This is a genomic window from Pseudoalteromonas sp. RB2-MNA-CIBAN-0110, from assembly GCF_040309305.1.
Taxonomy (GTDB): Bacteria; Pseudomonadota; Gammaproteobacteria; order Enterobacterales; family Alteromonadaceae; genus Pseudoalteromonas; species Pseudoalteromonas arctica.
On record NZ_JBEOOQ010000003.1, the window covers coordinates 57,672 to 115,342 of the forward strand.

General features: G+C 38.3%; 46 protein-coding genes, 1 tRNA gene and 1 pseudogene (2 of these 48 cut by a window edge). 11 read left to right on the plus strand and 37 right to left on the minus strand.

What is annotated here, in order from left to right; genetic code table 11:
* From pbpC to AAEY68_RS02940, 4 genes are all read right to left on the minus strand, one after another.
* Nucleotides 1-1,285, minus strand: the 5' portion of a protein-coding gene (pbpC, locus tag AAEY68_RS02925) for a penicillin-binding protein 1C (protein ID WP_350585433.1). It extends 1,097 nt beyond the left edge of the window; only the first 1,285 of its 2,382 coding nucleotides appear in the window; the start codon lies at nt 1,283-1,285; its stop codon lies off the left edge, out of view.
* Nucleotides 1,266-7,190: an alpha-2-macroglobulin family protein gene (locus AAEY68_RS02930; protein WP_350585434.1), complete on the minus strand. Its 5,925-nt coding sequence runs from the start codon at nt 7,188-7,190 to the stop codon at nt 1,266-1,268. The genes pbpC and AAEY68_RS02930 overlap by 20 nt, the downstream gene beginning before the upstream one ends.
* A gap of 65 nt (nt 7,191-7,255) precedes the next feature.
* A complete protein-coding gene (locus AAEY68_RS02935; protein WP_165743582.1) occupies nt 7,256-7,849 on the minus strand; it encodes a DUF1287 domain-containing protein in 594 nt (197 codons plus the stop codon).
* 27 nt (nt 7,850-7,876) lie between these two features.
* Nucleotides 7,877-8,350 carry a hypothetical protein gene (locus AAEY68_RS02940; protein WP_342875588.1) on the minus strand — a complete coding sequence of 158 codons (474 nt, stop codon included), beginning with the start codon at nt 8,348-8,350 and terminating at the stop codon, nt 7,877-7,879.
* 284 nt (nt 8,351-8,634) lie between these two features.
* On the opposite strand from AAEY68_RS02940, the gene AAEY68_RS02945 reads away from it, so the two are divergent.
* Nucleotides 8,635-9,630 carry an alpha/beta fold hydrolase gene (locus AAEY68_RS02945; RefSeq protein WP_350585435.1) on the plus strand — a complete coding sequence of 332 codons (996 nt, stop codon included), beginning with the start codon at nt 8,635-8,637 and terminating at the stop codon, nt 9,628-9,630.
* A 136-nt stretch (nt 9,631-9,766) separates the two neighbouring features.
* Here the strand turns inward: AAEY68_RS02945 and AAEY68_RS02950 are convergent, their stop codons facing one another.
* Together AAEY68_RS02950 and AAEY68_RS02955 are read right to left on the minus strand one after the other, a co-directional pair.
* Nucleotides 9,767-10,195: a hypothetical protein gene (locus AAEY68_RS02950; RefSeq protein WP_007586178.1), complete on the minus strand. Its 429-nt coding sequence runs from the start codon at nt 10,193-10,195 to the stop codon at nt 9,767-9,769.
* A gap of 199 nt (nt 10,196-10,394) precedes the next feature.
* Nucleotides 10,395-10,574 (minus strand): hypothetical protein, encoded by a 180-nt coding sequence (locus AAEY68_RS02955; protein ID WP_024590142.1) that lies wholly within the window; start codon nt 10,572-10,574, stop codon nt 10,395-10,397.
* 284 nt (nt 10,575-10,858) lie between these two features.
* On the opposite strand from AAEY68_RS02955, the gene AAEY68_RS02960 reads away from it, so the two are divergent.
* Both AAEY68_RS02960 and AAEY68_RS02965 read left to right on the plus strand, forming a co-directional pair.
* Entirely contained in the window at nt 10,859-11,248 is a 390-nt protein-coding gene (locus AAEY68_RS02960) for a YkgJ family cysteine cluster protein (protein ID WP_024590141.1), read from the plus strand.
* Between the two features lie 215 nt (nt 11,249-11,463).
* Nucleotides 11,464-13,833 (plus strand): TonB-dependent receptor, encoded by a 2,370-nt coding sequence (locus tag AAEY68_RS02965; RefSeq protein WP_350585436.1) that lies wholly within the window; start codon nt 11,464-11,466, stop codon nt 13,831-13,833.
* A 371-nt stretch (nt 13,834-14,204) separates the two neighbouring features.
* Here the strand turns inward: AAEY68_RS02965 and bamJ are convergent, their stop codons facing one another.
* The 7 genes from bamJ to AAEY68_RS03000 all read right to left on the minus strand — a co-directional run bounded on the left by bamJ (nt 14,205) and on the right by AAEY68_RS03000 (nt 19,582).
* A complete protein-coding gene (gene bamJ / locus AAEY68_RS02970) occupies nt 14,205-14,825 on the minus strand; it encodes a BamJ family beta-barrel-assembly machinery protein (protein WP_007586200.1) in 621 nt (206 codons plus the stop codon).
* 69 nt (nt 14,826-14,894) lie between these two features.
* Nucleotides 14,895-15,281, minus strand: a complete 387-nt coding sequence (locus tag AAEY68_RS02975) for a hypothetical protein (RefSeq protein ID WP_350585437.1) — start codon at nt 15,279-15,281, stop codon at nt 14,895-14,897.
* A gap of 53 nt (nt 15,282-15,334) precedes the next feature.
* Nucleotides 15,335-15,425, minus strand: a tRNA-Ser gene (locus tag AAEY68_RS02980).
* A gap of 158 nt (nt 15,426-15,583) precedes the next feature.
* Entirely contained in the window at nt 15,584-15,961 is a 378-nt protein-coding gene (locus AAEY68_RS02985) for a hypothetical protein (protein ID WP_007582705.1), read from the minus strand.
* A 203-nt stretch (nt 15,962-16,164) separates the two neighbouring features.
* The gene (locus AAEY68_RS02990; protein ID WP_350585438.1) at nt 16,165-16,713 is read right to left on the minus strand and encodes an NAD(P)H nitroreductase; all 549 of its coding nucleotides are present in this window, start codon (nt 16,711-16,713) and stop codon (nt 16,165-16,167) included.
* A gap of 130 nt (nt 16,714-16,843) precedes the next feature.
* Nucleotides 16,844-17,527, minus strand: a complete 684-nt coding sequence (locus AAEY68_RS02995) for an HvfX family Cu-binding RiPP maturation protein (protein WP_007582701.1) — start codon at nt 17,525-17,527, stop codon at nt 16,844-16,846.
* A gap of 93 nt (nt 17,528-17,620) precedes the next feature.
* Nucleotides 17,621-19,582: an oxidoreductase gene (locus AAEY68_RS03000; protein WP_350585439.1), complete on the minus strand. Its 1,962-nt coding sequence runs from the start codon at nt 19,580-19,582 to the stop codon at nt 17,621-17,623.
* A gap of 219 nt (nt 19,583-19,801) precedes the next feature.
* Between AAEY68_RS03000 and sppA the strand changes: the two genes are divergently transcribed.
* Nucleotides 19,802-21,667: a signal peptide peptidase SppA gene (gene sppA, locus AAEY68_RS03005; RefSeq protein WP_024590136.1), complete on the plus strand. Its 1,866-nt coding sequence runs from the start codon at nt 19,802-19,804 to the stop codon at nt 21,665-21,667.
* Between the two features lie 82 nt (nt 21,668-21,749).
* Entirely contained in the window at nt 21,750-22,760 is a 1,011-nt protein-coding gene (ansA, locus tag AAEY68_RS03010) for an asparaginase (protein WP_007582693.1), read from the plus strand.
* A 69-nt stretch (nt 22,761-22,829) separates the two neighbouring features.
* Here the strand turns inward: ansA and gnd are convergent, their stop codons facing one another.
* Nucleotides 22,830-24,203: an NADP-dependent phosphogluconate dehydrogenase gene (gnd, locus tag AAEY68_RS03015; RefSeq protein WP_010554474.1), complete on the minus strand. Its 1,374-nt coding sequence runs from the start codon at nt 24,201-24,203 to the stop codon at nt 22,830-22,832.
* A 377-nt stretch (nt 24,204-24,580) separates the two neighbouring features.
* Between gnd and pyk the strand changes: the two genes are divergently transcribed.
* Nucleotides 24,581-26,017 (plus strand): pyruvate kinase, encoded by a 1,437-nt coding sequence (gene pyk, locus AAEY68_RS03020; RefSeq protein WP_007582689.1) that lies wholly within the window; start codon nt 24,581-24,583, stop codon nt 26,015-26,017.
* Between the two features lie 68 nt (nt 26,018-26,085).
* On the opposite strand, the gene AAEY68_RS03025 is transcribed toward pyk, so the two are convergent.
* The 10 genes from AAEY68_RS03025 to thrS all read right to left on the minus strand — a co-directional run bounded on the left by AAEY68_RS03025 (nt 26,086) and on the right by thrS (nt 36,749).
* On the minus strand, nt 26,086-26,910 hold the full coding sequence (locus tag AAEY68_RS03025; protein WP_007582688.1) for a LytR/AlgR family response regulator transcription factor: 825 nt from the start codon (nt 26,908-26,910) through the stop codon (nt 26,086-26,088).
* Nucleotides 26,903-27,979, minus strand: a complete 1,077-nt coding sequence (locus AAEY68_RS03030) for a sensor histidine kinase (RefSeq protein ID WP_165725850.1) — start codon at nt 27,977-27,979, stop codon at nt 26,903-26,905. Before AAEY68_RS03030 ends, AAEY68_RS03025 begins: the two co-directional genes overlap by 8 nt.
* Before the next feature lie 251 nt (nt 27,980-28,230).
* Nucleotides 28,231-29,787, minus strand: coding sequence for a SulP family inorganic anion transporter (locus tag AAEY68_RS03035; protein WP_350585440.1), 1,557 nt, complete (start codon nt 29,785-29,787; stop codon nt 28,231-28,233).
* 129 nt (nt 29,788-29,916) lie between these two features.
* Nucleotides 29,917-30,375, minus strand: coding sequence for an Lrp/AsnC family transcriptional regulator (locus AAEY68_RS03040; RefSeq protein ID WP_007375323.1), 459 nt, complete (start codon nt 30,373-30,375; stop codon nt 29,917-29,919).
* A 107-nt stretch (nt 30,376-30,482) separates the two neighbouring features.
* Nucleotides 30,483-31,124, minus strand: coding sequence for an MBL fold metallo-hydrolase (locus AAEY68_RS03045; RefSeq protein WP_024592375.1), 642 nt, complete (start codon nt 31,122-31,124; stop codon nt 30,483-30,485).
* A gap of 1 nt (nt 31,125) precedes the next feature.
* On the minus strand, nt 31,126-32,943 hold the full coding sequence (locus AAEY68_RS03050) for a M14 family metallopeptidase (protein ID WP_350585441.1): 1,818 nt from the start codon (nt 32,941-32,943) through the stop codon (nt 31,126-31,128).
* 487 nt (nt 32,944-33,430) lie between these two features.
* Nucleotides 33,431-33,790 (minus strand): 50S ribosomal protein L20, encoded by a 360-nt coding sequence (gene rplT, locus AAEY68_RS03055; RefSeq protein WP_002960711.1) that lies wholly within the window; start codon nt 33,788-33,790, stop codon nt 33,431-33,433.
* 15 nt (nt 33,791-33,805) lie between these two features.
* Complete coding sequence (rpmI, locus tag AAEY68_RS03060; RefSeq protein ID WP_002960713.1) at nt 33,806-34,006, minus strand: 50S ribosomal protein L35; 201 nt, start codon at nt 34,004-34,006, stop codon at nt 33,806-33,808.
* 212 nt (nt 34,007-34,218) lie between these two features.
* The gene (gene infC, locus AAEY68_RS03065) at nt 34,219-34,779 is read right to left on the minus strand and encodes a translation initiation factor IF-3 (RefSeq protein WP_002960714.1); all 561 of its coding nucleotides are present in this window, start codon (nt 34,777-34,779) and stop codon (nt 34,219-34,221) included.
* A gap of 59 nt (nt 34,780-34,838) precedes the next feature.
* Nucleotides 34,839-36,749 carry a threonine--tRNA ligase gene (gene thrS, locus AAEY68_RS03070; protein WP_007582683.1) on the minus strand — a complete coding sequence of 637 codons (1,911 nt, stop codon included), beginning with the start codon at nt 36,747-36,749 and terminating at the stop codon, nt 34,839-34,841.
* A gap of 355 nt (nt 36,750-37,104) precedes the next feature.
* On the opposite strand from thrS, the gene AAEY68_RS03075 reads away from it, so the two are divergent.
* The gene (locus AAEY68_RS03075; RefSeq protein ID WP_007582681.1) at nt 37,105-37,551 is read left to right on the plus strand and encodes a DUF3010 family protein; all 447 of its coding nucleotides are present in this window, start codon (nt 37,105-37,107) and stop codon (nt 37,549-37,551) included.
* A 185-nt stretch (nt 37,552-37,736) separates the two neighbouring features.
* Nucleotides 37,737-39,470, plus strand: a complete 1,734-nt coding sequence (locus AAEY68_RS03080; RefSeq protein WP_350585442.1) for an AMP-binding protein — start codon at nt 37,737-37,739, stop codon at nt 39,468-39,470.
* 152 nt (nt 39,471-39,622) lie between these two features.
* Here AAEY68_RS03080 and hflX read toward each other — a convergent pair whose 3' ends face one another.
* The 7 genes from hflX to AAEY68_RS03115 form a co-directional block, all read right to left on the minus strand.
* On the minus strand, nt 39,623-40,972 hold the full coding sequence (hflX, locus tag AAEY68_RS03085; protein ID WP_101217307.1) for a GTPase HflX: 1,350 nt from the start codon (nt 40,970-40,972) through the stop codon (nt 39,623-39,625).
* A gap of 198 nt (nt 40,973-41,170) precedes the next feature.
* Nucleotides 41,171-42,523, minus strand: coding sequence for an NADP-specific glutamate dehydrogenase (gdhA, locus tag AAEY68_RS03090; RefSeq protein ID WP_342879140.1), 1,353 nt, complete (start codon nt 42,521-42,523; stop codon nt 41,171-41,173).
* Nucleotides 42,524-42,896: 373 nt separating this feature from the next.
* The gene (locus tag AAEY68_RS03095) at nt 42,897-43,370 is read right to left on the minus strand and encodes a YehS family protein (protein WP_002960721.1); all 474 of its coding nucleotides are present in this window, start codon (nt 43,368-43,370) and stop codon (nt 42,897-42,899) included.
* A 117-nt stretch (nt 43,371-43,487) separates the two neighbouring features.
* Nucleotides 43,488-44,732, minus strand: a complete 1,245-nt coding sequence (locus AAEY68_RS03100; RefSeq protein WP_350585443.1) for a lipoprotein-releasing ABC transporter permease subunit — start codon at nt 44,730-44,732, stop codon at nt 43,488-43,490.
* Nucleotides 44,722-45,420, minus strand: coding sequence for a lipoprotein-releasing ABC transporter ATP-binding protein LolD (gene lolD, locus AAEY68_RS03105; RefSeq protein WP_007375330.1), 699 nt, complete (start codon nt 45,418-45,420; stop codon nt 44,722-44,724). The genes AAEY68_RS03100 and lolD overlap by 11 nt, the downstream gene beginning before the upstream one ends.
* Nucleotides 45,413-46,630, minus strand: a complete 1,218-nt coding sequence (locus AAEY68_RS03110) for a lipoprotein-releasing ABC transporter permease subunit (RefSeq protein WP_165721537.1) — start codon at nt 46,628-46,630, stop codon at nt 45,413-45,415. The genes lolD and AAEY68_RS03110 overlap by 8 nt, the downstream gene beginning before the upstream one ends.
* A gap of 147 nt (nt 46,631-46,777) precedes the next feature.
* On the minus strand, nt 46,778-47,650 hold the full coding sequence (locus AAEY68_RS03115; RefSeq protein WP_211185081.1) for a LysR family transcriptional regulator: 873 nt from the start codon (nt 47,648-47,650) through the stop codon (nt 46,778-46,780).
* A gap of 134 nt (nt 47,651-47,784) precedes the next feature.
* Between AAEY68_RS03115 and AAEY68_RS03120 the strand changes: the two genes are divergently transcribed.
* Both AAEY68_RS03120 and fghA read left to right on the plus strand, forming a co-directional pair.
* On the plus strand, nt 47,785-48,906 hold the full coding sequence (locus tag AAEY68_RS03120; protein ID WP_007375333.1) for an S-(hydroxymethyl)glutathione dehydrogenase/class III alcohol dehydrogenase: 1,122 nt from the start codon (nt 47,785-47,787) through the stop codon (nt 48,904-48,906).
* Between the two features lie 72 nt (nt 48,907-48,978).
* Nucleotides 48,979-49,821 (plus strand): S-formylglutathione hydrolase, encoded by an 843-nt coding sequence (fghA, locus tag AAEY68_RS03125; RefSeq protein WP_007375334.1) that lies wholly within the window; start codon nt 48,979-48,981, stop codon nt 49,819-49,821.
* Here the strand turns inward: fghA and AAEY68_RS03130 are convergent.
* A complete protein-coding gene (locus AAEY68_RS03130) occupies nt 49,775-50,098 on the minus strand; it encodes a hypothetical protein (RefSeq protein WP_165726903.1) in 324 nt (107 codons plus the stop codon). The two genes, fghA and AAEY68_RS03130, sit on opposite strands and share 47 nt — an antisense overlap.
* A gap of 121 nt (nt 50,099-50,219) precedes the next feature.
* Nucleotides 50,220-51,656 (minus strand): BCCT family transporter, encoded by a 1,437-nt coding sequence (locus AAEY68_RS03135; RefSeq protein ID WP_350585505.1) that lies wholly within the window; start codon nt 51,654-51,656, stop codon nt 50,220-50,222.
* A 301-nt stretch (nt 51,657-51,957) separates the two neighbouring features.
* Here AAEY68_RS03135 and AAEY68_RS03140 point away from each other — a divergent pair, with 301 nt between their 5' ends.
* Complete coding sequence (locus AAEY68_RS03140; RefSeq protein ID WP_024590122.1) at nt 51,958-52,374, plus strand: MgtC/SapB family protein; 417 nt, start codon at nt 51,958-51,960, stop codon at nt 52,372-52,374.
* Nucleotides 52,375-52,481: 107 nt separating this feature from the next.
* On the opposite strand, the gene AAEY68_RS03145 is transcribed toward AAEY68_RS03140, so the two are convergent.
* The 4 genes and pseudogenes from AAEY68_RS03145 to AAEY68_RS03160 all read right to left on the minus strand — a co-directional run.
* Nucleotides 52,482-53,501 carry an energy transducer TonB gene (locus AAEY68_RS03145; RefSeq protein ID WP_350585444.1) on the minus strand — a complete coding sequence of 340 codons (1,020 nt, stop codon included), beginning with the start codon at nt 53,499-53,501 and terminating at the stop codon, nt 52,482-52,484.
* 237 nt (nt 53,502-53,738) lie between these two features.
* Complete coding sequence (locus AAEY68_RS03150) at nt 53,739-55,553, minus strand: CBM96 family carbohydrate-binding protein (protein WP_350585445.1); 1,815 nt, start codon at nt 55,551-55,553, stop codon at nt 53,739-53,741.
* A gap of 582 nt (nt 55,554-56,135) precedes the next feature.
* A pseudogene (locus AAEY68_RS03155) lies at nt 56,136-57,338 on the minus strand (IS3 family transposase).
* A 96-nt stretch (nt 57,339-57,434) separates the two neighbouring features.
* Nucleotides 57,435-57,671: the 3' portion of a beta-ketoacyl synthase gene (locus AAEY68_RS03160; protein ID WP_350585446.1), read on the minus strand. The gene runs 1,671 nt beyond the window's last position; the window shows 237 of its 1,908 coding nt (coding positions 1,672-1,908); its start codon lies beyond the right edge, outside the window; the stop codon is at nt 57,435-57,437.

Consider the following 57,671-nt stretch of genomic DNA (forward strand, 5'->3'; position numbering starts at 1 on the left):
CTGCAACGAGTAAATCGTATAGCCCAACTTTTTGTAAGCGATACATCAAATTAACAGCAGGCACATTACGGCTCAGCACTAGCGATTCAGTAGCCGATATAGGCCCTAAAAACTGCTGATCGTAATTCTCTGGTGTATATCCTCCAAAGCGTTTGGGGGCATCTTTTACAAGCGTTAATGGATGAATTAACCCTTCCTCTATAGCAAGCGCATAAATAAATGGTTTAAGGGTTGAACCTGGTGAACGTTTAGCTCTTACACCATTTACTTGACCGCTAATGTCATTATTAAAAAAATCCACAGAGCCTAATTCAGCAACTACTTCCATAGTTTTATAATTTAGTAAAATAGCAGACGTATTACTAAGCCCGTCTCTATGCCTGCGATTAATGTAATTTCTTGCATGGCGCTGAAGTAAGTTTTGTAAATTAAGGTCTATCGACGTTTTATATTCTCCAGGCTTTAGGTGCGGGTACTCGCTTTGTAAATTATTAATAAAATGTGGGGCTTCAAAAGGCAAGTCTGAAGAGGCATATACCTTTATCGGTAATTGCATAGCTGCTCGCCAGTGTTTATCGTCTGGGTACTTTTCAAGCCAACGAGTAAACAGTTTTTTTCTTGTTTCTAGCAATACCAGTTTAGCCGATTTTTTAATGGGATTTCGTTTGGTTGGGTTTTGCGGGATTAAGCTAAGTAATAATGACTCAGGTAAATTAAGATCAATAGCTGGTTTCTTAAAATAAATTAAACTGGCTGCACCAACACCTTCAATATTTGATCCATAAGGCGCTAAGTTAAAATACGCCTCGAGTATTTGGTTTTTACTGTAGTGTCTCTCAATTTGTAACGCTCGAAGTATTTGTTCTACTTTTCCAAAAATAACATGCGTGTTCATCCCAAAGTGCAACCGGGCTACTTGCATTGTTATTGTTGACGCACCGACTCGGTGACTTCTTTTAATATAGCTAGTATAAAACGCATTTATTAAAGCAATAAAATCGACACCAATATGCTCATAAAAGTCTTGGTCTTCATACAGTAAAGTAGCTTGTTGAACGCTCAAAGGGATTTTATCTATTGGCGTCCATAATCTATATCTATCGTCTGCGGCTAAATTTAAACGAAGTAATTTATCACTGCTATCGTAAAAAGCCGTTGAGTAAGCATTGGGCTGGGTAATATCAGGCTTTGGAGTAAATAAATACAACAGCACTGCAAGCAGTGCTGTTGTAAAAAAAGCTGTTTTTATTATAAAACTAAGCTTTTTATTTAGCGGCGGTAACATCAAAACGACCCGATTTTGAGTGCGCTTTAATACTTAAATCATACATAGATTCAGCATAAGCCGATGGCACTACAAAGCTGCCAGATGCAGTAGCCTTAATCTTGTAAGTAAGCTCAGTCATGCTATCGCCAAAGCTGCCATACAATATAACGCGATCCTCTCGTATATCTTTATAATCAGAGGTCCAGCGATTATAACTATTGCGAACGCTGTCTCTGAGTACTTCAAACCCACCAGGTAGTAAATCAATAACAGCAACATCCGAAATATTTTTACCCGTTGTACTACGCACTCGTAATACAACGTTTAGTTCTTGACCTTGAACAGCGGTGGTTATCACATTACCTTTATCGTCTTGGTATTCTCTGACAACTTCTAAACCATTACTTAATGGCTTTTGTGGCACGTTTGTATCAAAACCAGCTTGGCTCATCATGTAAAATGAGCGAGGTGGCGCTAATACATCAAGCGTTTTAACGTCATTTAAAAACGAGGCTTTAGGATAAGGTGTATAGGTTACGTCTAATGCCTTTTTTTCTGCCATTGTCGTTGTTGCCATTATTTTTACATCTTCAGGCTGGGCTTGTGATAACGCAACTTTTGAGTATGCCGTCATAGCAAGTACAGACCAAGCAGACGACAACGTGTTGTAGTCTCCTTTAAAAATAGGGTCAACGACATTAAACAAATCATCTTTAGTTAACTGCTTTAAGCGAGCAGGAAAATGTTTTGATAACAAATAAATATACTGTCCGTCGTGAGCTAAACGTGAGTCGTAAGCGCCCCAATTATCGTGCTGGGTATCTTGCCCAATTTTATAGCTATTGATCAGTGCTTGCGCTTTGTCGCTTGCACGTAATAGCTGATAAGTTGCGCCCATAAACGCGGACGTTATATCTTGTTGCCATACTTTGCTATTACTCGCATTTACACTTTTTTCTAAATCAGATAAGTAATTAGTTGTTACCTCACCTTGTCGTGTTAGCAAATAAATGGCATAAGCGCGGTTTCTGTCATTCGTCTCTAAAGATCCGCTCGCTATACTGCGCACACCTTCAAAACCACTGCTCCACATATCATAAGGTATTGCTACGCCCGCTTCTTTTGCATCTAATAAAAAATGCATAACATAGAGAGAAGAATAAATAGATGCACTAGAATTACCCGGCCATAACATAAATCTGCCATCAGGTAACTGACGTTGACGAAGGGTATCTATTAAGTTGTTTATACGCTCATGTTTATAAGATACATCGCCCATATAACTTGGGTGTTCTAAATAACTCAGCACCGGAAACACACTACTCACTACTTGCTCGGTACACATATGAGGAAAGTTATCTAAATAACTAATAAGACCATCAACAAGCGCTAACGGGCTTTGTGAAACGGTAATATTATTTTGTGATAAGTTAGGATATAGCTGTCTCGAAACCGCTATTTCTTTTTTACCTGATTCACTAAAGCCACTTTCAAAGCTACTAACAAATGCAACCGCAGGGCGCACACTTAACGTTGCCGTGCGTTGGCTAACATTGTCACCCGACAGCGCAGTAAATGTAATTGATGCAGCGCCAAGCTTATCAAGCACTTTCACTCTAAACGTTAATGTGTCTTCTGATTTTTCATCAATATTTAGCGTTAATTTTTTATCGCTTATTATTTCAATGTTGCTTGAAGTAAGCGCTTCTACCGTAATTGGCAGTTGTTTACCTGAATCCTCAACGCCATTAGCAATACCAAGTACAATATTAAACTCATCGCCTGGTGCTGCTGTCGTTAATACATTAGGAGTTAATACGAAGGGCCCTTTCACAAGTGTTGTACTTTCTTTAACACCAACACCCTCGTCATTTACGGCAATAGCAATTACACGTACCTGACCTGCAAAAGTATCTGGGATAGTAAACGTATGTTTTTTCGTTTTAGCATCAGCCGATAAAATACCAGACCAAAATGCGACTGGTTTTTGTACCTTACGAGAAAACGGGTTAAGTTGCTTGCTCTTGCGGTTCATTGCCATTGAGTCAGCATAACCACCACCCGCAGCTGCAAGCTCTTGCACTAGTTTAAATTCAGGTAAAATAAGATCAACAATTTGCATAGTACTAACTTCTAAAGCACGTTTTTGTAAGAAGTGATTTAACGGCTTTGGCGTCCGATAATTCGCCACTTGTAAAATACCTTCATCTACAGCAAATAACAGAACACGTGAAGGTGATTTAGCACTATATGAAATGACTAAATCGTCACCTGGTTTTACTTTATCAGGTATGTTTACGTCAAAATCTATTGCGCGTTTACTACGATCAATCGCAAATGGTTTAACTGCGTAGCTTAATGGGCTTGTAAATATTTCTTTCGATTCAAGGCTTCGAACAAATGAAACATTAACATACGCATTGCCTTCTATCCCTTGAGGTAACGTTATTGTTTGTATGCTACTTGTTGTTTTACTCTCAAACCATTTAAAAGCGTGTACTTTATTAGTTTCAATTGTAATTAAACCCGAGCCAACATAAGGCGCTACAATACTTATTTCGATTGTTTCGCCAGGTTTGTAATCCGGTTTATTTAATTGAACTTGCAGTTCAGCATTTTTTTCAAGCTTACCCGCTAAGTTACCCGTGCCGGTTATCGTAAACGATACCCTACTGACGGTATTCCCTTTGCCATCAACGAGTTCTATTAAGTAATCACCTGGTTCAGCAGTGGGTAATTCGTAGTTTGCGCCATCTTGTTTAATGTAAAACGGGTTGCTTGATATCTGTTTGTTTTTTCTAACCGATTGGTACTTATAAGTGCCGTTATTTTGTTGCACCAACGTAGATACATATTGTTGTTCTATTAAATTTAGCGATAAATCATCACGAGCTACTTGCTCAGTTTCTGAATTAATATTAATAAATTTTACAACACGTTTTGACTCTTTTGATATGTAGCTTAAATCGCCATCGGCTTTATAACCAACTAACTGCTCAACGGGTGAAACAAGCACCGAGCTGCTTGCACGAACACTTTTACCACCGCCTTCTTCATACCCTTGTACTGCAAAATTTAACTGATAAGTACCTGCCTCATAGCGAGTTAAGTCAATATCAAATTCTGCCTTGCCTTGTTCATCAGTTTTGGTTTCGGTTAATGATTCATAACTGTGTCTAATATTTTTTCCTTCACTGTGGGGATCAGAAAACATATAATCTTTGTATTCATTAAAGTAAAAACCAGCTGGAGATAAATGTAAATCAGCAGTAACACGTCTATTTTGAGCAGGTGTACCAAATAAGTTTTGAAGGCTCACCAATGCTTTAAATTTTGAGCTGTTTACCCACCCCTTTGCAGATGATTGAGAAAATTGACTACTAATTTTCAATCTATCTGGTACAAACTCTTCAACTTTAAACTGAGTACTGCCTAATTGGTCGCGGCTATTATTATTTTTAATAAGTTGGACCGATACATAATACGTTCCGGTATTGGCGCTATTTTGTGTTTTAAAGTCAAAATCAAGCAATCCATACTTATCTAAGCTCACTCGTTTATTATAAACAGTTGTCCCTTTAGGATCGGTAATTATAAGTTCAAGCGGTATATCGCCCAGTTTTGCAAAGTTTTGTTGCTTCACAATCGTGGCAAGTTTAACACTATCGCCTGGTCGATAAATTCCACGGTCAGAAAAAACAAACGCATCTATTTTATTACTACCACTGAGCCCAGAACTTACACCGCCGGTATCAAACCGAGAGTAGTTAACCATTCGAGCATAGCGATTATAAGGAATAAAAGACATGTCACTTTTAGTTTCGACTACAAAAGCAACGGGAGTTTGATCATCAGTAAACCACGTTGTGTTGTCGAAAAATGCGTGCCCCTCAGAATCTGTTTTAGTATTTAAAATAACTAATCCGTTTTTACCCAATAACGACACCTTCGCTTTTGCTACCGGTTTTCCTGTTTCAATAGATTGGATAAATATATCGCGAGATCCATCTGCATTATTTTTTACCAAAATACCTAAATCAGTAATAAGGATAAGTCGTTTTTCTTGGGGTCCATATACGTAATTATCTTCTGTATTTAACGCTTGAGCATTTATAAAAAATAAGCCTAAACCAACTGACTCATTATACTTACTACTCAAATCAATAGATGAATAGACCGCTTTTTTAGGGTGCTCCGATTTTAAATTAACTCGTCTGGTAAAAATTGAACTTATGTTTTCTTCTGTAAAGTAATAATTATTAAATTCTGGATTAGAAATATCACCACTGGTTTGACTTATAAGGTGGTTAATTTGATTGGCTTCTACCCTACCTACTTTAACTTGAAGTGCGTTTACACCGCGGGTCAAAAATGACAATTTATGATCGCCATTTTTTGATAATATAGACCCTTTAGACATAATATTTACTTGTGTCGGATAAGCCGGCGTATCTAAAATAGTGTCGTATTTATTCACCATCGTAAACTCACCCGTCGACTTTAATCCCTTATCAATCGCGACATAAACTTGCTGGTTTTGAGGGGCGTCAAACGTAAAACTGTGTAACTTAGCGGTATCTTGCGCGGTAGGAATCGCATTTAACTTAACTTTTTGAGATTGCTTAAGCACTGCATCAGTAACCTCTCGTGGACTACCGAAGTACTTATAATTACCTTTTGAATCTTTAGCCGGTAATACGTAAGCAGTCGTTTTACTAACCACATCTTGCGATGAAATATCATCTGTGAAGTCTAAAACAAGTGTTTGTTCGGGCTCCCCTTGCGTATTTTTTACCATCAACACTTTGGCAGTATTTACTCTAAAAAAGCTATTTACACTTGGGATCAACACAGCGTCTTTAATCTCTACTGTTGTTTGAGAAGGACCCATAACCGGCTTTACACCGTTATTAAGAACAAAATACAGATAGCTTTCGGTATCTTGAATACGTATTTGCTCTGAAGTAATGTAAATCTCTCGTTGATGCTTGTCGTAAGTAACATCAAATTTATATTGTGCGAGTTCGTTCTTGCCATCTTGCTCAAGTGATTGAGTCAGCTTTAGATTGTTTTTTATGGTGCTTATATCTGTTGGGTGAGTCGCTTTTAATGTTGCAACCACCTTGTGACTTTTTTTAACGTTAGGGTCTTGATAAAAAGCGAGCGAGCTTAGTGTTAGTTCAAAGTTGGGAGTTTTAAATACATGCTCATTATCGCTTAGATGTATATCACTTTTAAAAATAGATGAATCAAAACGTACCTTATATTCTTGCCCTGCTGACCAATCTTGTTTTGGGATAAATTTAAGCTGGCTTTCACTATTCCAAGACCACTGTCCAATTAGCTCAGGCGTGACTTTTATACCTGTGGGAATCACTTTGCCAACAAGCGCAAGCTTTGCGACAGAGTAAGACACTGCATCCGTGTTTTCTACATCATCTAAAACGGGAGTAAAATCAATATAAAGCGGTTCAGGGCTTAAAACATCAGATAAAGTGGTAACAGCAGGTGTAGAGTGAGTTGCTTTGTAACTAATTGGCTGTGGTAAGGAAAGAAAAAAACAATAGCCTGCTATAATTAATATCAACATTAGCACGGCGCTAAAAAATGCTGTTTTGCGCTCTTTAGCAAACCTAAGCATATTATTTATAGCAGTAATTAACCATTTCGGTTTATGCCAAATAATGACACCAAATACATTTAAAATAACAAAAAATGTAGTCAGTAAAACCCACACACTGCCAACTGTTTTTTCGGTTACATTTACGTTGCCAAGTAAGCTTGCAACCAAGCTAAACAAACCCGTTCCTATGGCTGAAAAAGCAATACTCATAAATAAGCTAGCTATTTTGGGAGCGAGTTTACTTTGTTTAAGATTAACCTCTTTTGGGTTAGCCTCTTTTGAATCGGTTTTTGTATTCACGTTCAAAATCCTTTTTCTTTATACTGCAATATCAATAAATGAGAGAACTCATACTTATAATCTGGTTATTTATATTCTTGTGGGACGAAACGGTAATGCCCCGTAATTTTAAAATCGAAAAGCATGTCGCTTTTTTCAGGTCCTCGACCAATATTATGAACAATTAATGGATTCCCTGTGTCTTTTGCTAACTCATTCACAACCATACCAATGTGCGGCAAATTACCTGGCAGCATCCACGTTACAATGTCACCCGTTTTATAGTCGTTCACGTTACTTGATTTAGCGAGCACTTGGCCATGATTTTTAAAGTAAGCCTGTAAGTTTGGCACACGGCGGTGGTCTATATTTTTATCCGGTTTGGTTAAACCCCAAATACGCTTAGAGGGATATAGCTCAAAGCTTTTTAACATGTCCTCATGCACAAGCTTTTGCAAATCAATACCTAAAAGTCGATATGATCGAATAACTACATCGGTACACACCCCTACATTAGCGGGCACATCGCCACCCGGATAAGTAATAGAGCGATAAGACCCATCGTAGGTAACGTTATGTGTTGTTCTTTCAAGTAACGCAGCCACAATATCGTCATCAAACGATGCCGCATAGGCATTTACACTAAGTAAGCTCAGTAAAAAAACAGTAAAGCGTGTCATATGCAATCCTTTGAAAATGTTAATTAACTACAACGCTTGAACCACGAGTTCAGGCACGTTTATTTTCTTGCCATTATTTGTAAAGTGCTTATCAAGACCATACGCCATGACTTCAAGTGGCGCAGCATCATAACCAACCTGCTGAATTTCGGTTATGTAACGCAACATAAAAGCCTCGGCGCCAAGTTCACTCCATTGGGCTACGTGAACAAGTTCATGAAAATGCACAGCTAAATTATCAGCTACGTAAGGAAGCATGTAATAAGTGTTTTTGTATGTAGTACCTGCGGCATCCATGTCAATAAAATCGTCTAATCCCATTTCACGCAAAAAAGGAAAGTTAGGTTTGGGTATTTCATCGACAATAACGTAAAAGGCATTTTTTAAAAATTCGACAGGATAAAACCCTGCAAACTCACTGGCAAATTTCTCACAGCTAATTCTTTGGGTTTTATATTTAATATTTGTTGCATCAATCCATTGTTCTATTTGTTCGAGCACGTCCTTCCTCCAAAATACTCACTTAACATTGTATAAATGTTGTAAGCCAACAACTCAATTGTAACAAAAGTAAATTAACGAATCTCTTTTTAAAGTACAAAAAGCTGCTAAAAAACCACTTACCCTCTAATCAACTATATATTTGGTAATGTGCTTTAAAAACACAGGTATTGTTACTGTGTCCTTATTAGTAGTAACTTGTAATTATTAACTGAATGCAATTGTGTAAATAACGGGTCTGGTAAATTAATAAAGCGTCATTACCAAAAATAACGAGTTTACTTATGCACCCAGATATACAAAAAAATCTTAAAGTAAAACCTGCTCACATCGTCTCATTTATTGTGTTTTTATTAGTTTCAATGTCTACGCTTACCGCTCAGGTATATGCCGCTGATGCTGTATGGCCTTCAAAAACCGCTTACAAATATGCAAATGTAAACGGTAAAAAGATATTTTACCGAGAGGCTGGCATCCAGAATAAGCAAACCATTGTGCTTTTACATGGCTATCCGTCGTCTTCACACAGCTACCGAGAATTGATCCCGCTTTTATCAGGTCGTTATCATGTAATTGCACCCGATTATTTAGGCTCAGGATACAGCGAACGCCCAAACCCAGAAACTCAAAAATATACTTTTGAATTACTAGCTCAATACGTTGAAGGGTTACTAACAACGCTTAAAGTAAAGCGCTACAGCCTATATATACAAGATTTTGGGGCACCTGTAGGCTTTAGAATGTTGTTAAATAACCCTAATAAACTTGATGCACTTATTGTACAAAACGGTAATGCGTATTTAGAGGGGCTAACCCTACCGAGGCAAGCATTTTTTAAAGCCGCGAATGAAGATAGTTCGAAAGCTCAGCAAGATAAAATTTATTCGTTCACGTCTGAACAAGCCATTATTAATAAGCAGTATTTACGAGACGTACAAAGTAACCCAGAAGTGATGAGCCCAGATAGCTGGACGCATGATCTTCACTTTTTACAAACCAAAGCCGATAGAGTAATTCAAGTGCAATTGCTACAAGATTACTACAACAACCTTCTCGACTATCCAAAGTGGCAAGCTTATTTACGCAAGTACCAACCACCAACGTTAATTGTATGGGGTAAAAACGACCCTGCGTTTATAGCCGAAGGCGCTAAAGCATACTTAAAAGATGTACCGAACGCTGAACTGCATTTACTCGATTCAGGGCACTTTAGCGTTGAAGAAAAACCAGTAGAAATTGCAAAGTACATTATCGATTTTATGAATAAGCTAGCTCAATAGTAAGCCTTTTCTTTTGGTTTAGTATTTATAGCGAACATAAAAAAACGCTGAGGGTATAGACCATCAGCGCTTTATTAAGCTCAAGCTAAATCCACAAAAATCACATTTTATATGGATAAGTTATACTTTTATGTATTTAACCTTCTTCTTCAATAAGCGACTCTAGTAGGTCGTGTATTTCAGCTTTAAGCTCTTTGTCTTCAATTTTATTGGCGCTGACTTTAGCATTTTGAAGGTTTTTAATAGCTTCATCTTTTTGGCCAAGCTCAAGCTGTAATGTAGCCATTGAAAAAGAAACCGACGACATGTGATCTTTGTTATTAATCGCAATCGACTTTTCTAATGCTTTTTCGTAAGTAGTAATTGCCTCTTCTAACTCTTCGGTAAAATCAGCTAAAGTTTCCCATTGTACAGGGTGATCTTTTGAGGTGTTTTCGTTTTCAATACAAATAGCTTTTAATTGAGCAAATAACGACTCAAACTTTTCACGGTTATTTTTGTTAGCCGCCGCCATTAAATCTTCTGCTAGATCATGTACCGCTTTATATACTTTTGTATTCATCATCACTGGTTATCCTTTAATGCAGCTAAACTCATTTACTCACTCAATTTAGCTAAAATGTATCATTACAGTCATTATAAAACGTATTTAAACAACTGATTTATTTAATTTGGTGTATAGCGTAATAATACATTAATAATGAACATCGCGTAGGCGTTAAACACTCTGTGATTAAACTTTATCGCAATTACTCTTGGTAAACTTACACGCTGAATAAACTTGCAACCCAATCCAACGTAAAAATGGTCGTAAACACTTTAAGTGCAATGACAACTGAAAATAATAGGATGATTGCCGCTTTAGCTTTGCTACTTTTGAGATTGTTCCAATACAATAACTTTGCATTAAATTCTGTTTTTAACTTAGTGACAGCCTCTTTCATAATAACGCCCTGCTTAGGTATCCGCGCTCAGCAACATTTAACAATCACACAGTTGCTCAAGCGGGGTTTGTAACATTTTTCGCTACCTTTAGAGTAAACCATTAAATAAAGCCTGTACTATATAAAATGTAACAAGGGGTTTTAACTTAAGTTATTGTATCTAACTATTGTTTACACACCCAAAAATGAAAGGATGGGTAAATTCAGTAGAGCGTTAATAATAAATTTGGTGCTACACTAATAACTAACTTAAATTCGTTAACAGCCAATTAAATTAGCCAATTATGAAAGAATGCAACCAGTGTGGTAAATGCTGTATTAAATATGGCGGCGGCGATTTAAGCGCAACAAAAGAAGAAATAGATTTATGGGAGCTTTTTAACCCCGAAATTTATGAATACGTTAAAAACAACGAAATTTGGTTTGACCCAAAAACAGGCTTAAGACTTCAAGTGTGCCCATTTTTAGAAATTGCGCCTAAAAAAGATCCTCTCGCTAAAAATATGTATACCTGCAGTATTTACCTCGACCGCCCAGAAGACTGCCGCCACTACCCTAGTCTTATTTCAGAGATGATCCGCGACGAATGCGAAATGATTGAATCTGTAGATATAACAAATCAGACAAGAGCGCAGCATAAACTAGATGCGATAATGATAGATAGCCGCTATTAAATACATAGGTTTACCGGTTAGCGCTATGAGTTCTTCGGTCAAATAGATAAGTTTTCTATTCACAAACCTATTATTTGAATTTTTATAATATTGGCTTAATCGTCATTTTTAGATTATTCATCGCAAAATTCAAAGTTATACTATAACATTGTTGATTCGTTAATTTTGCGGTGTTATATTATATCACAACATAATAACCACGAACCAATATATCCATGACAAAGTTAACATTAATCTCCTCTGCTATTTTTTCTGTTTTATGTTCTCAATCAGCTTTGGCTGCAACCGTTACTGGTAAAGTAATGGATGATAAAAATCAACCTATTAAAAATGCCTCTATCCATGTCCATGGCAAAAACCAAAGCGTTAAAAGTAATGATTTAGGCGAGTTTGCTATCGATATAGATGCAAACAGCCAATTACATATTAGTAAAGACAACTACATCGACTCTCGTATTGCTGTTACCGAATCTTCAAATAATCTGTCTGTGTCACTTAAACCAACATCGGTTGAAACAGTGGTTGTTTATGCCTCTGCACTTCATAAGAACAGCCTAGAAATGATTTCTCCTGTAAGTGTGCTATCTGGTGATGAATTAAGAAATAAATCTAAACCAACACTTGGCGAAACTCTTAAAGGTTTACCAGGCGTAAATGCAAGTTACTTTGGCCCTGTATCATCAAGCCCAATTATTCGTGGTTTAGATGGCCCTCGCGTTAAAATCACACAAAATGGATTAGATGCCAGCGATGCGTCGCGAATTGGCCCAGACCACGCGACATCAAGCGACAGCCTAGCGGCAGAGCAAATTGAAGTGTTGCGCGGTCCAAGTACCCTACTTTATGGCTCTGGTGCAATTGGTGGCGTTGTAAACGTGGTTGATAACCGTATTCCTACTAGCAATATCGACGAGCTTACAGGCGCTGCTGAATACAGCCACGATACGGTGTCAAATTCAAACACCGTAGCTGCAAAACTTGAAACAGGTAATGAAGGCTTTAACTTTCATTTTGATGGTACTAAGCGCAGCGGCGATGATTACCAAACACCGACCTTTACTATTGCCGACGATGATGGCGATGTTGAAACCGAAAGCTCGGTAGAAAATACTTTTATTGATAGCGAAACACTCAACTTTGGTACCAGCTATGTTGGCGATCACTTAACGATTGGTTTTTCTTACGGTAGCATTGAGACTGATTACGGTATTCCTGGGCATGAGCATCATCACGATCACGAAGGTGAAACTGAAGAAGAGCATGCAGAACATGAAGATGAAGCTGCTGAAGAGCCAGTTTACGCACATTTAGAGCAAGACCGCTGGCAAGGGCTTGTAAGTTACGCTCTTCATAATAACTGGATTGAAACCATCAACCTACGTGTTGGCTATACAGATTATTCACACAGCGAAATTGAAGATGGCGAAATTGGTACTACTTTTAAAAATAAAACGACTGAAGCACGTTTAAATGTAGAGCATAAGTTTGCTGATTGGCACGGAATGATGGGCTATCACTACAGCGATTCTGACTACGATGCAATTGGTGAAGAAGCATTTACACCCGCGAGTGTAACTACAACTAACGCATTATATTTACTAGAAGAGCGTGAATTTGGCGACGTGACAATAGAGCTTGGTGCACGTGTAGAAGATTACAAAATTGAAAGCCAAATCACGGCACACGAACATAGCCACGATGAAGTAGAAATAGATCATAGCGACGAAGAAACTATTGGATACAATAAAAGCTTTACCAATTTAAGCGCCTCTGCCGGTGCCATTTGGCAGTACAAGCCGGGTCATAGTATTGCGACAAGTATTTCTCATTCAGAACGAGCACCACTTTCGGCAGAGCTTTTATCAAATGGTTTACACATTGCAACTGGCACTTATGAGCTAGGTCTTGGTTACAACATTGAAGATAATGAAGCGCATTTTGAGCCAGAAAATATCAAGCAAGAAACCTCAACAAACCTAGATTTAAGCTTTAGACGTTTTAGCGGTGATTTTGGTTACACCGTTAACTTTTTCTATAACGATATTAAAAACTTTTATTTCCAAGAAAATACGGGGTTAGTTTACGATGAAGAAGATGGTTTAGAATCAGCTATTGGTGCACATGACGATGCTGTTGCGGTTTATCAGTTTACAAGTAAAGACGCAGAGCTTTATGGAATTGAGTTTGACGCACATTACCAAGTAACCCCAAGCGCTATGGTTAAAGTATTTGGTGACTCAACTCGTGCAAAACTAAAAGACGACGAAGGCAACTTACCGCGTATTCCTGCCAATAAATTAGGCTCTGAGTTACAGTACGATTTAGGTGACTTACAACTAACACTGACGGGTACTCATTACTTTGATCAAAACGATGTAACTGCATTTGAAACAAAAACGGACGGCTATACGTTATTTGATGCACAAGCGAATTACCAATTAGGTTTAGGCAGTGTAGATGCACAGCTTTATATAAACGTGGATAACATTACTGATGAGTTAGGCTTTGTGCATAGCTCATTTATTAAAGATAAAGCCCCACTACCTGGCAGAAACTTCCGCTTTGGTGTTCGTGGTTATTTTTAATAATTAAAAATAGTTTTTAGTTTATATATTTACAAACCGCATTTTATTAATGCGGTTTTTTTTATTTTTAGAATATATAATATCAACACGCAGTTATACTTAATCGATTTGAAGGATTAAACCTGATGCTAACTGCGTTAAGAATTTCTGATATACGACTGCATGGATGCTGGAGGTAGAGCAATGCAAGAGCAATTAGTGGTAACAACTAAACAACGAAATTTTTGCCTTGTTATCGACACAATTTTCTTAGCGAAAAATAGATCACTTAATTAAGCTAATTGGTATAAAACTCTTAAATTACAAACACAAAAAAGCCGTATTCAAATTGAATACGGCTTTTTAAATTCTTAAATTAAAATTTATTTAATTTAAGAAATGATTTCGTGTAGCTCAACATCAAATACAAGCGTTGAGAAAGGTGCGATTGCAGCACCTGCGCCACGTTCACCATAAGCAAGCTCATGAGGAACGTAGATACGCCATTTAGTACCTACAGGCATCATTTGTAATGCTTCAGTCCAGCCTTTGATCACGCCACCAACTGGAAATTCAGCTGGTTGACCGCGCTCGTATGAGCTATCAAACACAGTACCGTTAATAAGTGTACCGTGGTAATCAACACGTACTGTAGACTCAGCTGTTGGCTTTTCGCCTTCGCCAGTTGCTAGTACTTCGTATTGAAGACCAGACTCAGTTACTGTGATTTCAGGACGTTTTGCGTTTTCTTCTAAGAATGAAATACCTTCTGCAGAAAGTACTTTAGACTCTTCTTCACGACGAGCTTGAATCTCTTCGTTTATTTTTTCAAATGCAGCTTGGATCTCAGGGATCTCAACTTGAAATGCGCTACCAGCGTACGCATCTTTCATGCCTTCAAATACTGAATTTAGGTTTAAGCCTTCAAAAGGATTAGACTTAAGTTGCTCACCCATTTGTAAGCCAATACCGTAACTTGCTTTTTCAGCATCTGTAGTAAAATTATCTGACATAATGTGTTTTTCACGTTTTGTTAGTTAAAAGACGCGACTATGCTATCACAAAATAAACCGCGTTTGGGGCTAGTTTTTGCTGAGTTTTAGCTTAATTAGGCCAACAATATAACTACAAAGCGGCAAACTGAATAAAATTCCAACAAGTAGAGGCATTGTTAGTAATCCTGATTCGCCAAACAGTAAAAATGGCACTACAAGCAGCCCTATACAACCAATAAAAACAGAGCCAATAACTGGCCAATGCTTATCGTATTTGGTAATAAGATGGGCAGCTAAAATATTAAAACCAACACCATAAATTAAAGCGGTAATTAATGGATACTCTGGTTGAGCATCTATAGCCATTTTTACTAATAAGCTAATAGCACTTTGATAGCAGTAACCAAATACCGTCCATAATAAAAGATGTTTTATTAATTTCTGCGAGGTTGGTAGGTTTGTTGCCTTAGTCATTTAGAAACTCCACAAAGCAAAAAACCGCCCATAAGGCGGTTTTTTTTAAATAATGGTGGAGAGATAGGGATTTGAACCCTAGATGGGCTATAAACCCATGCCGGTTTTCAAGACCGGTGCATTCGACCACTCTGCCATCTCTCCGCACGCCGCGAATAATATGGCTAAATACATAACTTGTAAAGAGCTAAATAGAAATTAATATAAAATATTAACATATTGGATAAAATAGACCCACTTTGTTCTTTTGTTAAGCTCTTCATTTTAATAAAAGTGTAGTTAATGGACTAAAGTTAAACACATTAATAATATTGTTTAGGTCTACGAGCAATCCAAGAGCAGATTAAACAAGCCAATATACTCAGTGCGGTAAAGGTAACGCCTTGAAAAATTAAATCGAATCGATTTAAATCATCACTTGGTACTACAACAAACATAAAAGCTGGTAGCACACTAAGCGATAAAACGTAGCAACATACTTTAAATGCACGCCCAAAGTCGAAACGTTTGGACTGGTGCATCCACCATGTTAACAACACAAGCATACCCATCGCTGAACCGGCTATAAAGTGTGATGCATTTGTGCTCATTGCAACATACAGTGTTACAAAAGCACCAATGATTCCCCAAATTGACCATGCTAGCCAATTCTCTTTTTCACGTAAAAATAAATTTCCCATAGTTTTCGTCTTCTTTATCGTTATTTTTATTAAGACTTTCCATAATGTATCAAAAAACAACCGATTAAAAAACAAACTGAAGAAGATTTAGTAAATTTAGTGCTTCCAAGCGCTTCTTACAGCCAAGTCATTAACTTTTAAATAATACTCTTTGTAACCTTAATGAATTATGACTATGTAAGTTGCGCAAAGTTCATACTATTTCACAAATTACTAAAATAGTGTTCTGGCTTATGGCGAGGCGACTTTTTACAATCGACTTCGGGTGTACCTATATATAAATACCCTACTATTTCATCTTGCTCATGTAAGTTAAGCGCTTTTTTAACCGCGCTACTTTGTGCAAAGTAGCCTGTGCGCCAAACACCGCCTAACCCTTGGGCAAATGCAGCTTGTTGCATCGCTAATACACTACAGCCTGCGCTTTGTACTTGTTCTATTCGAGGAACTTTTGGGCGTTCTTGATATTTAGCAATTGCTATTACAATCATAGGCGCACGAAGGGGAAGCTCTTTAGCACGGTTAATTACTTTTTCTTCTTGTTGCTCTGCCACTGCACTTTGATGGTAAATTTCACCCAGTTTATTGCGTGCATCACCTTGAGCAACAATGAACTGCCACGGTGCTATACAGCCATGATCAGGAACACGTAATGCTGCTTGCTTAATTATGTCGAGCTGCTCAGGCGTAGGGCCCGGCTCTGTTAGTTTAGAGTCTGATTGGCGGGTAAGTAAAAGCTCGATAGCGTTCATAACGATTCCTCAAAATTCAAAACGCTAGAGTAACATTTAAACCCTTAAAAAATAAATACCGAGAAATTAAAATGCAAAACGGCCGCAAAGGGTTAAGCTATGCGGCCGTTAGTAAAGTAGATTAAATACGTTATTCTTTTACAATATTTCGCCTTAACCAGTAATCTATACTAACAAAACGCCCACCGCCCATAAAAAACAAGCTAAGAAGCATAGCAAAATAAATTGCCGAAAATTCTATACCGTTGTTTAAAATAGACGGCTTGCCCTTTTCGTATAGATAATCAGGAAACCCGTGTTCTTCAACTAAGCCACGAATTTTACCTATTCGGTCTTGTACTTCTAGTGAGTTTTCAAGGCTCTCTTTAGCGCCCGGAATTGATAACCAATCGAGCACTTGCGCAGCACTTGTTTCTGGATTAGTTGGTGCTATTGCAAACCAACCATTATGCCAATGCACTGAGGTTGCAGCGACAACCATTGTGAACATAAGTGGGATACTGACCAAGCGAGTTAAAAGGCCAAGTAATAAAAACCAACCTCCTAAAAATTCACTCCAGCCAGCTAAAAAAGCTAGTAAGTCAGGAAACGGTAATCCTAAACCCCATTCATTATTACCAAACCATTGAACTACATCTGGAGATGCTAAAAAGTTATCAAAGAAACCTTCTGTCTCACCGCTTATAGCAAGTTTGTTATAACCTGCAATGATCATAACAGGGGCTAAAATCAAGCGAAATAGCAATGCAGGTAAACCATCTAAAAATGATAGTTTACCCAATATTGCATCATAAAGATTGGTTAGTTTATTCATGCGTATCCTGTGTGTTCACTGTTTATTAAGTTATAGACTATAAACAGCAAAGACCGCATGAATTGATAAACTATTTCAATTTATTTACAAAGGTTAAATACTTCTAGCGACCTGAAGTGCTTCAAAAATAGCGCGTTTAGCATCAATAGCTGCAGCTAGTTTAGCTCCGCCTATAACATGTACCTTTGCGTTATCTGTGTAATTTTCTAGCACTTCGTTATTAGAAACCTGGCCAATACAGGCAATAACCGTGTCTACTGGCAGTACTTGAGTTTCACCAGCAACATTAATAGTTAGTCCGCTTTTATCAAAGCTTTGGTATTGGCAATCAGCAATTTGCTTAACGCCATGCTGCTTAGCAACTTGGCGATGTATCCAACCCGTTGTTTTACCAAGCTCGCTACCAAAACGACCCGTACTGCGTTTTAACATATACAATTGACGTTCATCTTTATGAGGTTGGGCTTCACACTCAATCCCCCATTGCGTTTTAAACTCGCTAATAGTTTGCGATTTATGTTCGCTTAAAAACGCAACCATATCAAAACCTATACCACCGGCACCTAAAATAGCAATTGATTTACCCAGCTCTACTTCGCCGCGTATAACTTCGTCATAAGCAAATACACGCTTATTATCGCTACACTTAATAGAGGCTTCACGCGGCCTAACGCCAGTTGCAAATACGATGTCATCATAGCTTTTAAGCATTGAATCGTCATAAGCTTTACCAAGCTCTACAGTTACTTTTAATCGCTCAAGCTCATTAGTGAAGTAAGTAAGAGTATGGTTAAAGTCTTCTTTACCTGGTATTTGCATGGCTAAATTAAATTGGCCACCCATTTGCGGTTTTTGGTCAATTAGCGTGACGTTATGCCCTTTTTGAGCCAAGTAACAACTTGCCGATAAACCAGCAGGGCCTGCGCCGACTACTAATACGTTTTTAGCTTTGGTTGCTTGCTCTAACGGGTAGTCTAGCTCAAATGCAGCTTGTGGATTAACTAAACACGTAGCACGTTTATTTTTAAATACGTGATCTAGACAACCTTGGTTACACCCTATACAAATATTAATTTGCTTAGATTGATTATTTGCGTATTTATTAAAAAACTCTGGATCGGCAAGTAGCGGCCTTGCCATCGAAATTAAATCAGCCTCGCCTGCATTTAAAATATCGTTAGCTATTTCTGGAGTATTAATTCGGTTAACAGCAATAACTGGCACGCTCACCACGTCTTTTAAACGTTTTGATGCTTCTTTAAATGCACCTGGCGGCACCATACTGGCAATAGTTGGTACACGCGCTTCGTGCCAACCAATACCTGTGTTAAATATATCAACACCCGCTTTTTCAAGCTCGGTAGCTTGTATGACAACTTCCTCTGGTGTTGAACCGTTTGGGATTAAATCAATAACCGACAATCTAAAAATGATTAAGAATTGCTCAGATACTTTTGCTCTTACAGCTTTAACTATTTCAAGCGCAAGTCGCATTCTATTTTCTAGGCTGCCACCAAATTCATCTTCACGTTTATTGGTGTGCGGCGCCATAAACTCATTAATCAAATACCCTTCAGAACCCATAACTTCAACGCCATCGTAGCCAGCTTTTTCAGCCATATAGGCAGAGTGCGCAAAGTCTTTAATTGTTTTTTTAATCGAGCCAAGCGACATCGCTTTAGGTTTATAAGGATTAATAGGTGCTTTTATTGCACTTGGTGCCTGATTGAATGGATGGTACGCATAACGTCCAGCGTGTAATAATTGCAAACAAATTTTTCCGCCGTGTTTATGCACAGCATCTGTGTAAGCGCGGTGCTTAAATACATCGTAATAACTATTAAATGAAGATGAAATAGGTGTTAATTTGCCACGTAAATTAGGGCTGTATCCGCCCGTAATTAACATTGCGGTACCGCCTTTTGCACGTGCTTCGTAAAATGCACGTAAGCGTTTGCGGTTATGCCATCCCTCTTCAAGGCCTGTATGCATTGAGCCCATCACTAAGCGGTTACGTAATTGTGTGTGTTTTAGTTGTAATTGTTGTTCTAACATCTTGTGCCCCGTTAACTGGTCTAACCTGTATACATTAGCTAATTCTGCTTTAATGGCAAGTAATAAGCAATATGTGCCTTCATTTAATTAAAAAAAGCCATAAAAACATGTATTAATAGCACCTCATAAACACTTCGTTACGATTTAGCAGTTAAATTTATTTTTATTCTAGGCTAAGATGGAACTAATGTATTAACTGTACCAAATTAAGGAGCTATTTTGATAGCAAAGGTATTTAAAGGTATTTGGGCTGGAATTAACTTTTCTCGTCGTTTAATACTCAACATTCTGTTTTTATTACTGGTAATTGTTTTCTTAGTGTCACTCTCAAGTGACGACGATAAAATAATAGTTGAAAATGGCTCTGTGCTTAGGCTTAACCTAAATGGCCCTATTGTTGAAGAAAAAACATACATAGATCCGGTCGAAGCTGCAATTAGTGATGCTACTTCTGGTTCTGAAGCGCCAAGCGAAATATTACTTGACGATATTGTTGAAGTAATAAACGAAGCGACTAAAGACGATCGCATTACGGTGATGCTGCTTGATTTACAAGAAATGCCTAAAGCGCATTTAAACAAACTTAAGCAAATTACCAATGCTATCGATGCATTTAAACAAGCTGGCAAAAAAGTGATTGCATCGGGTTATTACTATACCCAAGCACAATACTATATTGCATCACATGCTGATGAAATAGCTATGCACCCATACGGTAGCGTAGGTATTGAAGGTTACGGCATGTATCCGCTTTACTTTAAAGATGCACTTGAAAAGCTTGAAGTAACGCAGCATATTTTCCGTGTTGGTACATTTAAGTCAGCAGTAGAACCTTTCATTCGTAACGACATGTCTGAAGCAGCCAAAGAAGCTAACCGTGTTTGGTTAGGCGCTCTTTGGAGCGAATACAAACAAGATGTTGCTGCGGTTCGCCCATTTGATGAGTCAAATTTCGACGAGACAATGGACGTATATCTTGAAAAAATGAAAGCTGCAGATGGCGATGCAGGTAAATATGCACTTGACCACCAGTGGGTTGATTCTTTAAAAACAAATCAACAAGTTCGCAAACAATTAATTGATTTAGTTGGCGCACAAGAAGATGGCAAAACATTTAAGCAAGTTTCATTTCGTGAATACTTAAGCTTAGTTAAACCACCGATTGAATTTGATAACCCTATTACCGAAAAAGTCGCCGTTGTAGTTGCTAAAGGTACAATTGTGGATGGTGAGCGTAAAGCTGGAGAAATTGGTGGCGACTCTACAGCAGCCCTACTTCGTAAAGCACGCCTTGATGACAAAGTTAAAGCGGTCGTACTGCGCATTGATTCAGGTGGCGGTAGTATGTTTGCCTCTGAAGTTATTCGTGCAGAAGTATTAGCGCTTAAAGCTGCTGGTAAGCCTGTTATTGCCTCTATGAGCTCTGTAGCTGCATCAGGTGGTTATTGGATTGCCTCTGCTGCAAACGAAATCTGGGCAGCACCGAGTACTATTACAGGTTCAATTGGTGTATTTGGTACGTTTATGACATTTGAAAAAACCTTATCTAAAATTGGTGTTTATTCAGATGGCGTTGCAACAACCGAAATGGCTGGTTTTTCTATCACTCGTCCCCTAAACGAAAAAATGGGTCAAGTAATTCAGATGAGCGTTGAAGAAGCATACGGTCGCTTTTTAAATGTTGTCGCTGATGCCCGTAATATGACGCCTGAGCAAGTTGATAAAATTGCCCAAGGCCGCGTATGGATTGCATCTCAAGCACTTGAACTAGGTTTAGTAGACAAACTTGGTGATAAACAAGATGCTATAAAAGCAGCTGCAGCACTTGCAAAACTTAATCACTATGAAGTTAAAACCATTAAACAAGATTTAAGCTCGCAAGAAAAAATGATTCAAAATATTTTTGGTAACGCGTCTATTAAATCGATGCTTGGTTTACAAACACAAAAAACATCTGTGTTAGCAACGCAAGCTAACTTGCAAAGCGTTATTAACCAATTAAGTACTGAAGTTGAAAACCTTAAAGATTACAACGATCCACAAGGTGTATATGCACGCTGTTTAGTGTGTAACGTTGCACAATAAAAGTGCATAGCTTTACCTAATCAGCTGTATTTAAAGTTACTTAACGTTATACTAAGCCCAGTTTTTTTACTGGGCTTTTTTTATGAAACGTAAACGCATTTATATCGCTTATACTGGCGGTACTATAGGTATGAAAAAATCGAGTCGAGGTTATATTCCTGCTGAAGGTTTTTTAACAGAAACCGTAGTAAACAACGCAGAGTTTAACCGTGATGAAATGCCTTTGTTTGATATTCACGAATACTGCCCTCTTATAGATTCTTCAGATATGTCTCCTGAGCATTGGCAACTTATTGCTGATGACATTAAAGATAAATACCAAGATTATGATGGTTTTGTTGTGCTTCATGGCACCGATACAATGGCGTATACAGCCTCAGCACTATCGTTTATGTTCGAAAATCTAACTAAACCTGTAATTGTAACTGGCTCACAAATTCCGCTTTCTCAATTACGCTCAGATGGTCAAGTAAACCTTCTGAATGCAATGTATTTAGCGGCAAATTATCCAATTGCAGAAGTAAGTCTATTTTTTAATAACCAACTGTTTAGAGGTAACAGAGCAACTAAAGCCCACGCCGATGGATTTAATGCATTTGCGTCGCCTAATCTTGATCCCTTAGCGTTATCGGGTATTAGTATTCAACTTATTAAAGGCCAACTTAGTCCTTATGTTGAAAATGAGCTGCAAGTTACTCCTATTACACCTCAACCCATTGGTGTGCTTTATTTATACCCTGGTATTAGTCAAGAAGTGGTTAAAAGCTTAGTTAATGGCAATATTAAAGCCTTGGTGTTGCTTAGTTTTGGTGTAGGTAATGCACCGCAAGATCCTAACTTTTTATCAATACTTGAAGAAGCAAGTAAACGTGGCGTCGTTATTGTTAATTTAACCCAGTGCTTAAAAGGCCATGTAAATATGGGCGGCTATGCAACGGGTAATGCACTGTTAAATATTGGTGTTATTAGTGGATACGATATGACCCTTGAAGCGTGTTTAACTAAATTACATTATTTATTTAGCCAAAAGCTAGAAGTCGAGACGATTCGTCATTTAATGCAAGACAATTTACGTGGTGAATTAAGCCGTTAAATCTCACCGCGCCTAAAATACAAAAGGCACGCTAAATAGCGTGCCTTTATCGTTTTAAACAACTGTTTATTACCTAACTTTAGCGTCGATATCTACTAAGTCAGTTAAATGGCATGTTTCACCGCTATGGGTTTTAACGCCGTGCTCACCAAAGTAATCACGCTGGGCTTGAACTAAATGCCCATTACTCGGTGTGGTTAATGTTGCTAAATACGTTTGTGTAGCACCCAATACAGGGAATGCTAAACCAGTCATTATTGCTTGTCCGGTAATTTTGCGCAAAGAGTTAGACTCTTTCTCAAGGGTATCAATAAATTCAACACCTTGTGCAACGCTATCAAGGTAGTCAGCACGAATAATACAACCAGCACGCCACGTTTGAAGCGTTTTAGATAAATCAACTTTCCACTGATGAGTACGTGATGCACCTTTAATTAACGCTAAACCTTGGCGATACGCTAGTAAGCTTGCAAGTAAGAACGCCTCTTTTAGCTCTTCTAAATCAATTTCAACATTGTTAGTTGATTTAGATGCATACGTCATCTCTTGTGCTGCCGTTGTATTACATGCATTAGTTAAATGACGAGCTTGTACAGCAGCAACAAGTGAAGGAACTGCAATACCAAGTTCTAGTGCATTTTGCGCAGTCCAAAGACCAGTACCTTTAGCGCCAACTTTATTATCAATTAAGTCCGCAAGCGGTACATTATTATGATTTTCAAGTGACAATATGTGGCTAGAAATAGACAGTAAGTAGCTATTTAATTGACCTTCTGACCAGTCATTAAATATCTCAGCCACTTCTTTTGGAGAACGATTAGTGCCTAAACGAAGTAATTGGTACACTTCTGCAATAAGTTGCATAAGTGCGTATTCAATACCGTTGTGAACCATTTTTACAAAATGACCACTTGCTGATTGACCAACACGTGCAAAACACGAGTCGCCATTATAGCTAGCAGCTACTTTTTCAAACCATGGCTCAATACGTTCCCAACCACCCTCAGAACCACTTGCCATCATTGCAGGACCATGGCGAGCGCCTTCTGCACCGCCAGAAATTCCCATAGTGGCAAATTCAAATTTATTTTGGTATTTAAGTTTACGCGTTATACCGTCTTTATAATTACTATTACCGCAATCGACAATCATATCGTCACAGTTAACGCCGGCCTCTACAAGTTCATTACAAACTGTATCAACTAACTCACCAGCAGGAACAAGTAATAAAATAGAACGAGGTGCCTCTAAACGCCTTACCATGTCTCTTAAATCAGAGACAATGTGAAGCCTATCAGCCATGCCTTGAGATTTAGCACAACTTAGTAACTCTTCACCCGCATGTGGGTTTTTGTCATAAGCGACTAGCGTTATCCCTTTTTCAATCAAGTTTAGGGCAAGATTTTTTCCCATAACGCCTAACCCTACTAATGCAACTTGCATCTAGTGTCCTCCTCGGTAACAACTATTTGGTTAGAAAATTCAGTGTATAAATTAAATAATACCGCGTGCATTATACTCATACAGTCATAAAATACTAATTATGAGTCAATACAACATGCTTTTTTATTACAGATAAATAAGCTACGTAATTATATCAAACATCAATGGTCTCGGGGTGACTAAAAGCAAAGCTAATTGAAATTAAGATCATTGACGCATTCTGACACCGGTGTCATAATGATGACACAATAGTTTTGTATAAAATAGTGGCAAACCTTTGAAGTTTGCACATAACTAAAATATTTTATTCTAATATAGATATTTTAAGTCAACAAAATAACGTCAACATGCTTTCACCAAGCAAACAGGAGAAATTGATGCTAAGACGCACGAAAATAGTCGCTACCCTTGGACCTGCTACCGATAGAGATAACAACTTAGAAAAAATTATTATCGCTGGGGCTAATGTAGTACGTTTAAACTTCTCACATGGTGTTGCCCAAGATCATAAAGACCGTGCACAAGCTGTACGCGATATTGCAAAAAGATTAGGCAAGCATATTGCTATCCTTGCTGACCTTCAAGGCCCTAAAATCCGCGTTTCTACTTTTAAAGAAGGTAAAGTAACGCTTGCTGTGGGTGCAAAATTTACCCTTGATGCAAAAATGGAAAAAGGCGAAGGCGACATAAACTCTGTAGGTATTGATTATAAAGAATTACCTAACGATGTAAGCCCTAACGATTTACTACTTCTAAATGACGGCCTTATTCAATTAAGTGTTGATGAAGTAGCTGGGCATTTAGTGCATTGTACAGTCACTGTTGGCGGTGTTTTATCTAACAATAAAGGTATTAACCGTTTAGGTGGTGGCTTAACTGCTCCAGCATTTACTGAAAAAGACAAAGAAGATTTAATAACTGCCGCTGAAATTGACGTAGATTACATTGCCGTATCATTCCCACGTAGTGGCGACGATATGCGCTACGTACGCTCACTTGCTGAAGCTGCTGGTTCAAAAGCACAGTTACTTGCTAAAATTGAACGTGCTGAAGCCGTTGAAACCCAAGAAGCTGTTGATGACATCATTTTAGCGTCTGACGCTGTAATGGTTGCTCGTGGTGATTTAGGTGTTGAAATTGGTGATGCTGCTCTTATGGGCAAGCAAAAACTAATTATTCGTCGTGCTCGTTCATTAAACCGTACTGTAGTAACAGCAACGCAAATGATGGAATCGATGATCGATAACCCTATGCCTACACGTGCAGAAGTTATGGATGTTGCAAATGCTGTTCTTGATGGAACAGATGCTGTAATGCTTTCAGCTGAAACAGCTGCAGGTGATTATCCTGAAGAAACAGTTGCGACTATGGCACGCGTTTGTTTAGGTGCTGAATCGCAAAAAGAAACGCACGTTTCTAAACACCGTTTAGATAGTCGCTTTTCTAACAATGCTGAATCAATTGCGCTTTCTGCTATGTATGCAGCTAATCACTTAGATTCTGTTAAAGCAATTATCACACTTACTGAATCTGGTAGTACGGCTAAATTAATGTCGCGTATCAGCTCAGGCTTACCAATCTACTCGCTTTCACGTCATGCGAGTACATTAGGTCAAACAGCACTTTATCGTGGTGTTTACCCAGTATTTTTTGATTCTACAAAAACTGAAAAAGACGGTATGGTAAAAGCCGCGCTTGATACTTTAGTTTCTCAAGGGTCTTTACAGTCTGGCGATACAGTAATTATTACTCACGGTGACTCAATGGAAACTGTGGGCGCAACTAACACAATGAAAATTGTAACTGTTGCGTAATTAAACGCCGAATATAAAAAATGCGAGCTTAGCTCGCATTTTTTGTGTCTGTAATAAAAGCGTTAGCTTTAACTTGCTAACGCCGCTTTAACCTTATCTCGGTAGCTACGGCTCACTTTTAATTCTTGGCCATTTTCAAGTACTAATAAATACTCACCACTTACTTGTGTAACCAGTTTACTAATTTGTTTTGTATTTACTATTGCGCTGCGATGTACACGCACAAATAACTGAGGGTCGAGCTCTTGCTCAAGCTCTTTCATTGTTTTACGTAGAATATGCGTTTGTCCGTCTTCACAGTGCAAACACATATAGTCACCTGCTGCATCTACCCATTGGATAGTCGCTACTGGTACACGAATAATTTCACCCTGCTCTTTTACAGCAAGCGATTCTGGGTAACGTCTGTCTGTTAGCATATCGCCAGTGGCTAATTTTTTAAGTATTTCTTCGCAATTGTTACCAGTAATACCGGCTACAAAACTCGCTAGTTTTTTCTTATGGGCGTTGTCTTGCTGCGTTTTTAAGTAGGTATGCACTTTTTCTACCGCCTGTTTTAGTCTGTTATCATCAACGGGTTTTAAAATGTAATCGAGAGCATGAATTTCAAACGCTTTTACAGCAAACTGGTCAAAGGCCGTTACAAATACGATCGCTGGTAATGCTTTTGAGCTTTCGCTAAGGGCTCTTGCTACTTCAAAGCCATTCATACCTGGCATTTGAATATCTAAAAAAACCAAATCAATTTTCTCGCTTTGACACATTTCAATTGCATCAGCGCCTGAACTACACAATTTAATTACTTCAATATCAGAGTATTCTTCGAGCCTTACCGCTAAACCTTTTCGTGCTAACGGTTCATCATCAACAATGAGTGTTTTTATTTTAGTCATTTTTCACAGCCTTCTCAAAAGGTACTCGCAGATTAACTTTTAATCCACTTGGCGTATTATGTGATAATACAAACGAATAATTATTTTCATACAACGTTTTTAATCTATCTTTGGTATTAGCGACACCTACGCCTTGAGCGTTAACTAATTGGCCATCGAGTATGTCAGTACCTGGGCCGTTGTCGCCCACTTCTAGTAATAACTCATTCGCAAATACCTGTGCTTTTATATCAATTACTCCACCTTCTGTTAGATGGGCAATAGCATATTTAATCGCGTTTTCTATAATAGGTTGCAAAATTAAGCTCGGTACTAAAGCCTCTTTAGCTTGCTCGCTTATATCTACATTTACCTTTAATCGCTCATCAAAACGTACACGTTCTATTTCTAAGTAAAGCATGAGCGCATGTAACTCTTGCTCTAACGGTACTTTTTTTATTGGATCGGTATTTAATGTATAACGTAGAAAGTCACTTAACCTTGCTACCATTAAGTTAGCATCTTTGTTTTCTTTAACCAAAATTAAAGTAGAAATAGCGTTAAGTGTATTGAATAAAAAATGGGGGTTAAGCTGATACCTAAGCATTTTTAATTGCGCTTCGTGTGCCATAGTTGTGGCTTTTAGTGCTTTTTGTCGCTCACTTTGTAATAACTGATAATATTTAACACCAAAGTACAAACCACTCCAACATAAAATAATATATACAGAATCTAAGCCTTGCTGCAGGTAATAAAACCACTCCTCTGGTCTATAACCATGGCGGTATATTTCCCACAAATTAAATTTTTGAACGACAGCCCATAGAGTGCCCGTTATATAAGAGGCACCAAATACTACAATCATTAATACCCAAGGCGAGGCATTCCAAATTTTACGGTAAATATACCTAAGCGGCACTGTCATCAAACAACCAGCGTAAGCATTCAATAAAATAACAAATACGTATATATCACGCATTTCAAATACTTTAGAGCCAATATAATTTACTAACGCATAACCAATCCAGCCTGCAATTTGCAAAAGCCAAAAAAAGCGTTGTCTGTTATCGACTAAAGATTGCCAGTTCAAAATAGATGTTTACTCCGTATAGTTAAAGACTAATTCCATAAAATAGGCGCTTGTTATTCTTTATTATTCTTACCTATGTAGGGCTGATTTTAATAAAATTAGATAGTCTTATTATATAGATTTATGAGTTTGCATAGCACTACAGCCTACCTTGCTTTTTAATAGTCTTACCGCAAACAAATAGTAGATACACTAAAAAAGCGAAAGGTTATCCACCTTCCGCTTTTTAAATATCAATAGCTTTGTGTAAATTAAGCTAGTTTGTCTGATGCTACTTTGTATGTTGGATCTTCAATCACATTCACTTCAACCAAATCACGTGCTTTATGCAACAACTGCGTACAGTCTTTACTTAAGTGACGTAAGTGAAGTTGTTTACCTGCTTTTGTGTACTTATCAGCAAGTGTGTCAATTGCTTCTATTGCACTGTGATCAGATACGCGGCTATGCTTAAATTCAACAATTACATTTTTAGGGTCATTTTTAACATCAAATAACTCTGCAAAGTTTTTAACTGAACCAAAGAAAAGCGGGCCATGTAACTCATATACTTTAGCGCCTTCTTCATCAATATAGTTAGTTGTGTATATGTGCTTAGCATGCTGCCAAGCAAATACTAATGCAGATACAATAACACCTACACATACTGCAATCGCTAAATCGGTAATAACCGTCACACCCGATACAAGTACTATTACGAAAGCGTCAGATAGAGGCACACGCTTCATCATTTTAAAGCTGGCCCATTCAAACGTACCTAATACAACCATAAACATAACACCAACAAGTGCAGCTAGTGGGATCATCTCAATTAAGCTTGAAGCGAATATGATGAACGCAAGCAACATCAATGCAGCACTTATACCCGATAAGCGAGAACGACCACCTGAGTTAATGTTGATCATTGATTGACCAATCATTGCACAACCACCCATAGCACCAAACATACCACAAGTAATATTTGCAGCGCCTTGGCCTATACACTCTTTATTACTATGACCGCGAGTTTCTGTAATCTCGTCAATTAAGCTAAGCGTTAATAATGATTCAATTAAACCAATAGCCGCTAAAATAAGTGCATAAGGAAAAATAATTTGTAGCGTTTCGAAAGTAAACGGCACAATAGGAATATGAAACTGAGGTAAACCGCCTGCAATTGTTGCAGCTTCGTCGCCTGTCATTCCTTTTAAGAAATCAACTACAGTATGCGCTTCTAAATCCAAACCAATGACTAAAGCAGTCACTGTAATAATAGCGACTAATGTAGAGGGTACAGCCGTTGTTAGTTTAGGTAAAAACTGAATAATAGCCATGGTTAAAGCCACTAAACCAAGCATAATATATAACGAGTTACCCGTCATCCATTCTTGTCCGCCCATACCATCAGGCACTTTAAATTGTCCTAACTGAGCAAGAAAAATAACAATAGCTAAGCCGTTTACAAAACCAAGCATTACCGGATGAGGAACCATGCGGATAAATTTACCGAGTTTAAATACACCCGCGAGTATCTGCAGTATGCCCATGAGCAATACGGTCGCAAATAAATACTCAACACCATGATCAAGCACTAAACTTACCATAACAACAGCTAGTGCACCGGTTGCACCTGAAATCATACCAGGGCGGCCACCAAATATAGCCGTGATTAAACCAACGATAAACGCGGCATATAGACCAACTAAAGGTTCTACATTTGCAACAAAGGCAAACGCAACAGCTTCTGGCACCAAGGCTAGCGCCACAGTTAATCCAGATAGAATATCGTTTTTAGCAGAGCTAGGCGCCCTACTGAGTAAGTTAAACATTGAGTTCCTCAAATGGTGTAATGGGTATCAAAAAAAGCGCTAAATCCTACCAAATTAGCGCTCAGTTAACAATTGTCATTATGTGGTTAAACTAAACTAAAAGAGGTTTAGCTTTTAAAAGAAGTGCTTTTATAAAGGGAGGGAAGTACTGCGTTTTACACATGTCATTGTTACATTAGAATGTACTTCTTGTACATATTCTAAGCTTAGTAAATTATCGCGTACAAAGTGCTCATAACCTTCTATGCCTTGTGAAATTATGCGTAGCATAAAGTCCATTGTTCCGGCCATGGTGTAACACTCTGTTACTTGATCATAACTCATTATAAGTTTTTCAAATTCAGCAAGGTTCTTTTTACCGTGATTTGATAAGCGCACATGTGCATATACAAGCATATCAAAGCCAAGTTTTTTCTCATCTAAAAGAGCCACTTTGCTTTTTATATAACCATCTTGCTCTAGCTTGGCAATTCGACGCCAGCATGGAGACTGAGACAAGCCTACTTTATCAGCAATTTCTGCGGTTGATAAACTAGCATCTTGTTGTAAAAGTGCCAATATTTGGCGATCTACGTGATTTAGAGACATTTTATTTCTTATTTATCAAATAAACTGGTTAAATTATACAATCATTTTAAAACTCAGTCTGCTTATTTTTAATTTTTATGCAGTTTGCCAAACTTCAAATAAGTAACTTAACCAAACTTACCACTCACAAAAGGGTTTGTTTGTTTTTCAAATCCAACCGTAGTGTCGCTCCCATGCCCTGCCAATATTTTAGTATTATCAGGTAAGGTTAGAATATGCGTCTTAATCGACTCTATAAGTTGTTCGCTGTTCCCCTTAGGGAAATCAGTTCGCCCTACTGAGCCTTTAAAAATAACATCACCTACAATAACGCATTCATTGTCTTGTTGATAAAACACAATATGACCAGGTGTATGCCCTGGGCAATGCTTCACTAAAAAGCTAAGTTTACCTACGCTCACGGTGTCGTTATGGTTTAGCCAAATATCCGGATAAAAAGGCTCAATGGGTTTAAACCCGAACATTTGTGCTTGCATAGGTAAGTTTTCAAACCAGAAGTACTCATCTTTTTGTGGGCCAATAATTTGTACGTTAAATTGATTACGTAAAATATCAGCCCCACCCACATGATCTAAATGCCCGTGCGTTAACCAAATAGCACTTAATTCTAGTTTATGCTCATTAAGGGCTGCTACTATTTTATCAGGGTCGCCACCTGGGTCTATGACTACGGCTTGTTTAGTTTCACTACACCAAATAATACGACTATTTTGTGCAAATGCAGTGACGGGTATGGTTATAATTTGCATATTAGATTTCTTTACTTTTTTGATCCGGGATAACAACTTCTTCTTCAAATGACATCAATATTGGGTACTTTAAGTACGCTTGATCATAAAATGGACTTTGCTCATATAACCAGTTTAATCTCGCATCAGCGTCGCTTGCGAACGATTTATCTTTAAGCTTTTCATCAAACTTAAGCGCTAGCTTTGGATTGTCTTTTAGCATTTGGCGTGCAAACGGAATTAGTGCATAGTTTTCCATATACTCAGTACGCTGAAAAATAGTATTAAATTCCCCCCATGCAAAAAACGAATCTGGTGCTTCAGGATGCAATAAATGCACAGCAAGCTCACCTGCTTTTTGTTGAGTATTGACTTGATACCAACCATCTAAATCTACATTTATAGCTGGGACATAATCAAAACTTGCTGACACTCTAAAACGGCCTTCAAATGGTGCTTTATCAAACGTGTAGTCTGCCACCTTTGCTACTTTTAAAGGCTGTGTGTTTGCCCCTTCAAGTTTATTAATAGAGACACCATGTAACTTTAGTTTCTTAATAATATTGCGATATACAGGCGGAATAAAAAAAGCTTTAGGTACTTCAACTGTATGTTGTACATCTTTTTGCCAATAAATAGGTAAGTCGGTATATGTATGTACTTTACCCAAATACTTCACTTCATTTTGGCCTGAGAGCGCATTCATGCTTGATGAATACTCAATACCTTTAAACTGCGCAATCGTATCAGCTTGCTTGGAATAGCCACGCTTTACTATTAACTGTTTAGGAACAAATTCCTGTTCTTTTTTTACTGCATTAGCTAATTCATGACTGTGCTTTGATAGCGCAGTAATAGCACCATCTAAAAATACGTAAGTTCCTAATACACGTTGCTTGTAAGGCTTCAATGAATGATTTTCAACTAAAATAGTCGGTAATGACTTTAAATCACCCCAACCATTTGAAAAGCGCGGCGTAGCAACCCATCCCGCTAATCCTTTTTTAAAGTCGCGCTTGTCCATAACAAAAACAAGTGGCCCTGGCATGTGCCCTTGCTTAGCTAGCGTATCGTCAATCAGAGGCTTAAAAAACTGGTTTAGTGCATCAGATACCGCAGGCGACTCGCTTGAAAATACCGGATTGTAGCCATAAGTCACATCGTATTGGTAATCTGCGCCGTCGGTTACGTGTACATCAATGTATAAATTTGGGTTGTAGTCGTTAATAACCTTTAAAACACTTCTAACTTCTGGGGTATCTAATTTAGTAAAATCGCGATTTAAATTAAGGTTATTAGCATTTGTTCTAAAGCCCATTTTTGTAGGGCCCCGTTGATTGATGCGATTGAATGCACTACTACGTTCGTGTCCATCTACATTTAATATAGGAATAAATAATATATTTACCTTTTTTAAAATGTCACGGCGCTTACCCGTCGCTATATCTCTGAGTAACATAAACATGGCATCTTTACCGTCTATTTCACCAGAATGTATTCCTGCCTGAATAAAAATAGTTGGCTTAGTGCTATTAGCCATTTGCCTTGCTTCAAAAAAACCTTGTTCACTGGCAATCAACATTTTTATTGCACGCTTGCTATTACTATAGCCAATGGTTTGAGATTGAAACTGAGTAGGGTTTGCAGCAACTAATCTATCTACAAATGCCATTGTATTTGCATAATCTGGCGACGCTTCACCTTCTGACAACTCAAAATCAGTAGTTAACGGCCCTTGTTTTTGTAAAAGCTCTACGCTTTTCCCCTGCCACTCAATTAATGGAGGTAAGTGTGCGTCATACGCCACACTTGCAGATAAAACTAGTAAACTTGCAAACATAAAATTCTCTAACAAACGCCTTAATTATATAAATTATATCAACTAAATTTTTTATAATGAGGAAACTGCGGTGATTCAACAAAAAAATGCAGCCAATTACATGTCACTCATTCACACCTGTCTTTTAAGGCTATATAACGTTATTAATGTACAGTAATTCATTACATAACTATTTATACCAACTCGTAAAAATACTTAATCAATTTAACGGATTACATCTGACGCTAACAGCGTCAAAAATGTCTGATATACGTCTGCATGGATCCAGGAGAGTGAGCAATGATGGAGCAATTGCCAAGAACAACTAAATAGTGAATTTCGCCCTGCTCTAACGTATCTTTTTATCGATAAATAGAGCTAATATAAGCAGATGGGTATTAATTTGAAAAAGCCGATTTAGCTCAGCTATAAAAAAGTGTAAGTTATTAAATTACAGGCACAAAAAAAGGAGCCATAGGCTCCTTTTTTAATACTTATATGAAAAAGCTTAAGCGGCTAGGCCTTCTTTTGCTTTTTCTACAAGCGCTGCGAATGCAACTTGGTCATAAACAGCGATATCTGCAAGGATCTTACGATCGATTTCTACAGATGTCTTTTTAAGACCATTGATAAAACGGCTGTAAGACAGACCATTTTGACGTGAAGCAGCATTGATACGTGCAATCCATAATTGACGGAAAGTACGTTTCTTCGCACGACGGTCACGGTAAGCGTATTGACCCGCTTTAGTAACAGCCTGGAAAGCTACGCGGTAAACACGTGAACGTGCTCCGTAGTAACCTTTTGCTTGTTTTAAAACTTTTTTGTGACGTGCACGTGCGACAACGCCGCGTTTAACTCTTGCCATTTCTAAAAACCCCTATTAAGCGAACGGTAACATACGTGAAACTAGACCATGGTCATTTTTATGAACCATCATCTTAGGACGTAGGTGTAACTTACGCTTAGAAGTTTTCTTAGTCAGAATATGACGAAGATGCGCTTGTTTACGCTTGAAACCGCCAGAAGCAGTCTTTTTGAAACGCTTAGCAGCGCCACTGTGACTTTTTAGCTTATAAGCCATTGCAATAACTCCAAATTGTATTGCTTTTAAATTAGTAAGCAGGCGTGAGATATATTTCTATAGCTCCACTTTTAGGCCTAACTTACTGCCATGTTCCGGTGAAGACCCAGCATAAATGCCGCAATCTTACTTTAATACCGGTTAACTCAGGTGAATATTCGCATATTACTTGCAGACCTGAGCTAATTTCGGTGCGTATTATCGCTTAAAAATTATTTTTTAGCAACAGGCGCCATCATCATAACCATTTGGCGACCTTCAACACGATTTGGGAAAGACTCAACTACTGCAAGTTCTTCTAAATCGGCTTTGATACGGTTTAATAATTCTATACCAATTTCTTGGTGAGCCATTTCACGACCACGGAAGCGGATAGTAATCTTAGCTTTATCGCCAGCTTCTAAGAACTTACGTAAGTTGCGAAGCTTAACCTGATAATCACCTTCATCCGTACCAGGACGGAATTTGATTTCTTTTATCTGGATTTGCTTTTGCTTCTTCTTCTGCTCTTTTAGTTCTTTGCTTTTTTCAAAGATGAACTTACCGTAATCCATGATTCTACAAACAGGCGGCTCAGCGTTTGGACTGATCTCAACAAGATCAACACCCGCTGCATCGGCCATAGTTTGCGCGTCTTGTAATGACTGAATTCCAGCTTGTTCGCCTTCAATGTCAATTAAACGAACTTCTTGCGCTGTAATTTCTTCGTTAATACGATTTTTTTGAGCTGTTTGTTGCCCTTTCTTGCCGCCTCTAATAGTACGTTCCTCCAAGAATATCAATAATATAAGCGTGTAATTGGCTGTTTGTTAATGCCTTACACGCTCGATTTTTACTGTCGATTTTTAATTTCTTCGCTAATTTTAGCTACAAAATCATCGACATTAAATTTGCCTAGGTCTTCACCTGTGCGAGTACGCACTGCTACTTCTTGTTGTTCAACTTCTTTATCGCCAACAACGAGCAAGTATGGAATACGCTTCAGTGTATGCTCACGGATTTTAAAGCCAATCTTCTCATTTCTCAAGTCAGCAGCGGCTCTAATTCCAAGTTTATTTAATTTTTGTACAACTTCTTTAACATAAGGAGCCTGTTTATCGGTAATATTCATAATTACCACTTGCTTTGGCGCAAGCCACGTTGGGAATAAACCAGCGTACTCTTCAGTTAAAATGCCAATAAAGCGTTCAATAGAACCTAAAATAGCACGATGTATCATTACAGGTGTACGACGTTCGTTATTTTCTGCTACATAAGTAGCGCCTAAACGACCCGGTAATGCAAAGTCTAATTGCACTGTACCACACTGCCACGCTCTGTCTAAACAATCGTATAAAGTAAATTCAATCTTTGGACCATAAAACGCGCCTTCACCCGGAAGATAATCAAATTCAATATCGTTTAGCTTAAGTGCTTCGGCTAAAGCAAGCTCTGCTTTATCCCACATATGGTCTTCACCAATGCGTTGTTCTGGGCGAGTAGATAGCTTAACTACAATCTTCTCAAATCCGAATGTTTCATATGTATCATAAACCATCTTAATACACGCTGAAACTTCGTCCATTATCTGCTCTTCGGTACAGAAAATGTGAGCATCATCTTGTGTAAAGCCACGTACACGCATTAAACCGTGTAGTGCACCTGATGGTTCATTACGATGACAACAACCAAATTCAGCCATACGAAGTGGTAAATCACGGTACGATTTTAAACCCTGGTTAAAGATCTGCACATGTCCTGGGCAGTTCATTGGTTTAATCGCGTATTCACGCTTTTCAGACTCAGTGGTAAACATTGCTTCTGAATATTTTTCCCAGTGACCTGATTTTTCCCAAAGTGAACGGTCCATCATCATTGGACCTTTTACTTCTTCGTACTCATATTCGCGTAACTTTTCACGTACAAATTCTTCAAGCTCGCGGTAAATGCTCCAACCATCGTTGTGCCAAAATACCATGCCTGGCGCTTCTTCTTGCCAATGCCATAAATCAAGCGCTTTACCAATACGGCGGTGATCGCGTTTTTCAGCTTCTTCAAGGCGTTTTAAATACGCTTTAAGTTGCTTTTTATCGCCCCACGCTGTGCCGTAAATGCGTTGTAGCATTTTGTTTTCTGAATCACCACGCCAATATGCACCCGCAACTTTCATTATTTTGAAGTTTTGGCAAAATTTCATGTTAGGAACGTGAGGTCCACGACACATGTCTACATATTCTTCGTGATGATATAATCCTGGGCGGTCATCTTTAGCGATGTTTTCGTCCAGAATTTCTATTTTGTATGTTTCGCCACGCGCTTCAAATGTATCGCGTGCTTCTTGCCAGCTTACTGTTTTTTTCACTACGTCGTAGTTGGTTTTTGCAAGTTGCAACATACGCTTTTCAATTGCTTCAAGATCATCTTGTGATAATGAATGTTCCATATCGATATCGTAGTAAAAACCGTTATCAATGGTAGGACCAATTGCCATTTTTGCGTCTGGGAAAAGTTGCTTAACTGCATGACCAATTAAGTGAGCACAAGAGTGACGAATGATTTCAAGGCCGTCATCGTCTTTAGCGGTAATGATCTCAAGACGAGAGTCTTCACTAATTAAATCACATGCATCAACACGGTCGCCATTAACACGACCCGCAATGGTCGCTTTAGCTAAACCAGGGCCAATATCGTTTGCAACATCAAGCGTGCTTACAGGGTTTTCAAAACTACGTTGACTTCCGTCTGGAAGAGTAATAACTGGCATTATAAATCCTTGCTACAGTGGTGACACCTACAATGTATCACGTGTATTTTTAATAAATTAAATGAGAATGACTCGACAACGCTTTTACGAATAAGCATTGACTAATAAATGTAGATGCAGAGTCTATTCAACTACAAAGATATATTGTCGCGTGCTGCGCATTTAATTACAAGTTTTAAGGGGTGAAATCCACCCGTTTTGAGCACAAAATGTAACTTTTAGAGCAAAAAAAATCATTTCATTAAAATATAAAAGCATCAACGCACTAATTACGCACCTACAACTATACCTACACTCGCATTTTAATGTGTGTTGCGTATAATACTGCGTAATTAAGTTATTTTAGAGAATAGACATGAGAACATGTGGTGTAGAAATTACCGGTAGTGATGTACTACTTTGTATTTTAAGTAAAGATAATGACGTATTTGATATTCGCGATGTGCGCCAAACACGCTTTACCTTAGGTAACGGTAACGACACTGAAGTAATGCGTAAATTTCAATTCGATTTTGCAAAACTAATGCAAGATTACCAAATTGATTCTGTTGCAATCCGTGAGCGTCAGCCTAAAGGTAAATTTGCTGGCAGCGCAAAGGGATTCAAAATGGAAACTGCGATTCAATTAATCGACAATTTAGACGTACGTTTATTTACCACAACTGAAATTAAAGAACAGGTAAAGCGTAATCCTATTCCTATTGATTTTGAAGAAACAGGTCTTAAAAAGTACCAAGAAAATGCATTTGTAAACGCTTACGTTTACATAATGAAAAAAACATACCGCAGCGACGAAATGTAAACTCATTACTCGTTTAAAAACGCGTACTTACATTGTAAGACGCGTTTTTTTGTGTCTAAAAAGTAGTATTAGCTTTTATTAATCTAATAATACATTAGTCTAACTGCACTTCTCTTTGTCGACAATATGTGTTTATTTTAACTTTGTAGTTTACATAACTCACACACATTTTCATGGAGAGAGCAATGCACACACACACTATTGCGGTAAAAGAAGTAGAACAAATAAATCACTTACCGTTATCGCAAAGCTATTTTAAAGGTATACAAAGCACACCTTTAACAAATTCGACTATCGGGGAGTACTTTGACTTTATTGTCGACAAAAATCCAGAGGCGTTAGCTGTTGTAGTTCATCACCAGGGTATTCGCTTAACGTATAAAGAATTTCAAAAAGAAGTTAATCAACTTGCTATGGGGTTGCTGGCACTTGGCGTGAAACCAGGCGAGCGTGTTGGTATTTGGTCTCCTAATAATATTGAGTGGTGCTTAACCCAATTTGCAACGGCAAAAATTGGCGCAATAATGGTGTGTATCAACCCAGCGTATCGCCCTAACGAATTACAATATGCCTTAAATAGTGTTGAATGCTCTACTCTAATCACAGCATCAAACTTTAAAGGCAGTGATTATTTAGAAATGCTCAATGGTTTGGCTCCAGAACTTGCAACTTGCGATAAAGACACACTCAATTTAAAAGCACTGCCCACTCTTAAAAATATAATCCGCATTGGCGATGAAGCATCTCCTGGTATGTACTCTTTTAATGATGTTATTAACTTGCCAACATCGGCACATGAGCTTGAATTAAAAGCAATAGGTGCAAACTTAAATGCTGAGCAAGACATCAATATACAATTTACATCAGGCACAACAGGCAACCCAAAAGGCGCAACGCTCACTCATAAAAACATTTTAAATAATGCGCTATTCGTCGCCGAATCTATGCACTTTACGAGCGATGACAAGTTATGTATCCCTATCCCGTTATATCATTGCTTTGCAATGGTATTGGGTAGCTTATTGTGTGTTAGTAAAGGTGCAGCAGCCATTTACCCAGGTGATTCGTTCGATGCAAAAACCACACTAGATGTAGTTCAACAAGAAGGATGTACAGCGCTGCACGGTGTACCTACTATGTTTATTAGTGAGCTTGAGCTAAGTAATTTTAACGATTATGACTTAAGTACTTTACGCACGGGTGTAATGGCAGGCTCTACATGCCCAGAGCAAGTAATGCGCAAAGTACAAACACAAATGAACATGCATCAAGTACTGATTGCTTACGGGCAAACGGAGTGCAGCCCCATAAACAATATTACCGAAACAGACTCTTCAATAGAGCGGCAAGTAACAACGGTTGGCCGCGCACTTGCCCATACCGAGGTTAAAATTATTGACGAGCTGGGTAACATTCAAAAAATTGGTCAACCTGGCGAAGTGTGTAGTAAAGGTGCAGGCATAATGCGCTGCTATTGGAATGACGATGCTAAAACAAAAGCCACAATAGATGAAAGTGGTTGGCTACACTCTGGCGATTTAGGTGTCATGGATACAGAAGGGTTTGTCACTATTGTTGGCCGCATTAAAGATATGATTATTCGCGGCGGCGAAAACATTTACCCTCGAGAAATAGAAGAAGTACTTTACACCTACCCGGGCATTCAAGATGCTGCCATATTTGGTATAACAGATGAAAGATATGGCGAGGAAGTGTGCGCTTGGATCCAACCAAAAGAAGACGCTGTGCTTGATGAGCAAGCAATTCGTGAGTTTTTAAAAGACGAACTAGCCTACTTTAAAATACCACGACATATCCGTTTTGTAGAAAACTATCCAATGACAGTAACAGGTAAACTGCAAAAATTTAAAATGCGCGAACAAATGCAAGAAGAGCTAAGCGATAAGGCTTTTTCCTAGTTTCGTCTCTAAATAACTGAGGCTCTGGATAGGGAATTTATCTCAGAGCTATGTTCATAGCTAGCAGCGTTAAATTTACGTATATTAGGACTAATACTAAAAAGCACAGCCAATTGACTGTGCTTTTTATGTACTGAATTGTACTTAATTTATTATAAATTCAGCATTCTCTTTTTTAAACGTTCTAAATCAATCGCACTCGAGCGCACTGTTAATTTAATATGGCTGTATTCATATTCTTCTTTAACAACACTCATACTCGATCGGATTTCGCCCACGATACCTTTGGCTGTGTACGGTATAACAATCTCTTCTTCAATCATGTCCTCTTGAGCAATGCCAATAATGTATTTGTGCAATTTACTAATATCATCTGGATTACGCGTAGAGGTCATCATCGCATCAGGAAATTCATCCATTAGCGACTGCTGCTGCTCAGTACTTAATTGGTCTGACTTATTCAGTACTAATAATTTTTTGCTGCCTTCCACCCCAACTTCTGCCAGTACTTTATGTACTACTTCAAGTTGTGAGCGAAAAGAAGGATCTGAAGCATCTACAACATACAACAATAACGACGCATCATGTGCCTCAGCGAGCGTTGAATGAAATGAAGCCACCAAATCATGAGGTAATTTTTTAATAAAACCAACCGTATCTGAAACCAATATACGTGGCTGCGTAATCGGATACAACGCGCGAACAGTGGTATCTAGCGTTGCAAAGAGTTTATTTTCGCCTTCTACATCACTACCTGTAATTGCGCGCATCATTGATGACTTGCCCGCATTGGTGTAACCAATTAAAGCCACTGAGAATAGCTCAGAGCGCTGCGTACGTCTGTCCATCATTACATCTTGAACACTAACAAGCTCACGCTTTAATTCTGCTAATTGATCGCGCACCTTACGGCGATTTAGCTCAAGTGTGGTTTCACCCGCACCTTTACCCATTTGGCGTTCTTTATCACCTGTTGATGTTTCACGCAGCCGTGGCGCTACATAATTAAGGCGAGCAATTTCAACTTGTAATTTTGCTGTTTTAGTACGCGCATGACGGCTAAATATTTCAATGATAATACCGGTGCGATCGAATACTTCTACACCCAGCTGGTTCTCAACATTACGTAGTTGAGAAGGCGTTAAATCACAGTCAAATACCACTACATCGGCACATGCAAAATCAAGTTCGTCTGATGGAATTTCTGACGATATTTCGGTTAAAGGGTCTTCATCAAGTAAATCATCTTCTTGCTCGTTTTCAACCATCCCTTTATTGCCGGTAAGGTGTGCTATTTCAGCTAGTTTTCCTGAGCCCAGTACATTAACTTTTTGGGTAGAACTTTGCTTTTGCGATTGTGTACCTACTACTTTAAAGCCTAACGTAGTTACCAAACGAGCAAGCTCTGCAAGCGATTCTGTTGCTTCGTCACCTTTAAATTGTGGTGTACTAATAGAAATAAGTAACGCATTAGGAAGTGATGGTTTTGCAGTTAGTTGCATAATTTTTTGTCTTAATGCACCTAAAGTGCAAACCTAATTTTCATTCGAAAGTAACTTGATCCTACGCTGTTATAGCCCAGCTTTATAGGGTTATAGTTCACTAATGGCGTTAATATTTAAAACTAACCATAATATACTCAATTTTATGGCTAGTTTTAAAATCACATTATATTAAAGCCTTATTGTTCAGCTTTAATATTAAACGACACCCTGCTCAATCATTGCATCTGCAACGCGCCTAAAGCCTGCAATGTTAGCGCCTAATAAAAGGTTTCCAGGCTCACCAAATTCTGTAGCGGTGTCGTTAGCGGTAACAAATATATTTTTCATAATTTGTTTTAGCTTTTCATCAACTTCTTCAAAGGTCCAACTTTGCATGCTCGCATTTTGCGCCATTTCTAATTGGCTTGTTGCAACGCCGCCAGCATTGGCGGCCTTACCTGGCCCATACGCAATTTTTGCAGCAATAAAGCAATCAATAGCCTCTTTTGTTGAAGGCATGTTTGCGCCTTCACTTACTAATAAACAACCGCCGGATAATAATGCGTTAGCGTCTGCCTGTGTTAATTCATTTTGTGTGGCGCACGGAAAAGCAGCGGTAGCATTAAAGCGCCAAACAGCGTGCCCATCTTTAGGGTAGTCAATTGCAGAAATATAAATAGCATCGGGGTGAGTTTTTTTATATACGCTCAAGCAATCACGCGATTGCTCTTTCAAACATTTAATAAGATTTAAATCTATACCCGATTCATGATACACAGTGCCACGAGAGTCGCTGCAACTTACTGGTGTTGCCCCCATTTGATAAAGCTTTTCCATAGCATAAATAGCAACATTACCTGCGCCCGAGACCAAGCAGCGCTTACCTTGTAGGCTATCGCCGCGCGCTTGCAGCATGTAGTCAGCAAAATAAACAGCGCCGTATCCAGTGGCTTCTTTTCGTACAAGCGATCCACCCCACAATAAGCTTTTACCTGTTAAAACACCTTCATAGCGCCCAGTCAAACGCTTATATTGACCAAACAAGTAACCTATTTCTCTTGCCCCTACTCCAATGTCTCCAGCGGGTACGTCGGTTGTAGGGCCAATATGGCGATAGAGCTCGCTCATAAATGATTGGCAAAAACGCATTATTTCAGCATCTGAGCGCCCTTTGGGATCAAAGTTTGCCCCGCCTTTACCACCACCGATCGGTAAACCTGTTAAAGCATTTTTAAATATTTGCTCAAACCCTAAAAATTTAATTATGCTGGCATTCACACTTGGGTGAAAACGTAAGCCACCTTTATAGGGGCCAAGTGCAGAGTTAAACTCAATTCTGTAGCCTTTATTTACCTGAATATTGCCTTCGTCATCAACCCAGGGAACTCTAAACATAATTTGGCGTTCGGGCTCAACTAAGCGTTGTATAATGGCATTTTTTTTGTATTTTTCTGAGTTTTCTAAGATAGGTTCGAGTGATTCAAGTACTTCTTCAACAGCTTGATAAAACTCGCATTGTGCAGGACTACTATTTTTTAATTGTGCGATTGTGCTATGGATATAATTCATAATTATTCTTCCGTGTTAATAATAAAAGTATTTATCAGATGTTAAAGTAAACGTGATCAAGTTTATGATTCATGCTTTAAGGTCTTAATTTAATATAATTAACTATTACCTTAGCATGAAAAATTGAGATATTTAACGCGAGCTACGTGAATTATTTTTGATTGGAAGCTTAATTTTTATTTATTAAAGATGAATTTAAATTCACAGATTTAAAATTAAAACAGTGCCAAGTGAGTTTTTATATTTTCAAAAGGGAATTTTAGAAGTATTAGGTTAGGTGTGGGTTTGTTTAAAAATATAACAATTAATGGGTTTTATACTGCATTGCGCTCGCAAAAAACCCACTAACTAAAAACTAATTAGCTAAAACCAGTTACTCAGCAGACTCTTCTGGACGGTGCTGCTTTTGTACGCCAGTTAAAAACAAACGTAATATTTGATCGTTACAAACACGGTAATGTTTGTTATCTACTTTTCGAGAAAATGCGCTTAACTCATGTTTACTTAAATCAAAATCAACAAGTGCAAGTGTTGCTATAACATCTTCTGCTTTCATATTTAAAGCAATACGTAGCTTCATAAAGATAATATTGTTGTTTAGCTTTTTCTCAGGCTCTGGTTGCTCACCTTCGCGTTTGCCACGTTGGGTATTAATAAACCCATTTAAAAAGCTAGCAAACTCAGTATCACTTATTGGGGTAAAAGCCTCTTCACCTTCTTTAGTTAACCATGCAATTACTTGCTCTTTGGTGACCGTATGCTCTGCTGATGCAAAAACATTGACCATAGCAGTATCAGTTAAGTTAAAAGTGTAGCGAATGCGGCGTAAAATATCGTTATTAGTCAAAGTAAATCCCAAAGTGAGGTATAGCAACCAAGCAGTTATTGCTTAATTTTAAATAAGCACCTAGTTTAACAGGTTTACTAATACCACCCTATTAATTTTTATCTGAGCTTCTTATACCTAGTTACCAAGCACCTTGGCAGGATCTACGCGCGTTGCTTGCCATGCAGGATAAATAGTGGCAAGTATCGCAAGCACAAACGTAACAATCACTGTAATACCAATGTCTTCAAGTACTAATTTACTTGGTAAAAACTCTATAAAATAAACGCCCTCAAGTGGATTAGCTCCAAATAATTGGCTTATCCACGTAAAAAGTTCACTTATATTAAGCGCTAATACCACACCAATTAGTGTTCCTAGTGCCACGCCTACAAATGCTTGCATTAAGCCTTGCATTACAAAGGTGGCTAAAATAGTACTGTCTTTCGCGCCCATGGTTTTTAAAATTGCGATATTGCCTTGTTTTTCGCGTACTTCCATCACTAAAGAGGACACAATATTAAAACTGGCTACCGCTATAATTAAAAACACCACAATATAAACAATGGTACGTACCATTTGAATATCTTGATAAAGGCTGCCTTGGGTTCTAAACCAACTGGAAACATACACGTAGTCGTCAATAGCTTGGCCCACTTTTAGCGCTATTTGGTGCGCCGTAAACACATCATCAACACTTAACCGCAGCCCTGTTACTTGAGTTTCATCGTAACCCAATGTTTGCTGAGCTTTATTAAGATGTATAAACGCAGCGGTACTATCAATGGGGCCGCCCATTTCTATAACACCTGCAAGGTTAAGTGTTACGCGTTTAGGCGCTAATAATGACTGACCTTTTTGGCCTATTTGCGGAATAAGTAACGTAATGTTGTCGCCTACTTTTGCATCTAACTGTTTTACTATTTGCTTACCTAAAATTACATCATCAAGGCCTAACTGACTCACTAATTTACCACTGGTAAACTGATTTACCGCCGATACATTACTCTCGAGCGATGGCTCAACACCTCGAATTTCTATCGCTTTTAGCTGGCTTTTATATTGCGCCATCCCATTCACTGCAATAAATGGCGCAGCCCCTGTTACATGCGGTTGTGTTTGTAAATCCTCAACTTTTTGCGACCAATTCGCGATGGGTCTACTTGGTGCTACATATTCAACCTGCGGCACAACACTTAGCAATCTATGTACTAGTTGCTGCTCAAAACCATTAATTACCGACAGCGCCACAATTAAAACCGCGACACCTAATAAAATACCAATAGTCGACGCTTTAGCGATAAAACTAACAAAGCCGTTTTTTTCATCTTTGTGGCCTGAATAGGCTCTAAAACGTTTACTTAAAAATGCACTAAGCAACATGCTGCGACTCTTTAATAGCTAATTTTCCATCGTCTAAATAAGCTATTTTGCCTAGCTTATCGGCAAGTTCTAAATCGTGTGTAACTACCACAAAACTCGTGTTTAAGCTTTGGTTAAGCTCATTAATTAAATCGTAAATTTTAATCGCATTTTGTTTATCTAAATTACCGGTTGGTTCATCAGCAAGCACAAGCGCAGGTTTAGTAACCAGTGCGCGGGCAATGGCCACGCGCTGGCGCTCTCCACCAGAAAGCGCAGACGGTTTATGCGAGCTGCGATGTGCAAGGCCGACTTTTTCGAGCATATCGAGCGCTTGAGCTTTGGCTTCTTTTGCACTCAAGCCTTTAATTAATAATGGCATAGCCACGTTTTCAACTGCGCTAAACTCCATTAATAAGTGATGAAATTGATAGATAAAGCCCAAATTTTGGTTTCTAAATGCGGCTTGCTCTGTTCGCGAAAGTTTTGCAACTTCTTGGTTTTTAATTTTAGCGCTACCTGAGCTTGCGGTATCTAATGTGCCAAGTATGTGTAAAAGCGTACTTTTACCAGAGCCAGAACTCCCCACAATAGCGAGCATTTCACCTTGCTGAAGCGCTAAATCAACGCCTTTTAATACTTCAACTTGGTTGCTGCCATCTTGATAAACCTTACTTAAATTTTCACAACTAATTACTAAATCATTCATAACGTAATACCTCTGCTGGTTTTACTTTTGCGGCTTTACGCGCAGGATATAAGGTAGCTAAAAAGCTCATAGCAATACTGGCAAACGCTATTATTACTAAACTCAAAATATCAAATTTTACCGGAAGCTCTATACCCGCCAGTAAGTTTAAGCCCACTAATGCAAGTAGCTCATTTATATATAAACTAAATATTACACCTAAAAATGCGCCTATTGCGGTACCAATTACGCCGTTATATAGGCCTTGCACCATAAACACTTTTTGCACTTGCGAAGGTGTTAAACCTAACGTTTGTAGTATGGCTACTTCACCTTGTTTTTCGCTTACCATCATGGTTAATGCCGATACAATATTAAATACAGCCACCAATACAATGAGGGCAAGCAACATAGACATAATGCGCTTTTCCATAGCAACGGCTGCAAATAGAGTACCTTGGGTACTGCGCCAATCACTATAATTATGATCTTGTAAAATACGCTGGCTTGCTTCAATAAACTCATCTAGTTCGAAAGGTTCGTGCAATGAAACACTTAAATTTGGGGCAGTGTTTTTATCCAGCTTTAACACCCGTTGTAGTGAAGCGCCACTCGTAAACGCAAGCGCCATATCTATCTCAGATCCGGTTTCGTATATTGCGGCAACTTTAAATAAACGCTGGCTGGGTACTCGCCCAAGTGGTGTATACGTTGAAGCATTAGGCATAATAACGCGAAGCTTATCACCCACGCTAACGCCTAATTTACGACTCAAATAACGGCTTATAGCAATGTTGTAATTTTTGTTTAATACAGTTTTCCAATCGCCTTGCACTATTTTATCGGTAATTCTATACAAAGAACCACTATCGTTATAAAGGCCTTGTAATAAAACGCCGTGCAAGTCTTTATTCGTTTGCAAAATAGCTTCACCGTGGCGATATAAGCTTACATGATCAACATAAGGAGATTGTTCGAGGTCGGTTTTTAGGGTGTTCATTTGGGTGGCAGTGTTTTTACCTGCGCTAACTTCAACATGCGGAATAAGTCCAAGCATATTGGTTTTTAGGCTATTTTCAAACCCGTTCATTACACTGCTTACCGTAAATAATGCCATTAAACCAATAGCGATACCGGCAATAGAAAAAAACGAAATAAACGATATAAACGCATTTCCTTTAGAGGAGCGACTATATCTAAGCCCTATAAATAAGCTAACCGGTTGAAACATATTATTTTTAACACTTATCGTAAAAGTATTGAGCAATAGTAGCACGAAAAAAGTGCCTTTGGGTATGGCGTAAAATGTAAGAAATAATTTAAAAATCTGATACTTGGCTATATTTACAGCAATACGTGTTTAACCATTAATTCGCGGTTAAGTTTTCAGCCCTTTAACTAAATAATCGAGCAATACCCGTACATTAGTGGCCACAAACTGCCTTGGCGGATACACGCCCCATACTCCTTCTTGCTGTGGTTGATAGGGTGTTAAAATAGGCACTAATTGTCCTGAGTTAATTTCGTTTTCAATGTAGTAGTCTGGGAGTTGTACAATACCGAGCCCCTTTTTTGCGCCATCCACCAGCGCCCAACCACTATTACACTGTAGCCGCCCCGCTATTTTAATGTGTTTATCGCGCCCATTTTCGTTTACGCGCCAGTAGCTACTATTCCCAATTAAACATTCATGGCTGTTTAGCTCGCCTAAAGTATGCGGCTCACCAAATCGAGTTAAATACTGTGGTGCCGCGCACATAATAAAACGCCGCGCACTTAACCTACGCGCTTTTAAGCTCGAATCTTTTAAATGCCCAAGCCTTATTGCTAAATCAAATCCTCCTTCTAATAAGTTTTCTTGCTCGTTACTTAGTGTGGCAACAACTTCGACCTCGGGATGATCCTTCATAAAATTATGCACTATAGGCATAATGAACGTTTCCCCATACATAACAGGGGCTGTGAGCTTAATTTTACCCTTTGGTGTAGTTTGGTGCGTGGCAAGACCTTGAGTTGCCTCATCCATAGCATGTTGTAAGTGCTTTATTTGATGTAAATACACTTCGCCTTCTTTAGTTAAAACCACTTTACGAGTAGTACGGGTTAAAAGCTGGGTATTTAAACGTTGCTCAAGCGCCGTAACATGGCGGCTAATATGCGCAACCGAAAGCCCAAGCGTTTTTGCAGCCGCAGTAAAGCTGCCCTCCTCCCCTACAGCTATAAACTCATCTATTCCATTCCAACGCGCCATTATTACCATACTGTAAAAGTGTTTTAATAAAATTGAGATTATCATTATTTGAGAAACAAATACAATAAGCCCATCACCCAAGCAAATTGGGTCTACAATTATTTTTTAATAGCCAGTTAAAGGAAATAAAACACATGTCTGAATTTATTAAATCAAAAGCTGCCATTGCTTGGGGTCCTAATCAACCACTTAGTGTTGAAGAAGTTGATGTGATGATGCCTAAAAAAGGCGAAGTAATGGTAAAAATTACCGCTACAGGTGTGTGTCATACCGATGCATTTACATTATCAGGCCAAGATCCTGAAGGCATATTTCCTGCTATTTTAGGTCACGAAGGCGCTGGTGTTGTCTATGCAGTTGGCGAAGGCGTAACGAGTGTTGAAGTTGGGGATCATGTTATTCCTTTATACACTGCAGAATGTGGCGTATGTAAAATGTGTACTTCAGGTAAAACTAACCTGTGTTCAGCCGTACGCGAAACACAAGGTAAAGGCCTAATGCCAGACGGCACTACACGCTTTTTTAAAGATGGCCAACCAATTTATCACTACATGGGTACATCAACGTTCTCTGAGTACACTGTATTGCCAGAAATTTCACTCGCTAAAGTAAATAAAGAAGCATCACTAGAGGAGATTTGCTTACTAGGCTGTGGTGTAACAACAGGCATGGGCGCAGTTACCAACACAGCTAAAGTAAAGCCTGGCGACACGGTTGCTATATTTGGCTTAGGCGGTATTGGTTTGTCTGCGATTATTGGCGCAAAAATGGCCGGTGCTGGTCGTATTATTGGTGTTGATATAAACACCACTAAATTCGATTTAGCTACAAAACTAGGTGCAACTGATTTAATTAACCCAAAAGATTTCGACAAGCCAATTCAAGAAGTTATTGTTGAAATGACAGACGGCGGCGTTGACTACTCGTTTGAATGTATCGGTAATGTTGACGTAATGCGCTCAGCGCTTGAGTGTTGCCACAAAGGTTGGGGAGAGTCAGTAATTATTGGGGTGGCGGGTGCAGGCCAAGAAATATCAACCCGCCCGTTTCAACTAGTAACTGGGCGTGTATGGCGTGGTAGTGCATTTGGTGGCGTTAAAGGCCGTTCACAACTTCCTGAAATTGTTGAGCGTTACATGGCGGGTGAATTTGCTCTTAGCGACTTTATTACTCACACAATGGGCCTTGAAGATATTAATGAAGCATTTGATTTAATGCACGAAGGCAAAAGTATTCGTACAGTCATTCATTACTAATAAACTGCATTCGTAAAATAGCTTATTAATAAGCCGTAATACTTTTAAGTTTACGGCTTTTAAGGATTAAGTATGTTAGAAAATATCTCAAGTGTAAAAGTGTCTGGCGGTTGGCATAAACAATATACTCACAGCTCGCAAAGTACACATTGCACTATGCGCTTTGCCGTATTTTTACCACCTGGCGCAAGTGAAGCAAATAAAGTACCGGTACTTTATTGGTTATCAGGTTTAACCTGTACCGACGAAAACTTTATGCAAAAAGCAGGCGCATTTAAAAAAGCCGCCGAGCTAGGTATTGCTATTGTAGCGCCAGACACCAGCCCGCGCGGCGAAAACGTACCTAATGAAGACAGCTACGACTTTGCACAAGGCGCAGGCTTTTACGTAAATGCCACGCAAGCCCCTTACAACACTCATTTTAATATGTACGATTATATTGTTAGTGAGTTACCAGCACTTATTGAACAACATTTTCCGATAACAAGCACAAAAGCAATTAGTGGTCACTCTATGGGCGGGCACGGTGCATTAATGGTTGCACTTAAAAACCCGACTGCGTTTGTAAGTGCCTCGGCTTTTAGCCCTATTGTAAATCCGATTGAATGCCCTTGGGGTGTAAAAGCATTTACTGGCTATTTAGGAAATGATAAGGCGCTTTGGGCACAATATGATAGCTGCGAGTTGATGAAAAACGCAGAGCAAGCTCATTACTTACCCATGTTAGTGAGTCAAGGTGATGCTGATGGCTTTTTACAAGAGCAACTTAAGCCAGAAAACTTAGTCGCTATTGCTGATAAAAAAGGCTACCCGCTTACACTTGAAATGCAAGCAGGCTACGATCATAGCTACTTTTTTATAAGCAGCTTTATTGACCAACACTTATTATTTCATCATCAGTTTTTAACAGCTTAGAATGAGATTCGTTAGTGTGTAGATTAGATTTATCAACATCTACACACTCTTTTAAACTCTTTGTTACTTGCCTACATGTTTGTTTTGGATTGCTCTCGTCTTTTACAAATTCCACTATAGCGGAGTCAACTGCATATCCCATTTTTGAGAAACTCAAGCCCTCTTCGTCTTTTACAAAAGTACCAGAGTTCGTTGAGCTACTACCCGAGCGTGCTGAATTATCAAGCAATACACCTACAGCGGTACAACCGAGTAGACTTTGTAAAAAAAACAACAATAACTAAAATACGCATAATTCATCCTGAATGCTAACTACTGGCTAATACCTTAATTTTAGCCTTTTTTTAAAATAACTCTGTAAAAATGTGTTAAGGGTAATGGCATATTTAAATGAATACTTATTCTTCATTGATTAGTTCATTTGTAAACTCTTTAATAAAACCAATTAATTGCAATATAAATATAATTAAAAAAGGAAGCGCTCCAATAATAGCAACGCTTCTGTTTAATGGTTCATTGTTTTGTACTAACAAAACAAAAGCGCATAAACCTAGTGCAAACGACCAAGCATACAAGCTCCATGTTTGAACTTCACTTGCACCACTTAATTGGCGAATAACCAAAACAGCAGAGTCTGCTGATGTGGCTACAAAAATGAGTAGAAGCAATAAACTTGACCAAATTAATAGACCGCCTTGCCAGCCTAATTGCTCGAAAAATACAAACAGCCCTTGCGTATAATCGACTTTAATAGCCTCTAAAATGCCTGCATTGTGAGTTTGATCCCACGCAATTGCAGAGCCCGAAAACACACTAAACCATATAATAGTCACAAAGGTTGGTACAAATACGACACCTAAAATGTATTGCCAAACCGGCCGTCCTTGGCTAATTTTTGCCAAAAACACACCAACAAACGGGCCCCAAGCTAACCACCAAAAATAGTAATTGTATGTCCAACCTGTTGCCCATGCGGGGTCATTAAGTACGCTTTCAAACTGCCATGTACCTGTGGTTATGAGCTGAATGTAATCCCATGTACCGCCTATTGCTATATCTATAATTGGCTTTATAGGCACAAAAATTAATAGCCATGCTATAAGTGCAAATGCTAAAAACACATTAAACTTACTAAGAGTTTGAATTCCTTTTTTAAGCCCCAACTTTGCAGAAATGGTATAAAGCAGCGCAATTAAAAAAATTATAATAAACCCCGAAAATAAAGCCGATTCAACCCCTAGCTCAAGCTCGAGCCCTTTACGCAGTAATAAAGTTGAATTAGCAATTGTGCCCACGACACCAAAGAATATTGCAAGTATGGCAATTAATTTAATGCTAAAGCTCAGCTGTAACTGCCAAGCCCGATTAATAACGCCTTTAGTTGCACTGATCACAGGAGCACTAATATCGCCCGCTTTACCACTATTGCGAGTAAGCCCACCTAATAACAAGCCAAATACTGCATAGAGCGCCCATGCATGCGCGCCCCAATTAACTAAGGTAAGCGCCAAACCACTTGTTTGGTGGTTGGGATACAAGCTTTGCTTTAAAGGCGAGTTAACCGTGTGTAGTGCAGGCTCTGCTACTCCCCAAAATATAAGTCCTGAGCCCATTCCTGCTGCAAACAACATAGAAAGCCAACCAAAGGTACTAAACTCAACAAGTGCTTGCGCTCCTCCTATTTTTCGTTGCCCTAATGGGCTTATAGCAATAGCTATCACAGAAAAAAGTAACAAGTTTACCAATATAAAAAATGGCGACCCTAAATAACCTAAAATTTTATTAATAGCGGGTTGTAAGTGCTCTGTGAGTAATTCAGGAAATAAAAAAGCAATAACAGATAACCCAACGCAAAATAGTAAGGCTGTTTTTTCAAGCTTAGTGGGGGGTGCTTAATGTTTTATTTAAAGGCAAGAGATTCACATAGATGTCTTTTAGTCTGGATAAAAGAATACGGGGCTTTAAAACTCAGATCAAATTAACTATTGCGTAAAATAGTAATAAAAACATGTAAAAGTTTCCTCAATAATTCTTGTTAAATATAGGTATTAACAATAACTCATTGATTAATAGTAATTTATGCCATGGCTTGCTGTTTGCTTATTATTAACAAAGTTAACCAGCACAGGCTCAATAATGGAAATTGATTTACAGTGGAATGAAATCATCGATAACTTAATACACTTAGGTATTGCATACCTACTTGCACTACCCATGGCTTACGACAGAGAGCGAAGTAATGATGGCGCAGGCCTTCGTACCTTTCCTCTTGTTGCTGTTGCATCGTGTGGGTATGCATTAATTGCTATGTCGGTTTTAGATGGCGCAGAAGCTCAATCAAAAATGTTGCAAGGCATCATTACTGGTATTGGTTTTATTGGCGGTGGCGCAATTTTGAAAAATAACAAATCAACCTCCGGCACAGCAACCGCAGCCAGTATTTGGAATATGGGCTTAATTGGTATAGCTGTAGCCTACAGCCGTTACGAAATAGCCATTTTACTTGCCATTATTAATTTTATAACGCTTAGGTATGTAAAAAAGTTTAAGTAACAGTTTTTTTAATAAGTATTGCAGCAAAATTCCAATGCATTATTTGAATAGCCAAAACTTATTAATGCAATAACTCCCCATAATTTATATGTGGGGAGTTACAATTTTTATAAAAAGCTTTCACCGCTTTGCTTAAGTGTAATTGTTTGTGCTTGAGCGCTTTTTATTAATAATCCACAACGCAAATCATTTTTCGAAATAACAATTTTATCAATTGTATTAGTGTCATAGTCAACGACTTTGTTTTCGCATCTAAGTTGTACTTTGCTCAGTGGTAATTCTGATTCTAATTTAACCTCAGACTTCGACATCATAGGCATTACAGCTTGTTCTGAAGCTAAACTAAATTGTTGTTTAATATCTCCCGAGTTTTTATAAATATCGTTCACTTGAGTTAACAACTGTTCCTTGTTTTGCTCTGTAAAGGTTATGGATTCAATATTGCCTAGTGCATCTATTGCATCATAAGCACGTACATAATCTTGTTTTGATATAAACCACTGTAAAGCGTTTTTAATCACACGTTTTTGAATTTGATCTGGTAGATTATCTCTAAATAAAAACGCTTCGTAGATATGCTGATCAAAGCTCTTCCAGTCTTGGACAAAATAACTATGCTGGCTTTTAAGCCATGCAAGCAAAACAATCTCAACCGTATTTTTTGTATGTTCATTTTCTAATTCATCGATACGGCTTTTAGCTTCATCGTATTTCTTTTCGTCGATTAATTTACTAGCTTGCTCATAATCATTAAAAAAGCCGCGAGACGCTTTATCGTTTGAAAAATTAATATGTAAATTTTGCGAACTTACAGTAATGGTTTTTGCTACAGGTATAGTCTCACCATTTAATTTTGCACTTTTGTAGTTGAGCTTAGACACGTAATCCATTACTTCTCTTTGGTACTTTTTTTGCCCAACCGTAGCTACAATTTCTATATCACTAACCTGCCCGCTTTTATCAACCACGTAACTGCTCAAATTAATCCCCTCTAACCTCGAAGCGCGCGAAGAAGTATTAGTGAGCTGATCGTAGTTTTTATTAATTACTTCTGCAGGGACAAAGTCGTCTGCAAAAACAGAGGGTTGAGTAAAAGTTAAAGAAAGGGCTAATATGAGTTTTTTCATCAGTTTTATCCATCCTAGATAGTGTTTATATAATAGAAACAAACGATCAAGATAAAAGCAAGCAAATCCATAGGAACACGTTGTTTTTTTCAATCAATTTTATTTTAGCTTTTATAATAAAAACCACAGCCATAAACATAGGCGCTTTAATCAGCGCCTTTGGAGTCAAAGTTACTAAGTAAAAAATTTAAATCTGTTTTAATCCTTCCGTAGCCCGATTTAACCTAAACGTTAATACTAATTGTTGTCTTGGTTTTCCCAAACTTTGACATAATCAACAAGCATTGTAGCAACAAAATCATCATCAATATTACGTGTATTACCGTCCCATCCACCTACTTGTAATGATAAGATTATATATGAGGGTAAGCTGCCAATTCGCTCGCTTTCATGCTCCCATACTTTTTCACCATCGATATATATTCCTACGTAATTAGGAGCCCAATGCATACCAAATAGGTGAAAGTCATCTTCTGTTCCATTAAAGTAGAGTTTATCTGACCCTACAGATGCATGTTCACTACCGTATCCATCCCAATGCAAAGCTGCGCAACTGACATCTTCGCCCCATACTCCTAAATATTCCATGATGTCGAACTCCATACCTCTACCGAAAGTCGTAGAAGTATCCCCCCACATATCTTTAATTAATAAATTGGGTTCATCACCAAAGTTTTCGCTTGAGTACTCACCGCCACGAACTGTTGCGTCATCAGTTGTTCCTATATCTGTACCATTAACAGCTAGTAATGGCCTGTCAGCATAATTTTCTGACTCATTGCTGAATATCTCTAAGAGCTGGCCTTTCATGTAGTTATCGACTAGGGAAAAACTGGCATCATTTCCCGCAATTTTTTGCGCTTTAACATACTCAGTAACATCTACCTCTACAATATCACCTGATGAAGCACCATAACGGTGAATAAACCAAATTGGGTCAACCTTAGGCTTTGTATCCCACGTTACTGTACTCTGTGACCAATCACTCGAAAGCGTTTTATGTACCGCAACACTACTTTTATCTATTGCTTTAGAGACCTTGAACTTTAAAAATGCTGAATCAACCGTATCTGATATATCCTCTAGACTAAATTTCAATAAAGTTTGGCGCCTGTATGTATCACTCCCATAAATACCTTTATCAGCTAGCAGCCAAAAAGCAGGCCACGTACCATGAACTGAGTCATACTTAATCTTGGCTTCAAAATAACCATATTGCTGCCTAAATTTGCCAAAAGTACTGATCTCAGCCCCTTTATAATGATTCGTTTTATCCCCTTGATTAAAGCTCTCTTTCTCTGCTTTGAACTTTAGTATTCCATTCTCAACACTAATATTTTCACTACCTGCATTAGCAGCAAGGCCACTCATACCTAAGTATTGCTTGCCAACTTTCCACTTATCAGGGTTTAGTGTGTTTTGGTTGAAATCATCCTCAAAAGAAAGTATCCAATTCCCTAGTACTGGAGGGCCAGTAGTTACAACTGGTTTATTCTCTTTAAAGTAGACTGAGTCCATATAAAATACACCTGTATCGTAAGGGCCCTGTATACCTACTGCTAGTACGTTCTCCCCCTCATTTAGATTGAAGTGCTTAAGATGTATTTGAATTGTATGCCAAGTGTCATCTAAAAAATCATTATGCCCTGGCTGGCCATTAATGGTCCAAAACTCGCTATTAGATTCATCTAAGTTTATCTTTAATGAGTTTTCGCCTCTGCGAAACATGAGCGTCCCTTTACTGCCTGCCTTTCTGTATATTTTTGCTTCGAGGATAGTATCTTCGTATGGCGGTACTTGCGCAATGTACAAACCAGATTGGGTCCAATGGTGAGCTAACAATACTATTGCTTTATCACCACCAGCTACTGGTTCATCTATTTGTGTTAAGTTTGATTCACTTGATGAGGTAGACCACAAAGAGGTACCATTTTGGGGATAATCATCAAATAAAACGGTTGAAGCAATACTAATGTGCGGTACAACCAACAAAATATAAAAGCTAAGCAAAAACTTACCTTCTATCCAACGAATTATTAAGGTTAATTTCATTGCTATTCCTAAAGTAATTAGTAATCTGAATATTTACCTAAGCAGAAATTAATCATTAGATGTTCAGGCACATATTAAATTTACAAGGGGTTGTAAATAAAGTTCATAGCCAAATTTATAATTATTTAGTTGTAGGATTAGTTTTTATATGGCTTATCTATTATAAATAGTATGGAACATCGCTAGTGTTTTTCAACTACTTCCATTGATTTGCAGTAGTTATAAATCATTAGAAAAATGTCTTTTAAACTTAATATCATAGAGTTAAAAATATAATTAATTTTTTATTAAGGTGTGTTTTCATTACAAGAATAAACTTATTCTCTCTTGAGCTATTTAGTCGTAGTTTAGGTCTTATGCACTATATAACTGTTCCTGCGCTCTTATAATTACTTACATCCAAGTTATTAAAGTAGGTAGAAAAGAAATAAACCAGCGTGCCTTGCTATTACTTACATTAATAAAAGGCCAAAAAACCGCGTGCCTAGAAAAACTTTAAAGTAGTTCATGTTTAATCCCAAAGTAGAACACGCTCTACATTTTAGGCTCTTTTATGTCGCGCCCTGAAATAGGTTGACGGTTTTAATGGAAGACTTGGTGCGAAAGCGCCAGGTCTTTTTTATGCACTTGATTTGGTGTTTTCATATCCAAACTTAAGTGCGGTCGCATTTCATTGTATATAAATATCGATTCTTCAACGAGCTGCTTTAACTCTGCCATGTTGCGACATTTGTACAGTAGAAACTCTTGTTTTAATATCCCGTTAATATGCTCAGCTAATGCGTTTTGATAACAGTCATATCCATCGGTCATCGATGGCTTAATTCCCTCTTTTAATAGCGCATTTTGATATACTTCAGAGCAATATTGTAAACCTCTATCTGAATGATGAATGGCATCACGTTTATATACGCGTTCCTTAATCGTCATCTCTAACGCTTTGACTACATCGGTTGCTTTCATTTCATCACTCAGCTCATAACCCATTATTTTCGACTATAAGCATCAGTGACTGACGACAAGTAATGCACGCCTTACGCTGACTTTACGTATGTAATGTCACTGACGAAGACCTCCTCGGCCGCAGTAGGTTTGTGTTCTTTCAGTAAATTGGGATGCTTGCGCATCCAATGGTTACTGTTTGTTGTTTTAGTGTAATTTTTCTTTGGTTTTACAAGAAAGTCATGCTGTCTCAAATAATCAATCACGACCTAGTTTAATATCACGTTCTTGCAGCTCTGGCTTTATCATCAGATAAAGTTTCTTCCCACCAATACAGCCTCCAATACATCACTAATTCTTTAACTGGCTCTAACGCTTTATTCCGAGCATCTATTCTGTGCATAGCTTGATAGCAACCTTGTACCGTTATGCCATATGCACGGCATAACGGAGTAAGCTTTACTTGCTGTTTTTCTTTTGCGCGCGTGATAGCTCGGATATGTATTTTTTTCGCAAGCCTGCTTCGTACTCTTCATCCATAATATTAATCATTTCATCTTTAATTAAATCCTTTAGGCGTAAGTCTTATATCTCACGCTCTAAACGTTTAATTTTTTGTGCAGGGGTTTCTTTCGATTTAGGCATGTCGGTCATATAAGTTGGTTTAGACCAGTCTAATTTACCCTATTCTCGCAGCCATACCTGAACGATACTTCGACCTTGAATGCCGTAATGGCTTTCCACTTGTTTATACGTGAAGTCGTCTTTTTCTACTTGCTCAACAATGGATAATTTATAATCGCGTTGAGTACACTTAACGTCTTTAATTTTAGTGGTTTTCACAAAATAAGCCCTAAATATGTAAACCTATTTCAGGACAAGACATTTGAGACATTAAAAAAGGCGCTTAAAAAGCGCCTTGCTAACAAGTATGTGTGCTTAAAACATATCTTGATAGGAATTTGTTGTGCTAAACGTAATTGCTTTTTCAAAGCCAGGTAACTGAATACTTTGCTCGTCTATTACAATGTCGTTGTCGTCAATAAGTCCGTCGCCAAAGCGGTAAATAAGCTCATATTGGCCTAAATCAGCTTGAGCTTGATACATTTGTTGCGCGGCTTTAATTGCCATGTTTTTCTGCGCGTAACTACTCATAACTTCATCGCCATGGCGCTT

Coding starts and splice junctions, on each gene's coding strand:
- AAEY68_RS02935 (WP_165743582.1), bottom strand. CDS start 7,849: ATGACACGCTTTACTGTTTTTTTACTGAGCTTACTTAGTGTAAATGCC.
- AAEY68_RS03075 (WP_007582681.1), top strand. CDS start 37,105: ATGAGAACATGTGGTGTAGAAATTACCGGTAGTGATGTACTACTTTGT.
- lolD (WP_007375330.1), bottom strand. CDS start 45,420: ATGAATGATTTAGTAATTAGTTGTGAAAATTTAAGTAAGGTTTATCAA.
- AAEY68_RS02975 (WP_350585437.1), bottom strand. CDS start 15,281: ATGACTAAGGCAACAAACCTACCAACCTCGCAGAAATTAATAAAACAT.
- thrS (WP_007582683.1), bottom strand. CDS start 36,749: ATGCCAGTTATTACTCTTCCAGACGGAAGTCAACGTAGTTTTGAAAAC.
- AAEY68_RS03115 (WP_211185081.1), bottom strand. CDS start 47,650: ATGGCGCGTTGGAATGGAATAGATGAGTTTATAGCTGTAGGGGAGGAG.
- AAEY68_RS02990 (WP_350585438.1), bottom strand. CDS start 16,713: ATGAACGCTATCGAGCTTTTACTTACCCGCCAATCAGACTCTAAACTA.
- AAEY68_RS03150 (WP_350585445.1), bottom strand. CDS start 55,553: ATGAAATTAACCTTAATAATTCGTTGGATAGAAGGTAAGTTTTTGCTT.
- AAEY68_RS03120 (WP_007375333.1), top strand. CDS start 47,785: ATGTCTGAATTTATTAAATCAAAAGCTGCCATTGCTTGGGGTCCTAAT.
- gdhA (WP_342879140.1), bottom strand. CDS start 42,523: ATGAATTATATCCATAGCACAATCGCACAATTAAAAAATAGTAGTCCT.
- ansA (WP_007582693.1), top strand. CDS start 21,750: ATGAAACGTAAACGCATTTATATCGCTTATACTGGCGGTACTATAGGT.
- AAEY68_RS03140 (WP_024590122.1), top strand. CDS start 51,958: ATGGAAATTGATTTACAGTGGAATGAAATCATCGATAACTTAATACAC.
- AAEY68_RS03035 (WP_350585440.1), bottom strand. CDS start 29,787: ATGTTTAACTTACTCAGTAGGGCGCCTAGCTCTGCTAAAAACGATATT.
- AAEY68_RS03000 (WP_350585439.1), bottom strand. CDS start 19,582: ATGTTAGAACAACAATTACAACTAAAACACACACAATTACGTAACCGC.
- bamJ (WP_007586200.1), bottom strand. CDS start 14,825: ATGTCAGATAATTTTACTACAGATGCTGAAAAAGCAAGTTACGGTATT.
- AAEY68_RS02995 (WP_007582701.1), bottom strand. CDS start 17,527: ATGAATAAACTAACCAATCTTTATGATGCAATATTGGGTAAACTATCA.
- rpmI (WP_002960713.1), bottom strand. CDS start 34,006: ATGGCTTATAAGCTAAAAAGTCACAGTGGCGCTGCTAAGCGTTTCAAA.
- fghA (WP_007375334.1), top strand. CDS start 48,979: ATGTTAGAAAATATCTCAAGTGTAAAAGTGTCTGGCGGTTGGCATAAA.
- AAEY68_RS03100 (WP_350585443.1), bottom strand. CDS start 44,732: ATGTTGCTTAGTGCATTTTTAAGTAAACGTTTTAGAGCCTATTCAGGC.
- AAEY68_RS03080 (WP_350585442.1), top strand. CDS start 37,737: ATGCACACACACACTATTGCGGTAAAAGAAGTAGAACAAATAAATCAC.
- AAEY68_RS03040 (WP_007375323.1), bottom strand. CDS start 30,375: ATGTCTCTAAATCACGTAGATCGCCAAATATTGGCACTTTTACAACAA.
- gnd (WP_010554474.1), bottom strand. CDS start 24,203: ATGCAAGTTGCATTAGTAGGGTTAGGCGTTATGGGAAAAAATCTTGCC.
- AAEY68_RS03110 (WP_165721537.1), bottom strand. CDS start 46,630: ATGTTTCAACCGGTTAGCTTATTTATAGGGCTTAGATATAGTCGCTCC.
- AAEY68_RS02985 (WP_007582705.1), bottom strand. CDS start 15,961: ATGGGAAATTTATTTTTACGTGAAAAAGAGAATTGGCTAGCATGGTCA.
- pyk (WP_007582689.1), top strand. CDS start 24,581: ATGCTAAGACGCACGAAAATAGTCGCTACCCTTGGACCTGCTACCGAT.
- AAEY68_RS02950 (WP_007586178.1), bottom strand. CDS start 10,195: ATGATGAATACAAAAGTATATAAAGCGGTACATGATCTAGCAGAAGAT.
- AAEY68_RS03045 (WP_024592375.1), bottom strand. CDS start 31,124: ATGCAAATTATAACCATACCCGTCACTGCATTTGCACAAAATAGTCGT.
- AAEY68_RS02955 (WP_024590142.1), bottom strand. CDS start 10,574: ATGAAAGAGGCTGTCACTAAGTTAAAAACAGAATTTAATGCAAAGTTA.
- AAEY68_RS03050 (WP_350585441.1), bottom strand. CDS start 32,943: ATGTTTGCAAGTTTACTAGTTTTATCTGCAAGTGTGGCGTATGACGCA.
- rplT (WP_002960711.1), bottom strand. CDS start 33,790: ATGGCAAGAGTTAAACGCGGCGTTGTCGCACGTGCACGTCACAAAAAA.
- AAEY68_RS03145 (WP_350585444.1), bottom strand. CDS start 53,501: ATGAAAAAACTCATATTAGCCCTTTCTTTAACTTTTACTCAACCCTCT.
- AAEY68_RS02960 (WP_024590141.1), top strand. CDS start 10,859: ATGAAAGAATGCAACCAGTGTGGTAAATGCTGTATTAAATATGGCGGC.
- hflX (WP_101217307.1), bottom strand. CDS start 40,972: ATGCAACTAACTGCAAAACCATCACTTCCTAATGCGTTACTTATTTCT.
- AAEY68_RS02945 (WP_350585435.1), top strand. CDS start 8,635: ATGCACCCAGATATACAAAAAAATCTTAAAGTAAAACCTGCTCACATC.
- AAEY68_RS02965 (WP_350585436.1), top strand. CDS start 11,464: ATGACAAAGTTAACATTAATCTCCTCTGCTATTTTTTCTGTTTTATGT.
- AAEY68_RS03025 (WP_007582688.1), bottom strand. CDS start 26,910: ATGACTAAAATAAAAACACTCATTGTTGATGATGAACCGTTAGCACGA.